Source organism: Streptomyces sp. NPDC005070, assembly GCF_053600395.1.
Map to the genome: position 1 here is coordinate 1 of NZ_JBSFZS010000022.1, position 57,671 is coordinate 57,671.

44 protein-coding genes, 5 pseudogenes and 1 riboswitch (1 of these 50 running past the window's edge) are annotated in these 57,671 nt (G+C 69.2%); of the genes and pseudogenes, 26 read left to right on the top strand and 23 right to left on the bottom strand.

Annotated elements, in window-relative coordinates; translation table 11 throughout:
• The 3 genes from ACWEBX_RS10470 to ACWEBX_RS10480 form a co-directional block, all read right to left on the bottom strand.
• Positions 1–1,874 (bottom strand): ABC transporter substrate-binding protein (locus ACWEBX_RS10470; RefSeq protein ID WP_451884491.1); only part of this gene is annotated, 1,874 nt, incomplete at its 3' end.
• Positions 1,875–2,167: 293 nt separating this feature from the next.
• On the bottom strand, positions 2,168–3,547 hold the full coding sequence (locus ACWEBX_RS10475; RefSeq protein ID WP_451884492.1) for a M20/M25/M40 family metallo-hydrolase: 1,380 nt from the start codon (positions 3,545–3,547) through the stop codon (positions 2,168–2,170).
• A gap of 123 nt (positions 3,548–3,670) precedes the next feature.
• Positions 3,671–4,690, bottom strand: a complete 1,020-nt coding sequence (locus ACWEBX_RS10480) for a MurR/RpiR family transcriptional regulator (RefSeq protein ID WP_451884493.1) — start codon at positions 4,688–4,690, stop codon at positions 3,671–3,673.
• Positions 4,691–4,818: 128 nt separating this feature from the next.
• On the opposite strand from ACWEBX_RS10480, the gene ACWEBX_RS10485 reads away from it, so the two are divergent.
• From ACWEBX_RS10485 to ACWEBX_RS10500, 4 genes are all read left to right on the top strand, one after another.
• Complete coding sequence (locus ACWEBX_RS10485) at positions 4,819–5,577, top strand: helix-turn-helix domain-containing protein (protein ID WP_451884494.1); 759 nt, start codon at positions 4,819–4,821, stop codon at positions 5,575–5,577.
• Between the two features lie 4 nt (positions 5,578–5,581).
• Positions 5,582–6,970, top strand: coding sequence for a diaminopimelate decarboxylase (gene lysA, locus ACWEBX_RS10490; protein ID WP_451884495.1), 1,389 nt, complete (start codon positions 5,582–5,584; stop codon positions 6,968–6,970).
• A 406-nt stretch (positions 6,971–7,376) separates the two neighbouring features.
• Positions 7,377–9,440 carry a prolyl oligopeptidase family serine peptidase gene (locus ACWEBX_RS10495; RefSeq protein WP_451884496.1) on the top strand — a complete coding sequence of 688 codons (2,064 nt, stop codon included), beginning with the start codon at positions 7,377–7,379 and terminating at the stop codon, positions 9,438–9,440.
• 250 nt (positions 9,441–9,690) lie between these two features.
• On the top strand, positions 9,691–10,089 hold the full coding sequence (locus ACWEBX_RS10500) for a hypothetical protein (RefSeq protein ID WP_451884497.1): 399 nt from the start codon (positions 9,691–9,693) through the stop codon (positions 10,087–10,089).
• A 248-nt stretch (positions 10,090–10,337) separates the two neighbouring features.
• Here ACWEBX_RS10500 and ACWEBX_RS10505 read toward each other — a convergent pair whose 3' ends face one another.
• Together ACWEBX_RS10505 and ACWEBX_RS10510 are read right to left on the bottom strand one after the other, a co-directional pair.
• On the bottom strand, positions 10,338–11,495 hold the full coding sequence (locus tag ACWEBX_RS10505) for a Gfo/Idh/MocA family protein (protein WP_451884498.1): 1,158 nt from the start codon (positions 11,493–11,495) through the stop codon (positions 10,338–10,340).
• A 150-nt stretch (positions 11,496–11,645) separates the two neighbouring features.
• On the bottom strand, positions 11,646–12,209 hold the full coding sequence (locus ACWEBX_RS10510) for a PadR family transcriptional regulator (RefSeq protein WP_451884499.1): 564 nt from the start codon (positions 12,207–12,209) through the stop codon (positions 11,646–11,648).
• 82 nt (positions 12,210–12,291) lie between these two features.
• Between ACWEBX_RS10510 and ACWEBX_RS10515 the strand changes: the two genes are divergently transcribed.
• Entirely contained in the window at positions 12,292–12,684 is a 393-nt protein-coding gene (locus ACWEBX_RS10515; RefSeq protein ID WP_356051342.1) for a nuclear transport factor 2 family protein, read from the top strand.
• 569 nt (positions 12,685–13,253) lie between these two features.
• On the opposite strand, the gene ACWEBX_RS10520 is transcribed toward ACWEBX_RS10515, so the two are convergent.
• Positions 13,254–13,838 carry a histidine phosphatase family protein gene (locus ACWEBX_RS10520; protein WP_451884500.1) on the bottom strand — a complete coding sequence of 195 codons (585 nt, stop codon included), beginning with the start codon at positions 13,836–13,838 and terminating at the stop codon, positions 13,254–13,256.
• 193 nt (positions 13,839–14,031) lie between these two features.
• A riboswitch (cobalamin riboswitch) is annotated at positions 14,032–14,171 on the top strand.
• A gap of 38 nt (positions 14,172–14,209) precedes the next feature.
• Between ACWEBX_RS10520 and ACWEBX_RS10525 the strand changes: the two genes are divergently transcribed.
• Complete coding sequence (locus ACWEBX_RS10525; protein WP_382786009.1) at positions 14,210–14,431, top strand: CbtB domain-containing protein; 222 nt, start codon at positions 14,210–14,212, stop codon at positions 14,429–14,431.
• Between the two features lie 242 nt (positions 14,432–14,673).
• Positions 14,674–15,864 (top strand): acyl-CoA dehydrogenase family protein, encoded by a 1,191-nt coding sequence (locus ACWEBX_RS10530; protein ID WP_451884501.1) that lies wholly within the window; start codon positions 14,674–14,676, stop codon positions 15,862–15,864.
• Positions 15,865–16,094: 230 nt separating this feature from the next.
• On the opposite strand, the gene ACWEBX_RS10535 is transcribed toward ACWEBX_RS10530, so the two are convergent.
• On the bottom strand, positions 16,095–16,547 hold the full coding sequence (locus ACWEBX_RS10535; protein WP_451884502.1) for a DUF6188 family protein: 453 nt from the start codon (positions 16,545–16,547) through the stop codon (positions 16,095–16,097).
• 248 nt (positions 16,548–16,795) lie between these two features.
• Here ACWEBX_RS10535 and ACWEBX_RS10540 point away from each other — a divergent pair, with 248 nt between their 5' ends.
• The gene (locus ACWEBX_RS10540; protein WP_451884541.1) at positions 16,796–17,266 is read left to right on the top strand and encodes a DIP1984 family protein; all 471 of its coding nucleotides are present in this window, start codon (positions 16,796–16,798) and stop codon (positions 17,264–17,266) included.
• 464 nt (positions 17,267–17,730) lie between these two features.
• Here ACWEBX_RS10540 and ACWEBX_RS10545 read toward each other — a convergent pair.
• From ACWEBX_RS10545 to ACWEBX_RS10570, 6 genes and pseudogenes are all read right to left on the bottom strand, one after another.
• Positions 17,731–17,838: pseudogene (locus tag ACWEBX_RS10545) on the bottom strand (OB-fold nucleic acid binding domain-containing protein); the annotation flags it as partial.
• A gap of 864 nt (positions 17,839–18,702) precedes the next feature.
• Positions 18,703–19,680, bottom strand: coding sequence for a TOPRIM nucleotidyl transferase/hydrolase domain-containing protein (locus ACWEBX_RS10550; protein WP_451884503.1), 978 nt, complete (start codon positions 19,678–19,680; stop codon positions 18,703–18,705).
• Positions 19,677–19,889 (bottom strand): hypothetical protein, encoded by a 213-nt coding sequence (locus tag ACWEBX_RS10555; RefSeq protein ID WP_451884504.1) that lies wholly within the window; start codon positions 19,887–19,889, stop codon positions 19,677–19,679. The genes ACWEBX_RS10550 and ACWEBX_RS10555 overlap by 4 nt, the downstream gene beginning before the upstream one ends.
• A gap of 175 nt (positions 19,890–20,064) precedes the next feature.
• Positions 20,065–22,242: an FUSC family protein gene (locus tag ACWEBX_RS10560; RefSeq protein WP_451884505.1), complete on the bottom strand. Its 2,178-nt coding sequence runs from the start codon at positions 22,240–22,242 to the stop codon at positions 20,065–20,067.
• 275 nt (positions 22,243–22,517) lie between these two features.
• Positions 22,518–23,693, bottom strand: a complete 1,176-nt coding sequence (locus ACWEBX_RS10565) for a glutathione-independent formaldehyde dehydrogenase (RefSeq protein ID WP_451884506.1) — start codon at positions 23,691–23,693, stop codon at positions 22,518–22,520.
• 331 nt (positions 23,694–24,024) lie between these two features.
• Entirely contained in the window at positions 24,025–25,146 is a 1,122-nt protein-coding gene (locus ACWEBX_RS10570) for a hypothetical protein (protein ID WP_451884507.1), read from the bottom strand.
• Between the two features lie 377 nt (positions 25,147–25,523).
• Here ACWEBX_RS10570 and uvrA point away from each other — a divergent pair, with 377 nt between their 5' ends.
• On the top strand, positions 25,524–27,992 hold the full coding sequence (gene uvrA / locus ACWEBX_RS10575; protein WP_451884508.1) for an excinuclease ABC subunit UvrA: 2,469 nt from the start codon (positions 25,524–25,526) through the stop codon (positions 27,990–27,992).
• Positions 27,993–28,004: 12 nt separating this feature from the next.
• On the opposite strand, the pseudogene ACWEBX_RS10580 reads toward uvrA, so the two are convergent.
• The 3 genes and pseudogenes from ACWEBX_RS10580 to ACWEBX_RS10590 form a co-directional block, all read right to left on the bottom strand.
• Positions 28,005–28,142, bottom strand: a pseudogene (locus ACWEBX_RS10580) (DUF1931 family protein); the annotation flags it as partial.
• A 199-nt stretch (positions 28,143–28,341) separates the two neighbouring features.
• Positions 28,342–29,187 carry an aldo/keto reductase gene (locus tag ACWEBX_RS10585; protein WP_451884509.1) on the bottom strand — a complete coding sequence of 282 codons (846 nt, stop codon included), beginning with the start codon at positions 29,185–29,187 and terminating at the stop codon, positions 28,342–28,344.
• A gap of 102 nt (positions 29,188–29,289) precedes the next feature.
• Entirely contained in the window at positions 29,290–30,540 is a 1,251-nt protein-coding gene (locus ACWEBX_RS10590) for an MFS transporter (RefSeq protein ID WP_451884510.1), read from the bottom strand.
• Between the two features lie 203 nt (positions 30,541–30,743).
• Between ACWEBX_RS10590 and ACWEBX_RS10595 the strand changes: the two genes are divergently transcribed.
• Positions 30,744–31,634 (top strand): LysR family transcriptional regulator, encoded by an 891-nt coding sequence (locus ACWEBX_RS10595; protein ID WP_451884511.1) that lies wholly within the window; start codon positions 30,744–30,746, stop codon positions 31,632–31,634.
• 138 nt (positions 31,635–31,772) lie between these two features.
• Here ACWEBX_RS10595 and ACWEBX_RS10600 read toward each other — a convergent pair whose 3' ends face one another.
• Entirely contained in the window at positions 31,773–33,539 is a 1,767-nt protein-coding gene (locus ACWEBX_RS10600) for a PucR family transcriptional regulator (RefSeq protein WP_451884512.1), read from the bottom strand.
• A gap of 284 nt (positions 33,540–33,823) precedes the next feature.
• Between ACWEBX_RS10600 and dnaK the strand changes: the two genes are divergently transcribed.
• Genes dnaK through ACWEBX_RS10640 form a run of 8 tightly spaced genes read left to right on the top strand, consistent with a single transcriptional unit; the run spans position 33,824 to position 42,862 of the window.
• Positions 33,824–35,725, top strand: a complete 1,902-nt coding sequence (gene dnaK, locus ACWEBX_RS10605; RefSeq protein ID WP_451884513.1) for a molecular chaperone DnaK — start codon at positions 33,824–33,826, stop codon at positions 35,723–35,725.
• An 8-nt stretch (positions 35,726–35,733) separates the two neighbouring features.
• On the top strand, positions 35,734–36,342 hold the full coding sequence (gene grpE / locus ACWEBX_RS10610; protein ID WP_451884514.1) for a nucleotide exchange factor GrpE: 609 nt from the start codon (positions 35,734–35,736) through the stop codon (positions 36,340–36,342).
• Positions 36,343–36,348: 6 nt separating this feature from the next.
• A complete protein-coding gene (locus ACWEBX_RS10615; protein ID WP_451884515.1) occupies positions 36,349–37,302 on the top strand; it encodes a DnaJ C-terminal domain-containing protein in 954 nt (317 codons plus the stop codon).
• A complete protein-coding gene (locus ACWEBX_RS10620; RefSeq protein ID WP_451884516.1) occupies positions 37,299–37,706 on the top strand; it encodes a chaperone modulator CbpM in 408 nt (135 codons plus the stop codon). The genes ACWEBX_RS10615 and ACWEBX_RS10620 overlap by 4 nt, the downstream gene beginning before the upstream one ends.
• Positions 37,697–40,336 (top strand): ATP-dependent chaperone ClpB, encoded by a 2,640-nt coding sequence (clpB, locus tag ACWEBX_RS10625; RefSeq protein WP_451884517.1) that lies wholly within the window; start codon positions 37,697–37,699, stop codon positions 40,334–40,336. The genes ACWEBX_RS10620 and clpB overlap by 10 nt, the downstream gene beginning before the upstream one ends.
• The gene (gene trxA, locus ACWEBX_RS10630; protein WP_451884518.1) at positions 40,333–40,788 is read left to right on the top strand and encodes a thioredoxin; all 456 of its coding nucleotides are present in this window, start codon (positions 40,333–40,335) and stop codon (positions 40,786–40,788) included. Before clpB ends, trxA begins: the two co-directional genes overlap by 4 nt.
• Positions 40,785–41,048, top strand: coding sequence for a UBP-type zinc finger domain-containing protein (locus ACWEBX_RS10635; protein WP_451884519.1), 264 nt, complete (start codon positions 40,785–40,787; stop codon positions 41,046–41,048). Before trxA ends, ACWEBX_RS10635 begins: the two co-directional genes overlap by 4 nt.
• Complete coding sequence (locus ACWEBX_RS10640) at positions 41,048–42,862, top strand: FAD-dependent oxidoreductase (RefSeq protein ID WP_451884520.1); 1,815 nt, start codon at positions 41,048–41,050, stop codon at positions 42,860–42,862. The genes ACWEBX_RS10635 and ACWEBX_RS10640 overlap by 1 nt, the downstream gene beginning before the upstream one ends.
• Positions 42,863–43,037: 175 nt before the next feature.
• Here ACWEBX_RS10640 and ACWEBX_RS10645 read toward each other — a convergent pair.
• A protein-coding gene (locus tag ACWEBX_RS10645) for an IS5 family transposase (protein WP_451884521.1) occupies positions 43,038–43,843 on the bottom strand; the annotation gives its coding sequence in 2 pieces (ribosomal slippage) (positions 43,038–43,498 and positions 43,498–43,843; 807 coding nt in all).
• Positions 43,844–43,960: 117 nt separating this feature from the next.
• Between ACWEBX_RS10645 and ACWEBX_RS10650 the strand changes: the two genes are divergently transcribed.
• From ACWEBX_RS10650 to ACWEBX_RS10670, 5 genes are all read left to right on the top strand, one after another.
• Positions 43,961–44,440, top strand: coding sequence for a hypothetical protein (locus tag ACWEBX_RS10650; protein ID WP_451884522.1), 480 nt, complete (start codon positions 43,961–43,963; stop codon positions 44,438–44,440).
• A 685-nt stretch (positions 44,441–45,125) separates the two neighbouring features.
• On the top strand, positions 45,126–45,389 hold the full coding sequence (locus tag ACWEBX_RS10655) for a helix-turn-helix transcriptional regulator (protein WP_175255088.1): 264 nt from the start codon (positions 45,126–45,128) through the stop codon (positions 45,387–45,389).
• Between the two features lie 159 nt (positions 45,390–45,548).
• Positions 45,549–46,436 carry a DUF6083 domain-containing protein gene (locus ACWEBX_RS10660; RefSeq protein WP_451884523.1) on the top strand — a complete coding sequence of 296 codons (888 nt, stop codon included), beginning with the start codon at positions 45,549–45,551 and terminating at the stop codon, positions 46,434–46,436.
• Complete coding sequence (locus tag ACWEBX_RS10665; RefSeq protein WP_451884524.1) at positions 46,433–46,912, top strand: hypothetical protein; 480 nt, start codon at positions 46,433–46,435, stop codon at positions 46,910–46,912. Before ACWEBX_RS10660 ends, ACWEBX_RS10665 begins: the two co-directional genes overlap by 4 nt.
• A 66-nt stretch (positions 46,913–46,978) precedes the next feature.
• The gene (locus ACWEBX_RS10670) at positions 46,979–48,499 is read left to right on the top strand and encodes a UvrD-helicase domain-containing protein (RefSeq protein ID WP_451884525.1); all 1,521 of its coding nucleotides are present in this window, start codon (positions 46,979–46,981) and stop codon (positions 48,497–48,499) included.
• Positions 48,500–48,689: 190 nt separating this feature from the next.
• Here the strand turns inward: ACWEBX_RS10670 and ACWEBX_RS10675 are convergent, their stop codons facing one another.
• The 5 genes and pseudogenes from ACWEBX_RS10675 to ACWEBX_RS10695 all read right to left on the bottom strand — a co-directional run bounded on the left by ACWEBX_RS10675 (position 48,690) and on the right by ACWEBX_RS10695 (position 54,141).
• The gene (locus ACWEBX_RS10675; protein ID WP_451884526.1) at positions 48,690–49,970 is read right to left on the bottom strand and encodes an IS701 family transposase; all 1,281 of its coding nucleotides are present in this window, start codon (positions 49,968–49,970) and stop codon (positions 48,690–48,692) included.
• Between the two features lie 65 nt (positions 49,971–50,035).
• A pseudogene (locus ACWEBX_RS10680) lies at positions 50,036–50,152 on the bottom strand (IS5/IS1182 family transposase); the annotation flags it as partial.
• A 107-nt stretch (positions 50,153–50,259) separates the two neighbouring features.
• Complete coding sequence (locus ACWEBX_RS10685) at positions 50,260–52,041, bottom strand: reverse transcriptase domain-containing protein (RefSeq protein WP_451884527.1); 1,782 nt, start codon at positions 52,039–52,041, stop codon at positions 50,260–50,262.
• 533 nt (positions 52,042–52,574) lie between these two features.
• Positions 52,575–53,188: pseudogene (locus ACWEBX_RS10690) on the bottom strand (IS5 family transposase); the annotation flags it as partial.
• 185 nt (positions 53,189–53,373) lie between these two features.
• Positions 53,374–54,141 (bottom strand): transposase, encoded by a 768-nt coding sequence (locus ACWEBX_RS10695; protein WP_451884528.1) that lies wholly within the window; start codon positions 54,139–54,141, stop codon positions 53,374–53,376.
• 32 nt (positions 54,142–54,173) lie between these two features.
• On the opposite strand from ACWEBX_RS10695, the gene ACWEBX_RS10700 reads away from it, so the two are divergent.
• From ACWEBX_RS10700 to ACWEBX_RS10710, 3 genes and pseudogenes are all read left to right on the top strand, one after another.
• A complete protein-coding gene (locus tag ACWEBX_RS10700; RefSeq protein ID WP_451884529.1) occupies positions 54,174–54,593 on the top strand; it encodes a hypothetical protein in 420 nt (139 codons plus the stop codon).
• Between the two features lie 177 nt (positions 54,594–54,770).
• Positions 54,771–55,065, top strand: a pseudogene (locus tag ACWEBX_RS10705) (hypothetical protein); the annotation flags it as partial.
• A 316-nt stretch (positions 55,066–55,381) separates the two neighbouring features.
• Positions 55,382–57,671 carry the start of a hypothetical protein gene (locus tag ACWEBX_RS10710; protein ID WP_451884530.1) on the top strand. It continues 3,998 nt past the right edge of the window, so only the first 2,290 of its 6,288 coding nucleotides appear in the window; the start codon lies at positions 55,382–55,384; the stop codon falls past the right edge of the window.

Consider the following 57,671-nt stretch of genomic DNA (forward strand, 5'->3'; position numbering starts at 1 on the left):
GGGGTGGCTTCTTTGGTGTCGCCCTGGGTCTCCTGGGGGTGGGATCTGGAGGAGCGGCGGCGTGCGATGAGCACGCCGCCCGCGGCCAGGACGACCACCACGGCCGCCGAAGCGCCGATCAGCGTGCCGGAGTTGCCGTCCGAGGAGGAGGACGAGGCCTTGGCGGGGGTCGCGTTCAGGTACTGGTGGAAGGAGTCCTGCGCGGGGTAGGCGCCGGCGGAGTTCGCCGTGCCGGCCACGATGCCGCTCACGCGGTCGGTGCGGTACGCGGCGAGACCACTGGCGTTGTAGATCATGATGTTCTCGTTGGCCTTGTACAGGATGGCCTGCATCTGCCGCAGCAGATCCGCCCGCTCCTTGTCGTCGAAGGCGCTCTGCTGACGCAGGAACAGGCTGTCGTAGTTCTTGTCGCAGAAGAACGAGTCCGTGCTGCCGCCCTCGCCCTTGCTGTCGGGCAGCGCCGAGCAGGTCTGGATGCCCAGCAGGTACGTCGGGTCGGGACCGGTCGACCAGGAGTCCATCAGGATGTCCCAGTCGCCCTTGGCCAGGTCGGCGTTGAGCTTGGCGGAACTCATCGACTGGATGTCGACCTTGACGCCGATCTCCTTGAACCAGCCCGTGAGGTACGTGGACACCTTGGCGTCGCCGTCGTCGTCGGAGTGGATGCCCAGGCGGAACTCCAGCTTGCGCTTCGACTTCGGGTCGACCCGGATCCCGTCCGAGCCCTTCTTGTAACCCGCCTCGTCCAGCACGGAGTTGGCCTTGGCCGGGTCGTAGCCGAACTTCTCGGAGTCGGAGGGCTGCCACGAGTACTGGGGCAGCGACTGCGGCAGATAGCTGCCACCGACCTCCGCCAGGCCGTTGCGGACCTTCTTCACGATGGTCGCCCGGTCGATGGCGCGTGCCAGCGCCTCACGCACCTTGGTGTCGCCGAGCGCCGGGTGACCGGTGCCGATCTTCTTGCCGTCGCGGGTACGGGCGCCGCCGTTGACCTCGATGCCGCTCCAGCGGTTGCCGACCTGCTCGTAGGCCTTGATGCCGGACTGGCCCTTGAGTGCCTGGTACTGGGTCGGGTTGAGACCGCTGACGTAGTCCAACTGCCCCGAGCGCAGGGCCGCCACCGCGGCGTCCGTGTTCTTGAAGGACTGCTCGATCATGTGGTCGTACTGGGGCGCGCCGAGCAGGAAGTCCTTGTTCGAGTCGAACTTGGCGTACTGCTCGGACTTGTAGTCCGTCAGGGTCCACGGGCCGTAACCGACGATCGGGAAGCTGTCGTTCTTGTAGTTCTTCAGGTCCTTCACGTGGGATTCCCAGATGTGCTTCGGCACGATCGGGATGCCCGACACCGGGATGCTGACCGACAGCATGGTGGCCTGCGGCTTCTTGGTCTTCACGACCAGCGTGGTGTCGTCCGGCGCGGTGACCGACGCGAAGTTGCTCACCAGGGAGCCGTTGGCGGTGGCCGCCGTGGAGTTGCTCATGATCAGGTTGAACGTCCAGGCGGCGTCCTCGGCCGTGATCGGCTTGCCGTCGCTCCACTTCAGACCCTTGTGGATCTTGAAGGTCCAGGTGAGCTTGTCGCTCGACGTCGTCCAGGAGTCCGCCAGGTACGGCTTGACGGTGCCGTCCTGCTCCACCCTGTCCAGCGCCGGGTAGATGCCGGAGAACACGTCCAGGCTGCCCGCGAAGTAGGCCAGGAACGGGTTCAGGGAGTCGATGCCGATGCCGGTGATCGGCATCCGCAGCGTGCTGCCGCCGTTGTCGGCCGCGGCGGCCGGCGCGAGGGCGAGGCTCGCGCCGGTGGCGAGCAGCAGTGACGTGGCCAGCGCGGCGGCCTTGCGGCCGATTCTGTGCGCGGGGGCGGGCTTGGTCATCGTGGACTTCTCCAGGAGGTGCCGGCGGCGCGGGGCCGCGAGGGGACGGGAAGGTGGGACGAGGCCGCTGCGCCGCGGACCCCGGGACTGGGTCCTACGGCGCGACGATAAATGCACGTTGCACTTATTGGTCTATGCATTGGTGTGTGCATTGGTTCGTGCATTGGTGCATGCATGTATGTGAACGTGCGTGCGGTGGGACGGTGGGAGGGTGGGGCTCTGGTGGGCGGGGGAGGGGCCGGTCCGCGGCGCCGTTGTCGGCCCGTGCGGGGTTCAGCGGAGGTGCGGGGCGGTCATCGCTCCGCGTTCCGGAGCCCGGTGCCGGTGCCGGTGCGCAGGAAGTCCTCCAGCACCCGTACGCCGAACTCCAGGCTGCTGACGAGGACCTGCTCGTCGACGCCGTGCACATACCGCCACGCGTCGAAGCCGGGCGGGGTCAGACCGGGGCCGAACCCGTAGCACTGGATACCCAGTCGGGCGAACGCCTTGGCGTCGGTGCCGCCCGACATGATGAACGGCAGCACCAGCGCTTGAGGATCGGCCCGACGCAGCGCCGCCGCCATCTCCGCGAAATCGGCCGAGGTGTGGTCCGCGAAGACCGGCGCCGCGAAACTGTGGAAGGAGCGCGAGACCTTCTCGCCGAGCAGGGCGTCCACGGTCGCGAAGAAGTCCTCCTCCGCGCCCGGCAGGATCCGGCCGTCCACGCCGGCCGTCGCCTCGCTCGGAATGACGTTGTGCTTGTAACCCGCCTTCAGCATGGTCGGGTTGAGCGTGTTGGCGACGGTGGCCTCGACCAGCTTGGCCGCCTCGCCCAACTGCGCGAGGGAGGCGGCGTCGGCCGGGTCGACCGTGACGCCCAGATGGGAGGAGAGCCCCTCCAGCAGGGCGGCCACCGCCGGCACGATCTGCACCGGCCAGCGGTGCGCGGCCAGTGCGGCGAGGGTCGCCGCCAGGGTGGCGACGGCGTTGTCCGGGCCGGGCCGGGAGCCGTGGCCCGCCGCGCCGTGCGCCGTCAGGTTCATCCAGGCGCTGCCGCGCTCACCGACGGCGATCGGGTAGAGCCGGGACGCGTCGGGCAGATGGAGCGAGTAGCCGCCGGACTCGCCGATCGCGGTGGTCACGCCCTCGAAGAGGTCCGCGTGCCGGTCGACGAGGAAGCCCGCCCCCAGCTCGCCGGTGTCCTCCTCGTCCGCGACGAACGCCATCACGATGTCGCGTGCCGGCCTCACCCCGCGGCGCGCCCAGGACCGGGCCGCCGCGAGCATCATCGCGTCCATGTCCTTCATGTCCAGCGCCCCGCGACCGAGGATCGCGCCGTCGCGTATCTCCCCGCAGAACGGGTCGAAGCTCCAGTCGGCCGGCTCGGCCGGAACCACGTCGAGGTGGCCGTGGACCAGCAGGGCCGGGGCGTCGCGGTCCTCGCCGGGGATGCGGACCACGGTGCTGGCCCGGCCCGGCGCGGATTCCAGCACGACCGGCTCGTAGCCGGACTCGGCGAGCAGTCCGGCGGTCCACTCGGCCGCCTCCCGCTCACCGCGGGAGTCGCCACCGCCGTAGTTGCTGGTGTCGAAACGGATCAACCGGGCGCACAGCTCGGTGACTTCGGAGATCAGTGCGGCGTCCTCGGCGGGGGAGAGAGCGCCGCCGTCCTGGTAGAGGGAGGGGTCGTTCATGGAGAGGAACCACTTGCTTTCCCGGCGGCAGGGGCGCGAGGACGAGGCCTCTGCCGTCGATGGCTCAGCGAGACGGACTCGCGGAAACGGGGAACAGGCGGGACGGGGGCGGGAGGGGGACGGTCACCGCGCGGGCGAGGGATCGTCCTCGGGTGCGGCGGGTAAGCCGGACGGGTTCGCGGCGCGGGCGCCGGGAAGCCCGGCGGCGGGTCCCGGGAGATCCGGCGTGCCCTCCGCCTCGCCCGCGGCCGCGACGGACGGCGTCTGGCCCGGGCCGTAGCTGCCCAGGGAGCGGAAGAGCTCCGTCCGGCGCCGGTTGCGCCGGGCCGCCCCCTTGGCGCCCGCGGCGGCCAGCGCCGCCAGCACATGGGCCGCCGCCGCCACCGCCGTCGGCGAGTGGTGCGGTGACTCGCTGCGGGTGTCCACCGCCAGGACGTGCGTGGCGAAGGAACACACCGGACTGGTGTAGCTGTCGGTCAACGCGATCACCGAGGCGCCCAGCGCGTGGAACTCCCGGGCCACGTCCACCGTCAGCCGGCTGTAGTTGCGGAAGCTGAACACGACCAGGACGTCGTCCGCGTGTGCGTCGCTGATCGCGTTGACCGCCGCGCCCGTCGCCGGCTGCACGAGGAACACGTCCCGCATGCTGCTGGTGAGGTCGCTGGTCAGCAGCGACGCGTACCCGGCCGACTTCAGGTCGCCGAGCACCCACCGCCGCCGCGCCCGCAACAGGGCCGCGGCCGCCAGCTCCAGAGCGCCGTTGGCCTGGAGATCGGCCAGCGTGCGACGGAGGTTGCCCTCCTCCGCGGTGATCATCCGGCGCAGCGCCGAACGCTCCCGCGGCTCGGACTCCGGATCGCGGCTGGTGAACCGCAGATCCGGCTCGGCCAGGCGCAGACCGCTCTCCCGGGCGGCCAGCAGACGCAGATCGTCGGTGGAGGCGACCCCGGCCGCCGCCAGCAGTCCGTCCAGATCCGCGGCGCTGGCGTCGGCCGCGCGCAACAACTGACCCGGACGGCGCTCCAGCGACGCGGGATAGTCCTCCGCCAGCACCACGAACAGGCGCTGCGCGGCGGGGCCGCACAGCTCCGCCGCGGCACGCAGCAGTTCGAGGGTCGGCGTAGGCGCCAGAGGACCGGTCACTGCTCACCCCTCCCACTCAGGGCAGCGCACACCCGGGAATACGGGTGCTGAACTGCATCTCTGCTGACAGTTAAACGGCTGCGTCAGATTGCTTGATCTAAGCGATGCGTGAGTCTTACTGTCGCCGCATGACCTCGTCAAGAGCCACCGGCGCGGAAAACTCTTCGGCCGATCCCCCCATTTCGCAGCAGAACTCGCGTCGCGCCACGGACGGTTCCGTACGGCCCGACGACGAATCGGACAGCAGGGCGGGAAAGACCGACCCCACGGACACAGGTCGGGGCGCGCGTCCCGACAGCGCCGACACCGGTCGAGGCGCGCCGCCCGACAGCGCGGACACCGGCGAGGTGCTCGCCGCCTCCGTCGCCCGTGTCCGCCGCGCCGCCGGGCTCACGCTGAGCGCGGTGGCGACCCGGGCCGGCGTCTCACCGGCCTACGTCTCGCAGATGGAGTCCGGCGCCGCCAACCCCACGGTCCGCACCCTCGCCCAGATCGCCGACGCCCTCGGCGCCACCCCCGCCGAACTCCTCGGCGGAACCGGGCCGGTCACCGCCACACCCGCCGCGGCCTTCCCGCCGCGCTTCGCCCCGGCACCGCTGCTCGCCCAGGCCGACGGGCACCACGGCATCTGGGACCTCACGGCCCCCGGCGCGAGCCGGATCGGAGCCCGGCTGCTCCACGCCGACCTCGGCGACCACGACCACCCGACGGCCCACCCCGGCGAGGAGTTCGCACTCGTCCTCGCCGGTTCCTGCCGGGTGTCGGTGGGCGGCGTCGTACGGCTGCTGCGCCGCGCCGACAGTTGCCACTTCGCCGCCACCGACGAACACCACTTCACCGACCCCAGCGACGACCTGCTGATGCTGGTCGTCCTCACCGAGGAGTAGCCCCGTGTCCACCGCTCCCTCCCTGCCCGCACCACGCGCGGGGACCCCGCTGCCCGACGGACTGGCCGCGGCCGCCTCACCCGAGACGGCCCCCGAGGTGTGGCCGCTGACCGCCCGCACCGTCGAGGGCCGGCTGCACATGGGCGGGGTCGCCCTCGACGACCTGGCCGACGCCTGCGGCACCGCGCTGTACGTGGTGGACGAGGCCGACTTCCGCCACCGGGCCCGCCTGTGGCGCGAGTCCGGCGCGGACCGGGTGCACTACGCCTCCAAGGCGTTCCTGTGCGCGGAGATGGTCCGCTGGGTCGACTCCGAGGGGCTGCACCTGGACGTGTGCAGCGGCGGCGAACTACGGCTCGCCGTGGACACCGGCTTCGACGCCGCCCGGATCGTCTTCCACGGCAACAACAAGTCCGTGGCCGAACTGGAGGCCGCCGTCGCCCACGGCGTCGGCGTGGTGGTCGTCGACTGCCTGGAGGAGATCGACCGGCTCGCGCGCGCCGCCGCGGCAGCCGGCCGGGTCCAGGACGTCTACGTCCGGATCGCCCCCGGCGTCGCCGCCGAGACCCACGACTACATGGCCACCGGCGGCGACGACGTCAAGTTCGGCTTCCCGGTGCGCGGCGGCCACGCCGAGCGGGCCGTGCTCAGCGTCGCGGCGCGCCCCTCGCTGCGGCTCGCGGGGGTGCACTCCCACATCGGCTCGCAGATCACCGCCACCGAGGGGCTGACGCTCGCCGCCGAACGGGTCGCCGCCTTCGTCGCCCTGCTCGCCGAGCGGCACGGCATCACGGTCGAGGAGATCGACCTCGGCGGCGGCGCCGGCATCCCCTACCTGCCCGGCCAACCCCGCCTGGACCCGGCCGCGTTCACCGCCGCCCTGCGGGCCGGCCTGGAACGGGTGCTGCCCGGCTCACCGATACGGCTCGCCGTCGAGCCCGGCCGGTCGATGATCGGCACCGCCGGGGTGACGCTCTACCGCGTCGGCGCCGTCAAGGACGGGCTGCGCCGCCGGTTCGTCTCCGTCGACGGTGGCATGAGCGACGCCCTGCGCCCCTCCCTCTACCTCGCCCGTTACACCGCGTGGACCGCCAACCGCCCCGCCGAGGGCGAGCCGGTGCACGCCGTGATCGTCGGCCGCCACTGCGAGAGCGGAGACGTGGTCGTGCCCGACATCGCCCTGCCGGAGGACATCGCCGCCGGGGACCTCCTCGCGGTCCCCGCCACCGGCGCCTACCACCACGCCATGGCCAGCAACTACAACGCCCAGCCCCGGCCCGCCGTCGTCGCCGTACGCGACGGCCGCGCCCGCCTCATGGTCCGCCGGGAGACCCCGGAGGACCTGCGCCGCCGCGATGCCCACGGCGAGCCGGTGCAGTTGACCTCCGGGTGACCTGGGGGGCCACGTCCGCTTGGCCCCCGTCCGCTTGGTCCCTCTCCGTCTGGTCCCTGTCCGTCTGGATCCGGCCGCCGTCCGGCCGGATCCAGGCACACCTGTGGCTCACGTGGCGTGCGTGCGCGGCTCTCCGCGGGTGCCGCCGAGCCGGCACGCCGGCCCCGGGGACCTTGCCCCCGGGACGTCCCCCCAGGGATCTCCCCCCGGGGGACCCTTCCCCGGGACCTCCCTCCAGGGATCTCTCTCCCCCCCCGCGGGACCATCCCTTGGGACCTTCCCCCAGGGGCCGCTGACCGGTACCCGTACCCGTACCCGTACCCGTACCCGTACCCGCAGCCCCGCCCACGGCAGCCCACCGCCCGCTCCGCCGCCCAACTCGCCCTCCCGTACTCGGAGTCACCCCATGTCCACCGCGCCCCGCCTGCCCTACGGCACCTGGCCGTCCCCGATCACCGCCGAAGCGGTCGCCGACGCCTCCGGATCCACCTCCTGGCCCTCCGGGGCCGGCGAAGAGAACTGGTGGTGCGCCTCCGACCCGGCCACCGCGACCGTACGGCTGCTGCGCAACGCCCCCGGCCACGAGGAGCCCGTCCCGGTACTCGCCCCCGGCGTCTCCGTGCGGAACCGCTCCCTCGGCTACGGCGGCAAGCCGTACTGGGTACGCGCCGCGGCCCCGGCCACAGACAGCCATCTGCTGGTCTTCACCGACCACCGCGACCAGCGGCTGTACCGCGCCGAGGTGCCCCTCCTCGGGGTCGCCGAGGACAACGCGTTCCCGGTGCCCGTGCCGCTCACCCCGGCCGACCCGCCCGACCGGGAGACCTGCTGGGCCGACCCCGTGACCGGCCCGGACGGGACCGAGGTGTGGTGCGTGCGGGAGACCACCCGCGCCGCCACCGGACCGCACGACGCCGACCCGGCCGTCCGCACCGTGCGCGAGATCGTCGCCGTACCGCTGTCCGGTGCCGCCGCCGACGACCCCGGCGCGCTGCGCGTGGTGGCCCGCTCGCACCACTTCCTCTGCGGGCACCGGCTCTCCCCGGACGGCGGCCGGCTCGCCTGGATCGGCTGGGATCACCCCCATATGCCGTGGGACAGCTCGGAGTTGATGGTCGCCGAGCTGCACGACGGCGTCGCGGGCGAGCCCGTCCGGCTGCTCGGCGGCAGCCACGACGGCACCGAGGTCTCCGTCTCCCAGGCCGCCTGGGCTGACCCCGACACCCTGTACGCCGTGGCCGACCCGGACGGCTGGTGGAACCTGCACCGCGTCGACCTGGCCACCGGCCGGCCGACGCCCACCGCGATCACCAACGTCCTCCAGCTCCAAGAGGATTGCGCCGGTGCTGTCTGGCGGGTCGGCGCGAGCTGGTTCGCCGTCACGTCGTACGGCGTGGTGCTGCCGCACGGCAACGGCGCGCAACGGCTGTCCCGTTGGTCGCCCGAGGACGGTGAACTGACCGAACTCGCCGACGGCTGGAGCAGCTTCCAGGGCGACCTCTGGTCGGACGGCGAACGGATCCTGGTCCGCGCCGCCGACCCGGCCCTCGGCTCCGCCCTGCTGTCGGTGCCCCTGGCTCCCGGCTCCGGCCCGGCCCGACGCACCAGGCCCAAGTCCGAGGATCCGCTGGCCCCTTGGCAGCCGCGGCCCGAACGCCGCACCGTCCACGACGCGGAGGGCCGACCCGTGCACTTCGTGCTGCACCGGCCCACCCACCCCACCGCCACCGCGCCCGAGGGCGAACTGCCGCCGCTGCTGGTGCAGGTCCACGGCGGCCCGACGAGTTCCACCGGCGTCACCGCCGACCTGGAGTACTCCTTCTTCACCAGCCGCGGCTTCACCGTCGCGGACGTCGACTACGGCGGCTCCACCGGCTACGGCAGGGCTTACCGCGACCGGCTGCGCGGCGAGTGGGGAGTGGTCGACGTCGACGACTGCGTCACCGTCGCCCGCGCCCTGGCCGCCGAGGGCCTGGCGGATCCCGCCCGTACGGCCGTGCGTGGCGGCTCGGCCGGCGGCTGGACCACCCTGGCCTGTCTGGTCCACAGCGACGTCTTCCGCGCGGGCACGGTCCTCTACCCGATCAGCGACCCGGCACGATGGCGGGCCGACCAGACCCACGACTTCGAGTCACGCTACGTGGACACCCTCGTCGGCGTCCTCCCGCAGGACCGGGCTCGATTCGACAAGATCTCACCCGCCGCGAACGCCGACCGCATCACCGCGCCGCTGGTGATGCTCCAGGGAGCGGACGATTTCATCTGCCGCCCCGACCAGGCCACGTGCATCGTGGACAACCTCGCCGAACGTGGAGTGTGGCACCGCTTCCTGCTGTTCGAGGGCGAGGGGCACGGCTTCCGCCGCGCAGACAGCGTCCGCCGCTCCCTGCTGGCCGAAGTCGCCCTCTACCGCGAGGTCCTCGGTGCCCACATCGCCCCGGACGTCCCCCTGGATCCCGACGCCTTGTGACCCGGGACGGCCGGGGACGCCCTCTGCGTCCCCGGCCGTACGAGTGGCCAATCCAGCCCTGCGGTGAGGCTCCCGCGAAAACGGACGCGCCACCTGTCGCGCCGTTGTGCCACAGCAGGCTTCCCGCCTTCTGCCAGGCCGGTGCCGGTTCACCCAGCTGACATCGAGGGGTCAGGCGGGGCGTCGGCGCTCTGTCGGCGTGTGGGGCAGCGGGTGTGTACTGGGGGCTTGCCGCATCGAGGGGGGAAGCATGCCGCGAACGCCAGATGCGGGAGTGCCCGAGGGAGCGCAGGACGAGGAGCCCTGGCTGGACAGTCGCGAGGTCGCCGAGCTGTGGCCGGTGCGTGAGGATTGGCTGCCGGGCGCCGCTGGTCGTGCGGATGTCCGTGTCCGCCGGTACGGCGGGGAGAGCCGGGGCACGTACGGGGCGGCGCCGACCTTCTACTCCTACCACCCCGGGGATGTGCGACGGGCCGCGACGGCGATCGCCGAAGGCCGCGTCGACATCCCGTCGGTCTGGCGCACCGACACTGCCGACGGCCGGCGCGCGGAGTACTGGAGCAGATTCCGGTTCCGCCTCACCTGTGCCGTCGTTCTGGCCTTCGCCCTGCTCCTCGTGGGGGTGGCGGTCTACGCCATGGTGACCTGAACCCTGAGTCGGCGGGCAGCGGGTCCAGGTCGGCCGGGCGGGTGGCCACGTCGCCCGGCATCCGGGGACGCCCGGGCCGAGCGACGCCGTCGAGCGAGTGCATGCGACGGTCATCCGACGGTCCTGCTCGTCATCCCCAGGGCCGGTCGCCGATCGAACTGCGGCTCCCTGTGACTCACGTCTGATCCAACGGCGACGGGTGGCGGTACAGACACGGCTCCGACCCAGCCGGCGACGGGCCCGGAGGGCTACGCCTCCAGCGTCACCCACGCCCCCGACGCCGCCGAGCGTGCCATCGCGTCCAGTGCCGTCGCGCTGCGGACCGCGTCGACCAGGGTGGCCCCGTACGGCCTGTTGTCGGCGATGGAGCGCAGGAAGGCGTGCGCCTCGATGACCTTGAGGTCGTCATAGCCCATGCTGTTCGCCGCGCCCGGCTGGAAGGACGCGTAGTCCCCGGCACCCGGACCGACGTACACGGTGCTGACCGGCTGGTCCTGGTATGTCGCGCCCCGGCTGACGCCGAGTTCGCCCATCCGGCGGAAGTCCCAGAACACCGCGCCCTTGGTGCCGTGGATCTCGAACCCGTAGTTGTTCTGCTCGCCCACCGAGACCCGGCACGCCTCCAGGACGCCGCGGGCACCGGAGGTGAAGCGCAGCAGGCAGTTGACGTAGTCCTCGTTCTCCACGGGCGCCGGCTTGCCGCCTGCCGTGCGCGCGTGGCCCGCGGTCGCGCCGGCCGGCCGCGGCCGCAGCGGTACGAAGACCGCGGTGTCCGCCGTCAGCGCCTCGATCTCGCCCAGAAGGAATCGGGCCAGGTCGACACCGTGTGAGGCCAGGTCGCCGAGGACACCGTTGCCACCCCGCTCCCGCTCGTAACGCCACGTCAGCGCGCCCTCCGGATGGGCCGCGTAGTCGCTGAAGAGGCGGATGCGTACGTGTGTCACCTCGCCGATGTCGCCGGAGGCGATCAGGTCGCGGGCCGCCACGACTGCCGGTGCGCCCCGGTAGTTGAAGCCGACCGTGCCCCGGACCCCGGCCTCGGTCACGGCGTCCGACACCGCCCGGGCGTCGTCGGCGGTCAGTCCCACCGGCTTCTCGATCCAGAGGTGCTTGCCGGCCGCGGCCATGGCCACGCCGATCTCACGGTGCAGGAAGTTCGGCGCGGTGACGCTCACGGCCTCGACGCGCGGATCGGCGGCGATCTCCCGCCAGTCACGGACGGCGGTCGCGAAGCCGTACCGCGCGGCGGCCTCCTCGGCCCGGCCGGGCACCTCGTCGGCGACAACGATCGGTTCGGGACGCAGAGCGAGTTCCGGGAAATGGTGGAGAACGCGAGCGTACGCCCGCGTGTGCACCCGTCCCATCCAGCCGAACCCCACGACAGCGACACCGAGCGCACGCACCACGATCGCCCTCCTCAGCACCGGACCGAACGCGAACGGACCGAACGCGAAGGGGCCAAACCCGGCTCACATCAAACCGGCCCGAATCGAAACGAACCGTCACGAACCGCGATCGATGCGGGCCGCGACCAGGCTAATGCGAACAGGTCGCCTTCAGGGGGAGAGCGACGCCCGCTGTTCCAGGACCCTCAGCGCCCGCTCCGCCCAGTCGATGATCGCCTGCTCGAAGGCGCGTCCTCCCAGGAGGGTGAGATACGGACCTACGCGCTCCGCCTCGGCCAGGTACTCGTCCTCGGTGCGCCCGTCGAGCAGGCGGGCGCCGATCCGTTCGTAGTGCGCAAGTTTGGCGCGCGACCACTCCAGGCGCTCGGCGATCGCCACCCGGACCGCGTCCGCGTCCCCCATGTCGAGTGCGTACACCTTGACCATCAGCTCGTCGCGGATCGCGGTGGGCTTCGCGGGCCCCGAGGTGAAGGAGGCCAGTGCTTCGAGGCCGGTCGTGGTCAGGGAGAAGAGCCGCTTGTTGGGCCGGCGCTCCTGCTGCACGACCCGGGCCTCGATCAGCCCCTCGGACTCCATCCGGTCGAGTTCCCGGTAGAGCTGCTGCGGGGTCGCCATCCAGAAGTTGGCCACCGAGGCGTCGAACCCCTTGGCCAGGTCGTACCCCGATGCCTCACCCTCCAGGAGCGAGGCCAGTACCGCGTTGCGCAATGCCATCCCGCAAGGCTAGACGCCCCGCACTCGCAGGACTAATCTTATCCGCACCTAATCAATTAGTTGAGTAAGAAGGGCGGGCGCAATGAACTCCTTCCGCAAGGCCGTGGAGGCCGGAGACCTCGGCGCGGTCGAGGAGCTGCTGGCCGACGACGTCGTGTTCACCAGCCCGGTCGCCTTCAAGCCGTACCCGGGCAAGCCGATCACCGCCGCCATCCTGCGTGGAGTCTGGCGTGTCTTCAGCGACTTCCGCTACGTCCGTGAGATCGCCGGCGCCGACGGCCGCGACCACGCGCTCGTCTTCACGGCCAAGGTGGGCGACAAGGAGATCAACGGCTGCGACTTCCTGCACTTCGACGAGGACGGCCTCATCGACGAATTCACGGTGATGGTCCGCCCGTTGTCGGCGGCGCAGGCGCTCTCCGAGGCCATGGGAGCGCAGTTCGAGCAGATCTCCCGGGAAGCGGCCGGCGCGTGAGGCTCCGGCCTCGCGCTGTTTGAACCGACTCCCTCCGGCTACCCGCCTGTTGTGACGACGACGCCTTCACAGCAGGAGCTCTTCCGGTACTTGGAGGACCGCTTCGAGTGCGCCCGGACCTGTGCCGAATGTGCCAGGACCTCCACGCTGCGCGCGAGCCTCATGGATCCGGACGGGCCGAAGCGGCAGGAGGCCGCGCGACGTTCGGGCATTTTGTGCGCGGAGGTCTGCGAGGCGACCTGCCATGTACTGTCCCGTCATCCGGGGCCGAGCGACCGGGAGCTCCGCGCTCGACTGGAGTGGTGCCGGGACGTCTGTCTGGAGTGTGCCGAGGCTTTCGACGCGTGTCCGGGGTCGGAGGCCGCCGCGCGGAAATGCCGTGAATGCGCCCTCTCGTGCACGGACTTCATCGCCACACTGCGGTGAAGCCGCGAGCCGCGAGTGTCGGGCGGCAACATGCCCGAGTCGGACTCCAGGTCACCCAGGTAGGCCCCGGTTCGCCCGGGTCAGGCTCAGGACTGTCCCGGTCCGGCCCAGGTCTGCTCGGGTCAGACCCCGGGCCGTCCGGGTCAGGCCGACCCGACGAGCGGGCGTCCTGCGCGGAGGTTCCAGCGCCCCGCGCGCCCGCTCAACTCCGTGACGGTGAGCGGCGGTACGTCCACGCGCCAGAACGCCTGGTCCGGAGCGCCCAACACCCGTACCACCAGGGCCCGTACGACCTCGGGCTCCACCACGGCGACGGTTCGGCCGTCGAAACCGGCCGCAGCGTCCAGGTGTTCCGCCACTCGATCGCAGAACGTCCGCACCGACTCGCCGTCGTGCGGAGCCGACGCCGGATCGGCGAGCCAGCGCGCCACCGCCTCCGGCTCCTTCACGCTCACCTCGGCCAGCGTCGCCCCGCGCCAGCGGCCCACATCGAGCGACGCCAACTCCGGTGCCTCGACGGCGCCTTCGAGCCCGAGCGCCTCGGCGGTCTGCTGGCATCGCACGGTGGGGGAGACGCACAGGCGCCCGCCCGCCGGAACGGCGCCCGCGTCGGCTGCCGCCCGGGCGGCCCGCAGGCCCGAGGCGTCCACCGGACTCCCGTCGTCGAAGCGGGCCTCGCGCAGCGCCTCGCCGATCGCCGCGGAGATCAAGATCACTCGGCTGGTCATGCCTTCACTCTCTTGGGTCGTGGACCTGGACGATGCTCCATGGTCCACCATGGTGTGTCGTGCCCGAGCGGAGGCGGAACCCCCGGGCCCATCAGGCAAGTTGCCTCCCTGCCTCCCTGCCCCATGAACCGTGGGGCGCACGGAGCGCGGAGGTATGCGCCCTTGGCCGGGTCGGCGGCTTCGCGGTACCGTCACATGGATATTGACGACGGTTCGGCGGAAGCCCGGTGGAAATCCGGCACGGTCGCGCCACTGTAAGCCCGGCACATGTCACTCCGGCCAGGGGTGACGGACGCGGGCAAGTCAGACCCGTGACTGTCGTCCTGTGCACCACCGAAATGGGACGCGAGTTCCCCGGGAGGTTCTGCCCCATGGCGCAGTCCGTCGTTCAGCCGACCGCCACGCCCACCGCCGTTCCCGCCAAGCTGCCCATCGGCGCGATCGTCCCCTGGGCGGCGTTCTTCGGCATCCTGATGCTGGTCCTGCTCTACTTCGTCGGCGCCGAACAGGGCGCCACCTCCCTCGTCTCCGGCGAGAACGTCCACGAATGGGTCCACGACGCCCGGCATCTGCTCGGGTTCCCCTGCCACTGACGGCTGCGGGGAACGTACGAGCCACGATATTCCGCGAGGGCCGGGAAACCGGCCCGCACGAGGGGGCGGTCCCCGGACGACCGGGCACCGCCCCCTCGCGTGTGCGCACGCGCCCAGCGGCCGCCCCCCGCCCCTCAGCCCGGCATCCTCCGGGAGGCGTCGGCGTCATCGGCATTCCCTATTTCTGGAACGCGTTCTACGGTGTGCGCCGTCAGGTCGGGCCCGGGGAGGCAGGAGGCGCCGTGCATCTCGAATACACGCCGGAGCAGCAGCGGTTGCGGACCGAACTACGTCTCTACTTCACCGAGTTGGTACCGGACAACGCCTACGCGCGCTACGGCGATCCGGCGGCGCAGAAGCGCTTCTACCGCGAGACGATCCGACGCCTCGGCACGGACGGCTGGCTCGGGGTCGGATGGCCCAAGGAGTACGGCGGGCGGGGTCTGAGCCCGATGGAGCAGTTCATCTTCTTCGACGAGGCGGCCCAGGCCGGAGTGCCGTTGCCGTTGATGGCGCTCAACACCGTGGGGCCGACGATCATGCGGTTCGGCACGGAGGAGCAGAAGTCGTACTTCCTGCCGAAGATCCTCGCCGGCGAGATCGACTTCGCGATCGGCTACAGCGAGCCCGGCGCCGGTACCGACCTCGCCGCGCTTCGGACCAGGGCCGTGCGGGAAGGCGACGAGGAGAGCGGCCACTACACGGTCGACGGACAGAAGATCTGGACGACCAACGGTGACACGGCGGACTGGGTGTGGCTCGCGGTCCGCACCGATCCGGACGCCCCGCCGCACAAGGGCATCACCATGCTCCTCGTACCGACCTCCGACCCCGGCTACTCGTGCACGATCATCAACACGCTCGCCTCGCACGACACCACGGCCAGCTATTACGAGAACATCCGCGTCCCCGCCACGCGCCGGGTCGGCGAGGAGAACAAGGGCTGGCGGCTGATCACCAACCAGCTCAACCACGAGCGCGTCACCCTCGCCGCGCACGGCACGATGGCCATCCGCGCCCTGCACGACGTCCAGCGCTGGGCGATGGAGACCAAGCTCGCCGACGGCCGCCGCGTCGTCGACCTGCCCTGGGTGCGCCGCCTCCTCGCGCGCACGCACACCCGGCTGGACGCCATGAAACTCCTCAACTGGCGCATGGTGAACGCCGTCCAGGAGGGCACGCTCACCCCGCAGGACGCCTCCGCCGTCAAGGTGTACGGCTCCGAGGCGCGCCGGGACGCGTACGCCTGGCTGATGGAGATCGTCGCCGCCCCCGGTGTCCTCAAGGAGGGCTCCGCCGGCGCCGTCCTGCACGGCGAGCTCGAACGCGGCTACCGGTCGGCCGTGATCTTCACCTTCGGCGGCGGCAACAACGAGATCCAGCGGGAGATCATCTCGTGGATCGGGCTCGGGATGCCCCGGGTGCGGCGCTGACGGACTGTGACCACAGACGTTAGTTGTCACATACCGAGGATAGTTGGCACCATGATCAATTGAGCCCTCCGGTGCGTTCCAGGCCTCGTGTCCTGTCGCACTGAGGTTGTCGGATTCTCACCGCTTCTCGTTTGCGCTGTCGGATTCTCACTGCGTCGTGCGCTAAGGGGTCCCCGTAGTAATCGCCGAGAAAACAACGGATGTCCCGTCGCACTCCAGCTGGCAGATTCTCAATGCTCTGCAGACCGACCTTGCGGATTCTCATTCGCTGCAGAGGCGGACCAGACGCCGAGGTCGCCTCCTGGCAGGGACACGAACCGCCATCCTCCAGGTCCTGTGATCTGCCACGCCTCGAACGCCGCATCGGTTGGACAGGTCAGATGCGTGCCATCCTCGAACACCATCCGAAGCGTGCCGGACTTGAAGGCGACCGCAGAGACGACCTTCGTCCCCAAGAGCGGGAGGGCTGCGGCCACGTCCTGAGTCTCCGGCACCAGAAGCACGCCGGGATTGGTGTGGGCCGGCCCGGATGAGAGCCGAGCAGGCGTTTCGAGTACGACTTCCCAACCTTCGGCGAGGGCCAGCGTGAGGCGGTAATCGACAGTAATCCCAGCAACGCCCCGCCCTCGGAGATTCAAGATCCACCGGTCATCGTGTTCGACCGGTTCTGCTTCGGTGCTCATCACCCCACCATGCACGGCCCAGCCGAGGGCGACGGACGGTCATCAGGGATTCCGCCGAAGCCACGCCTGTTGAGAATCCGGCGAGGTGTGTTCTCAATCCACTTGGCGAACCAGCAGCTCAGGACAAGATCCAGAGACAGCTCCGATGCGACGGGACATCAGGGCTCCAGCGGATCAAAATCCAGGTGCGTATGAGCTGGTTCGCACTCGTATACTCGTGCGGGCTCATGGAGGGGGAGGTGGAGACAGTGAAGCTTGCTGAGGCACTGGCAGAACGTGCGGAGGCGACGCGCCGTGTAGAACAGCTGCGAGCGCGCGTCGTCGACAGTGCGCGGTACCAGGAAGGGGAGACACCCGCCGAGGATGCAGCTCAGCTGTTGGCTGAGGCCGGTGAGGTGCTGGACGCTCTGGAAACGTTGATCCGGCGGATCAACCGGACCAATGCCACCGTGGAGATGAGTCCGGACGGCACGCTCACCGATGCCCTCGCACGCCGGGATGTCCTACGGTTGCGTCACTCTGTGGTCACCGCGGCGGCGGACGCGGCGGCGGGTAAGGGCGAGCGGGGATACGGTCGGCAACTTCGGTCCGAGCTGATGATGCTCTCCGCGCTTCCGGTCGCGGAACTGCGTGGTCAGGCGGATGCACTCGCCCGGGAGATCCGCGAGGTCGATGTGCGGATCCAGCGTACGAACTGGGATGTCGATCTGCTGGACTGAATAGTCCAGCAAGCTGGAACGATGTGGAGCAGGTAGCAGTTTCGGAGGCGTGCACACACCGAGGGCCGGCGGTTTTCCAGCCCACTCCTGGCGCGTGAAGAGCAACGCGGGGGTTCGACTCCCCATTAACCGTGCAGCTCAGCACCGCGTACAGGTAACGGTGCACATTGCACAGCACATCACCACGTGCAGATCCGAGGCGGCGAGGGCGGGTTCGGGGCTTTCCACATCGCAGCACCATGGAGAACGGCGATCTCTGGTGGACACCGTTGGCGATTTTGGCGGCGCTCCTGCATCTATCGCGACCGAGACTTCCGCGAAAGCCAGGTCGCTTGAGAACACCGGCCACCGGCGGTCTCAAACAACCTGGCAACAGCACCGGTCAGCAGTCCATCACACGCCAGACGCAGTGCGACAGGACACCTCGCCGGTCGGGTCTCGATGTCCACCTTGATCTGCAAGTGAGTCGCGCCGATCTCGCGCAGCAGTCGGTGGTGGTGCTCCACCAAGTGTTTGGAGACGTCGATGCGGAGCGGGTTCAGTTCCGTGCTCAGGGCTTCGCGGTCGGTCATGATGGCGTTCCGCCGAGTGATCAAAGCAGGGGAATCCGCAGGTCGGGGACAGTGGCTCCGCCGCGGACGGGTGCCTCAGCAGGGCGCCTCGTGGACCGTCGCGTCTGCGGAGATCGTCAGCGGCCTCGTACCGGAATCCGCAACGCTGGACCGCCTACACCACGACGCGGGACACGACCCGGTCATCTCTAGCAGACCGCTCGGCTCTGGTTCGAGGCGGCGTTCGTATCTATAAGCAGTAGGCCCATTACGTGGATCGGGTGCGGAAGGTCTGGTGGAGTGCGGTGACCTGCTGTGACCAGGCATTTTAGTTGGCACATAGGCTGGATGAAAGGCATCGGCTCGGACGGTCGGTGATGCGTACAAGAGAGCGAGTCAAGTTTCGGGCCTGTGGCTTCAGGCTTGGGACTCATGCCGATGTGGGAGCGGCCGCCTGGCGGCTGGCGCTGACGGCCTTCGATACTAGCCTCCAGCGCAGATCTCTTGCCTCAATGGCCACGCGCCAGGACACGAGGAGGGTTCCCCGCCGATCAGGTTCAAGGCAGAGCATCAGGAGTGACTCCGCACTCCCGGGCGATCTGCTGTCTTTGCAGATGACCGCCATCTGCCTTACAGCGCACACGGACCCATGGGGCGGTCGGGGTTGGACTGACTCGCCGAGCCACTGATTCGTCTCACCGGAAGGGAGACCGTCCCACCATGCCGGGGACACCGTGAACCCTGACGTTGTGCTCTGCCGCCGGGTGTTCTCGTGGAAGGCCGCCTCTCGTGTGGGAGGCGGCCCGGAGTCAAGTCAGTAGTGAGCCTCCGCCGACGCCCGGCGGGCGCGTCGGCGCTGCGGCCTCACAAAAGCCTTACCCTGTCCTAGCGTGGTCCCCGGGCCACGGGTGACGTGGCGGGCCCAGGTTCCCGGTCCCTCGCTGTGGCCTGCTGGGGTACCTCAACTGCTTCTGGCTGCAGTGGTGATGTCCCGAAGAAGGCTTGGAAGATGGTGTCGAACTCGCAGGTCGTCGAATCCTTGAAGGCAGGCAGCCCACGGATGGCGTCGGCGGTCGTGTAGCGCTCGCAGAAGCTGCGGGCCCGGTCGTTCTTGTTGTTCGACTCGTTGACCCGGAGTTCGGGATAGTAGGCCTCGATCGCCCCACGCTCCCAGACATAGATGTCTTCGTGGCGAAGCATCTGCAGCAGTTCCAGTTTCATCTTCTTCAGCTCCGGGTCCCGGGCCTCTTCGAGGATCCGTCGGGCAGTGCCGGTGGTGGAGCGGGCGAAGAACGCCTTCACCGCTGTGTCTACTTCCTCAAACCCGCATAGGCCTTGAGCGTGCTCTTCGCTCTTGAGCTGTGCGTAGTCCCACAGAGTGCGTGCGCTACCGCTCTTGCTCAGGCTTTTGAGGGTGCCGGCGGAGGCCTGTGCGTCCTCGTTCTTCACCAGATCGTTGACCTTGGAGACGACCCGGTCACGCAACTGACGGCACTCGTCGCTTGCGCCAAGTTTGTCGAATCCGTCGAGCACCGCGTCCAGGTCCGCGATGACCGCCACTCTCATCTCAAAGCGCTGGAAGAAGCAGCGGTACCGCTCGATACTGCCTTTGCCTTCGGCCTTGGCGATCGCAGCACCGTGCTTTTCGAAATCCCACTGCGGGCTGAGGGTACGTGCGATGTGAGGGATGAGCGTGCGGTCGCTCGGACCCTCCACGAGGAGCACCGAGGTAGCGAAGAACGCTGCTTCGTTGTTCTCGTGCGTGATGATCTCGAACTGATCCCGGGCGTCCATATCGGACAGGTCGATCACACAGGTCCGGCTGGCCGGCGGTTCCAGTGTGTGGTCCTTGACGACCTTCACGAAGGTGCCGGTCGCCCCGGGCGCGCAGAAGGTCTCAGGAATGTGGCGATGGGCAGGTTGTCGGCGCCCACCAGGGCGACGTCGTCCGGCACCACCGCGCCCAGGTCGTCCAGCGCGCGGTGGAGGTCGACGTCGTGTTCGGCCTTGGCCATCGTCTCGGTGAAAACAGCGGCCATCGGTTCGGGCGCCGGCATCCGCAAGGTGCTCATCGTGACGGCCTAGGCGGAGAAGTCCTTCCGGTGGAACATCGGGGGGATCGAACTGCTCATCCTGGCGGGGCTGATCATCGTGATGGCGACATCGGTGTACGTGTGGCGGCGCCCGACGTGGCCAGGAGACTACTTGCCGCTTCAGGGGGCGCGGCGCTCCCCATGGCCGACTTCGTCACCCACCTCGGTGCGCGGGTGCTGATCCCTCACCTTCCGCCGCCACGGCCGCCCGCACCCGCTGCTCCTCGCGAGCAGAGCCGACGTCCCGTTCCAGGGGTGTGCGACTCACGGCCGTCGCGAGGTCTTCCAAGGCTCGTTTTTGCAGTTCCGCCTCGCGCCGCACGACCGGGCTCCGGTTGCCGGCGGCAGAGTCCTCCCACGCGTGGAGCGCCTCCTCCACACGCCCCCAGTCAGGATTCCTGTGCTCGCGCACGTCGACTGCTGCCTTCGCGGTGCCCGTCTCCAGGGCCTCGGCGAACCGCTCCGCCTCGGGGACGAAACGGCTGTCGGCCCGCGGGACGTGACTCTCCATGAGCATCGCCGCCCGGCCGAACCCCTTGAGCGCCTCCTGCGCCTCCTGCGCCTCGCGCGACGTCAGACCCCTCGGGCGGACCGGTTCCTGCCTTGCCCGGTCGTACGCCTCCTGCCAGGCGGCATACGCCTCCCTGCTCGCCAGCAGTGCCCTGCGCATGTCGGCGTGATGCTCGCGGGTCGGTTCGGCGTAGTTGCGGAGCACCGCGGCCGCGTAGCGGCCGTTGGCGGCGAGCCAGTCCGCAAGCCGGCCCGGCAGCCGGGGCGTCTCCCACGCGGGGAACACCACGTAGGCCAGCATTGCCAGGGCCCCGCCGAGCAGGGTGAGCACCACCCGCTCCGGGACCGTCTGCTCCCACGCCTGGCCGCCCATGCCGAGCAGGAAGACGACGTACGCGGCAGTGAAGCACTGGGAGTAGGCGTAGCCGGTACGGATCAGCGTGTACGACAGGCCCGCCGAGACCACCGCCAGCGCGCCGAACACATGGGCGTCCGGGCCCAGGGCCCGCACCATCCCGGTGGCGAGCGCGACCCCCGCCAGGGTCCCGGCGAAACGGGCCACCGCACGCGCGTACGTCCGGTGGAAGTCCGGCCGCATCACCATCACCGAGGCGATGGGTGCCCAGTAGCTGTGGCCCAGGGGCAGCCGGGCGGCGATCAGGTAGCCGAGCGTGGCCACTGCCGCCAGGCGGACGGCGTGCCGGAACACGGGCGAGTCTCGCCGGAGCTCACGGCGGACCGCCCGGACGACGACCGGGACCAGCCGGAGCATTGTCGGGCGCACCAGGAACTGGGCGCCGACAGGGCCGGGCGGTGTAGGCGTCCTCCCGCGCGCGCCGCCGCTCCCGGCGATCTCCAGCGCCTCGCCGAGCAGTTCGACGAGCCGCTCGGCCGCCTGCCGCGCGGGCCCCTCCAGCACCTCGTGCTCCTCGTCGACACGCAGGACGTCCGTGCTCCCGGGCCGTACCTCGGCGGGACTGCCGCGGCGGATCGAACGGGCGGCCGCATCCAGGACGTCGGCGGCCGCGTCGAGCAACTCCCGCGCGCGGTCCCGCCCGGGTCCCTCCGCCGGGGCGCCGACGTCCGGGTCGGCGAGCGCGGCGACGACCGGCCGAATACGCTCGGCGAGTCCCCGGGGGCCGTGCAGGACGGGGGGACGGGTGCGGGCCTGTGATGGCGTCACGGCGGCCGCGTCCCTGGCCGTCATCAACGGATCCGGGTCGAACGGGGCCGTCGGGTCGTGCCGCAGCCGGCGGGCGTAGTCCGCCACTGCGGCCAGGGCGTCGGCGAGCGCGTCGCGATGCGCCCCCCAACGGCGGATCGGGAACAGTAAGATCAGCACGGCTTGCACCACGCCCCCGAGCGCGATGACCCCGGCGTGTTCCAGGGCTCGCCCGACGCTCGTGGGCAGGGTGATGGTCACCAGCATGCTGCCGACCGTCGTCGCTGCGACGATCCCAGTGGTCGATCCGACGGCCCACGCCATCCCCGCGGCGAAGGCCCATACGGCCAGCAGCGGGAGGAACGTCACGAGTCGTCCCGCGGCCAGGTAGCCCACGAAGGTGCTGAGCGCCAGACCAGTGCCCGCGCCGAGCGCGATCACCTTGCGTGGACGCCAGGTGCGCTGGAAGGTCGCCCCACCCGCGGAGTAGGCACCGAGGGCGGCGGACGCGGCATACGCAGGGGAGACGAGCCACAGCGCCGACCCGACGACGATCGCCACCCCAGCGGCCGTGCGCAGCGCGAGTAGGGGCTCCAGCCGCGTCTCCTCGATCGTGAGCCCGGATCGCACGACCTCTCCGAAGGCCCGCAGCCACGTCACGGGTGTGAGCCTAGCCGGAACACCCTGCCGGGTCGCATCGGCCTGATTGAGGTGCGGCAACCGTCGGGCAGGGAAGCCTCCCACCCGCCCCGCGAACAGGCCGGCGGCCGCAGCCGCTGGACGGGATGCAGCCACTGCGGACACTGCTGAGCGTCCGCCGTCCGTCCTACCGGGCCGGAGCGCGGGCAATCGCCGTTGGATCAGGTCCGACCGGAGCGCGGGCGATTGTCCCCAGCCCCGGCCGGAGGACGGGCGGGACGGCGGCCCCGGGTCGCCTACCGCTTGTGGCCGTTCCCGTGTCCGTTCGGGTGCAGGACCACCTTGGTCCAGCCCTCGTCACGGGCGTCGAAGTGCTCGTAGGCGGTGGGGGCCTCGTCCAGACTGAGTTCGTGGGAGACGACGAAGCTCGGCGTTGCCTTCCCGCCAGCGATCAGATCCCGCAGCGCCCGGTTGTACCTCTTCACCGGCGCCTGCCCGGTGCCCATGCGCTGGCCCTTGAACCACATCATGCCGAAGTCGATCGGGACCTTGCCCCGCGCCTCCAGCTCTCCCTGGGCCTCCGCGCCGCCGGGGTCCTCGGGCAGGAACACGCCCACCACGCCGATGTCGCCCGTGAACCTGACCGAGTCGATCAGTCCGTTGAGCGTGAGGCTGGCGTCCTCATGTCCCTCGGGGTCGTGTGCCTGGTAGCCGACGCACTCACAGCCGTTGTCGGCGCCCAGACCGAGGGTGGCCTCCTTGACGACCTCCGCCGGATTCTGCTCGGCGGTGTTGATCGGAATGGCGCCGATCTCCTCCGCCTTGCGCAGCCGGTCGGGTTGGTGGTCGGCCACCCAGACACGGCCGGCGCCCTTGAGGAGGGCGGAGTAGGCCGCCATCTGCCCGACGGGACCGGCCCCGAAGACGATCGTCTGGTCACCCGGTTTGACGTGGGCCATCTCGGTGGCGTGATAGCCGGTGGGGAAGATGTCGGCGAGCATCACGTAGTCGGTCTGCCGGTCGGCGGCGTCCTCCCCCAGGCGCAGCGCGTTGAAGTCGCCGTAGGGCACGCGCAGCAGTTCCGCCTGGCCGCCCTGGTAGGGGCCCATTTCGGCGAATCCGTAGGCCGCTCCGGCGAGGGCCGGTTCCGGCTGCATCGTCAGGCAGTAGCTGGTCAGACCCTGCTCGCACTGCTTGCAGAAGCCGCAGGCGATGTTGAAGGGCAGGACCACATACTCGCCGACCTGAACCTTGCGGACGGCCGAGCCGACCTCCACGACCTGACCCATGTTCTCGTGTCCCAGGGTGCGGCCCGCCTCGAACGAGGTGCGGCCCTCGTACATGTGCAGGTCCGAACCGCAGATGTTGGTAGTGGTGATCTTGACGATGATGTCGCAGGGGTGTTCGATCTTCGCGTCCGGTACGTCCTTCACCGTGACGGTTCGCGGGCCTTCATATACCGCTGCTTTCATGATCGCTTCCTTCGGTGCCGCGGCATGACCGCAGCACGGGTGTGGGGGAGACGGGGTACCGAGCCTGACTCCCGGAGTTGCTGCCACGAAGTCCAGGGCTCCGGCATGCCTCTATGGGCTGTTCACCCGGTTCAGGTGAACGGTGGTGCCGCGGTGGCCAGTCCGGCGGAGTGTCGGTGCTCCGGCGGCGTGCCTTCCGAGTCCCCGCCGGCTCTTGACGCGAAACAACCGCGCACCGATCGATCAGCGGAATCTTCGTACACGGACGATCACCAACCACCGACGACCACCAACCACCAGCCGCCAACGAATCTCCGACTCGGGTCACCAGCTAGTCGCCGTTGTCGTCTTGGAGCATTTGGCGGCGCTCCTGTTCGCGCTTAGAGTAGGCGGCTGCCCGGATCGCCTCGTCGCTCTCCAAGCCTGATCCCAGTGCGCCGCCCACCGTGGCGACCGAAGCGACGAACCAGGACAAAGTCCAGTATTCCGCGGCGCTAAGCGGGGTTCGTGTCGTGGAGGCGAACACTTGGTCGTTGAGGATGAACAGGGCCCACACCAAGTTGATGACGATCAGGCCCCCGTAGCAGACGAGCACCCCGAAACCCACGGTCATGACTGTCGAGGCGTTGTAGAGCTGCGCCCTCTGCCTCGCCTCCCGCGAGACCTCTGCTGATCGATGCCACAGCTCCCCGTCTACGATCAGCCAGCCGATCATGAGCCCGACGGACCCGACCATGGCGATCACGAGGCGTGCCGCGCTCAGGGCCCCAGCGAGGCTCCAGATGGTGGAGTCCAGGGTGGCGATGACCCCCGTGGCGAGTGCGGCCGCCAGGCCTTTCGACAAGCCCGGTACCAACCGCCACGGCCGGTTGGCGCGGACCATGCCGACGAGCACCCTCAGGTAACCGCGCGGCCCGCTGACGACGTACCGAAGATCAGCGGTCTCCTCCTCACCGACCTGGCCCGGATGAATAGGCGCGAAACGACTGACGAAGGGAGCTGGCAACGGCTGACCCTGCGGAGGTCCCTCCGCCCCGGTGGCCCGCTGACCCGCCAAACTGAGCACGGTTTCTTCCACGGCCCGCCGGGCCCTGGCCTGCAGCCGTAAGCCCCCCAGCGTAGGAAGAGACAGCAGTGCCAACCCGTGTTCGTGACTCAGATCCACCACGAGCCTGAGCCCGTGTGAGTGCAGCGGAAGGTCGGTGAGGGCCACGACGATGTCCCAACTCTCCGCTCTTCCGCGGTTCATGATTCGGCGCATCAAGGTGGGCGGGTCCTCGGTCCCTGCGGTGAAGGGCTCACTGACCACCTCGACGTCGAACCGTCGTCCCTGGCCTGACTTGTCGGCGAGCCGAGCGGGAAGTGTCCGGGCCATGCACTGCGCGATCTCCGTGGGCGCGTCGGGATCCGCCAGGAGAGCCACGACCGTAACGCCCTGAGACGACACCCGCATGACTCCTTCTCGTCGGCTGCCCCCGCGATCGCCCGTGCCTACAGGATGCCCCTGAGGCATCGCCGACGCCGCGTGACACGCCTGCCCCTGCCGGTAGGGGCAGGGGGTACGGTCGGATCTCCTTGTCCACCCCGTGCAGGGCCTGCTCCACCACCGGGCCACGGTGCGCGCGCCACCGCGAACACCCGCTCCGCTTTACCCCGGTCGGCACCGCGAAGAGATCGCTCGGCAGCAGGCCCGCCTCCTGTTCAACCTCGTCACGCCGCCCGAGGCCGTGTATCGAAAATGGATCCGGGACACTCCGGAGGCTCGTGTGAGCGGGGCCCGGTGACGGCGCCTGTCGCGCGGTTCCCGGCGCGATCAGGTAATCAGGAACGGTGGACAAGGACGCGACCGACCCCTTCGTGCATGTCCGGGGCGCCAGTGAGAACAACCTGCGGAACATCGATGTCGACGTTCCTCGGGACGCGATGGTCGCCTTCACCGGCGTCTCCGGTTCGGGCAAGTCCTCGCTCGCGTTCGGCACGCTCTACGCGGAGGCCCAGCGCCGCTACTTCGAGTCCGTGGCACCGTACGCCCGAAGGCTGTTGCAACAGGTCGGCGCACCGCACGTGCAGGAGATCACCGGACTGCCACCGGCCGTGGCCCTGCAGCAGCGACGCGGGTCGCCCAGCTCGCGCTCGACGGTCGGCACCATCACCACGCTGTCCAATCTGCTGCGCATGCTGTACTCACGCGCCGGCACCTATCCGCCCCGGGCCGCACGGCTGGAAGCCGAGTCGTTCTCACCCAACACCGCGGCCGGCGCCTGCCCGGAGTGCCACGGACTGGGCGTTGTGCACGACGTCGCCGAGGACCTGCTCGTCCCGGACCCCTCGCTGAGCATCCGCGAGGGGGCGATCGCCGCCTGGCCGGGCGCCTGGCAGGGCGCCAACCTGCGCAGTGTCGTGAGCGGCCTGGGGATCGACATCGACCGACCGTGGCGCAGGCTCAGGAAGAAGGACCGGGACTGGCTGCTGTACACGGACGAGCAGCCCTCCGTGTACATCGAGCCGGAGGAGGACCGCGTCGACTACGGCTACCAGGGCAAGTTCTGGAGCGCCCGCAAACACGTCATGCACGTCCTCGCCGACTCCAAAAGCGAGAAGATGCGCGAACGGGCGCTCCGGTTCGTCAGGAGTGTGCCCTGCCCCGCCTGTCACGGCAGCGGACTGCGGCCCGAGGCGCTCGCCGTGACCTTCGCCGGACGTTCCATCGCCGAGATCAACGCGATGCCGCTCACCGAGGTCGTGGCGCTGCTGCGGCCCGTCGCGGGGCGGTCCGAGGCCGACGCCACCACGTCGACCGCCCGATCCGGGGAGACGACCGAGGTCGCGGTCCGGATCTGCGGCGATCTGGTCGCGCGGGTCGAGGTACTGCTCGACCTGGGCCTCGGATATCTCAGCCTCGGGCGCCGCTCGACGACCCTGTCGCCCGGCGAGGCGCAGCGCCTGCGGATCGCCACCCAGCTGCGCTCGGGGCTGTTCGGCGTCGTCTACGTCCTCGACGAACCCTCCGCGGGTCTGCACCCGGCTGACGCGGAACCGCTGCTGGGCGTGCTGGACCGCCTCAAGGCGGCGGGCAACTCGCTGTTCGTCGTGGAGCACGACATGGACGTCGTACGGCGGGCGGACTGGGTGGTCGACATCGGCCCCGGTGCGGGCGAGGGCGGCGGACGCGTGCTGTACAGCGGCCCGGTCGCCGGTCTTGAGCGGGTCGGGGAGTCGGCCACGGGCCAGTACCTGTTCGGGCGCGCCCAGCCGCTCGATCACCGCCCGCGCACACCGCACGGGTGGCTGCGCCTGCGCGGCGTCTCCCGCCACAATCTGCGCGACGTGTCCGTCGACGTACCGCTCTGCGTATTGACGGCGGTGACGGGCGTGTCCGGTTCCGGGAAGTCGACGCTGGTGACGCAGGTGCTCGGCGAGGTCGTCCGCGGCCACCTCGGACTCGTACCCGAGGAGCCCGACGAGGCGCAGCTGGAGGTCGACGTCCAGGACGCGTCGGGGGTCGAGTCGTTCGACCGGCTGGTCCGGGTCGACCAACGGCCCATCGGCCGAACTCCCCGGTCCAACCTGGCCACGTACACGGGGATGTTCGACGCGGTGCGCAAGCTGTACGCGGCGACGGACGAGGCCAGGGCGCGCGGCTACTCGGCCGGACGGTTCTCCTTCAACGTGCCCGAAGGGCGGTGCGAGACCTGCCAGGGCGAAGGATTCGTCGCGGTCGAACTGCTGTTCCTGCCCGGCACCTACGCGCCGTGCCCGACCTGCGAAGGCGCCCGGTACAACGCCGAAACGCTGGAAGTCACCTACCGCGGCAAGAACATCGCGGAAGTGCTGGGACTGTCCGTCGACGCCGCCGCGGAGTTCCTGTCCGCGGTCCCGGCCGCCTCCCGCAGTCTGGAGACGTTGCGCGAGGTGGGACTGGGGTACCTGCGGTTGGGCCAGCCCGCGACGGAACTCAGCGGTGGTGAGGCGCAACGCATCAAACTGGCCACCGAACTCCAGCGAGCCCGCCGCGGTCACGCGCTCTACCTGCTCGACGAGCCGACGGCGGGGCTGCACCCCTCGGACATCGCGCTGCTGCTGCGACAGCTGCACCGGCTCGTCGACGCCGGCAACACGGTCGTCCTCGTCGAACACGACCTGGACACGATCGCCACCGCCGACTGGGTCATCGACCTCGGGCCGGGCGGCGGCGACGCGGGCGGGCGGGTGGTCGCGGCGGGCCCGCCGGCCAAGTTGGCGAGAGCCCGCCGCAGCGCCACCGCGCCCTATCTCGCGGCCCGGCTCGCGCGCCCATGACGACGGCGCGAGGGGCTGAGCAGTATCCCTGCCGTTGGCCTGGGCCGACGCTTGGCCGACGACCAGGAGGTCGTAGAGCTTGGCGTCGACGAAGTCGCCGCACCGCTTCAGGCCGTTCCTGTCCACGTCGAGGCTTGCGGCGGCGCGGATATTGGGGCACCTGGTTCGGGTCCGAAGCTCGAGGACGGCTGGGATGAAGGCGTGACGACCGTGAGCGAGGCCCTGCTTGCGCGCCGCACACCGGGACCGGTCAAGGCGCGTCGGCGTCAGTAGAGGCGGCCGAACTGGCAGGGCCCTGCGGACGTGAGCCGGCGTGAGCGTGCGGGGGCGCGCCATCCTGTCAACTTCTTCAGAGCATCTCCAGGGGCGTGGGGCCGCTGGGCGGCGGGAACGCCTCGTCGAGGGCGTCGAGCGCCTCGGCAGGCAGGTGGAGGTCCACCGCGCCGCGGTTCTCCCGAACGTGGTCGGGTGATCCGGAACGCGGGATCGCGGCCACCCCCTGTGCCATCACCCAGGCGAGTGCCACTTGGGCCGGCGTGGCTCCGAGGGCCCGGGCCACGGCACCCAGTGCCTCGACCTTCAGGAGTCGTCCCTGCTCGATCGGGGAGTAGGCCATGACCGTCACTCCGGCCTCGCGGCACCAGGGGAGCAGATCCCACTCGATGCCGCGCCGGGAGAGGTTGTACAGCACCTGGTCGACGGCCACGGCGTCGCCGCCGGGGAGGGCGGTCAGCTCGACCATGTCGGCGACGTCCAGATTGCTCACGCCCCAGTAACGGATCTTCTCCGCCTCCATCAGGTCGGTGAATCCCGCAAGAGTCTCCTCAAGTGGCCACCGTCCCCGCCAGTGCAGCAGGTAGAGGTCCAGCCGTTCCGTACGGAGCCGCCGCAGGCTGCCCTCGCAGGCGGCGACGGTACCCTTCCGGTCGGCGTGGCCGGGCAGCACCTTGCTGACGAGGAAGACCTCCTCCCGGTGTCCCCGGAGGGCCTCCCCGACGAGCTCCTCGGCTGCGCCGTCGCCGTACATCTCCGCCGTGTCGACGAAGGTCATGCCCAGGTCCACGCCCAGCCGCAGCGCGGCGATCTCCTGTTCATGCCGGGCCGGTTCCTCGCCCAGGTACCAGGTGCCCTGCCCGAGTGCCGCGATCTCCTCACTGGAGGGGAGCGCGATCGTTCTGGTCGATTCCACAGACATCTCGGGCCTCCCGTCTGCCGCGGATCCGTGTCACGCGCGCCCGCACCGAGTGCCCAGGTCCGCGCCTCCCAGACAACCGGTGTCGCATGCGCCGCAGGGAGGTCAGGAGGGGCGAGCGGAGCGCGCCGAGAGCGTGCCGGGACCGGGTGCGCGGTCGCGCAACGCGACGGCGACCGACACAACGGCGCCGCAGGAGAGGGCCGCTGCGAAGCCGATCATCGCGGTCTGCACGGCGAAATGCCGCAGGGCGATGCTGAACAGGATGGAGGGCAGGCCCATTCCCAGGTAGGCGACGACGAAGAACACGGCAAGGACTCCTGCGCGTGAGGCGGGCTCGGCCACGGAAACGGCACGTTCGACGCCTCCCTTGAACAGCAGCCCGGAGCCGGCTCCCGACAGGGATACGGCGACCAGGTAGAGCCAGAGCACCGGGTGGTAGAGGGCGACGGCGCACAGGACCAGGCCGACCGGGAAGACCGCTGCTCCCACGGTCAGGACCCGGGGCAGTGGGAGGCGGCCCAGCACCAGCTGGGCGGCCGCCGCGGAACCGAACATGAGGAAGGCCGCCAGGCCGACCACGAGGTGCGAGTCGGTGTGCAGGGTGCCATGGAGCACGCTCGCCCCGAGGGAGGAGATCAGGCCGAGGATCGCGAAGGCGAAGGCGCCCAGTGCGCCGGCCGCGCCGAACGTCCGCCCGCCGCCGGGGCGCAGGACGAACCTGCTGGGCGGTTCGGCCGCGGGCAGCTCCAGGTCCACGGTCTCCGGGGTGGACAGCACCAGCGCCAGGCACACTGCCATGGCGAGCGTGAAGATCGCCTGGGTGGTGATCAGGGGCGTGGGAAGCCACTCGGCGGCGGCTCCGGCGACCAGGGGGCCTGAGGCCAGGCCGCCGAGGTTGGCGGCGGTGGCCACGATGCCGGGCAGCAACGAACCCGTCCGTTCCGGACGGGCCTCGTGGTGGAGGTCGTGCAGGTACGTCGTCGCGGTCGAGGCCATCAGCCCCAGTCCGACACCGTTCAGGATTCTGCCCGCGATCAGCCCCGGCAGGTCCCGCCACGCGATCAGTACGACCGACGCGACGATGCCGACCAGCAGCGCCGGGACGATGACGCGCCGCCGGCCGAGCCGGTCCGACAGGTGCCCCAGTCCGAGGAAGGCGGCCGCTGCGCCCACGACCATCGAGGCGTACGCGACCGTGACCGTGGTCGCGCCGAAGTGGTCCCGGGCCTCGTACAGCGGCCACAGCGGGGTCGGCGCGGTACCGAAGGCCATCAGCACGGTGAAGGCCACCGCCACGAACCAGAAGCCGGTCGTGTGCGAGGCACGGCGCCGGGCGGGGGCGCGGGGCGGCAAGTCGGCGGGAGCGGGTGCTGGGATCCGGTGGGTCGGGTCGTCGGGAACGTGGGCTGTGGGACGGCTCTGCGGCGTCGGAACGGCAGGCAGGGGTACCCCTCCTCGGGCGGAAGTGGATGGCGCTTTCCATCCTCCTCACCAGCAGGGATCAGTGCCAACGAATGTTTTTGCTGAGCTCGAGCAATACGAGTGATACTTCTCGTGTGGAGCTACGTCAGCTGGAGCACTTCATCGCGGTCGCCGAGGAGCTGAGTTTCACGCGTGCCGCCCGTCGGCTGCACGTGGTGCAGTCCGGGGTGTCCGCCGCGATCCGCTCCCTGGAGCGCGAGCTCGGCTGTGCGCTGTTCGAGCGCACGTCGCAGCAGGTCCGGCTCACCGGGGCGGGCGCGGCGCTGCTGCCGGAGGCTCGGGCCACCCTGCACGCCGCCCAGGAGGCCCAGGACGCCGTGCGCGCCGCACAGGACACGCTGCGCGGCACGGTGAATGCGGGCGCGATGGCCTCGGTCGAGGTGGTGGACCTGCCTGCGCTCCTCGGGCAGCTGCACGCGCGGCATCCGGCGATCGACGTCCGGCTGCGGCTGGCGACGACTGGATCGGCGGGACTGGCGCACGCGCTGCTCAGCGGGGACCTGGACGTGGCCTTCTTGTCGCTGCCCGAGCACAGACCCGCCGGGATCGACGCACGGGAGCTGGCCACCGTGCCGCTCGTCCTGGTGGTGAGCGCCGCCCATCCGCTCACGCAGCGGGGGGAGGTGGCACTTGCGGACCTCGCGGGGGAGCCCTTCGTGGACTTCCCGCCGGGCTACGGCAACCGCGAGGTGGTCGACCGGGCGTTCGCGGTGGAGGGCGTCGTACGCCGGGTGGCACTGGAAGTGCCCGACATCGATATGGGGGCGGCACTGGTCCGGCACGGTCTGGGCATCGCCTTCCTGCCCGCGTTCGCCGTTGCCCGCACCCCCGGCCTGCACGTCCTGGACGTCCACGGCACCATGCTCCGCTGGAGCATGCATCTCGGCACGTCGTCGACCCGGCGGCCCAGCTCGGCCCTGCGGGCGCTGCTCGACCTGGTCGACCACCACGTCATCGCCCTGTGACGCCCGGGCCGCGGCCCGGGCGTCTCTCGTCGGGGGTGTCTGTCCGGGCCCCTGCCCCCGCCTCGCTCCGGCCGCGACATCTTGGGCAGCTCGCCCAACTGCTGCTGACGCCGATCGCGCAAGAGTTCTAGCGAGGCATCAGCCGGGGCCGCCCAGCACGATCTTCCACACTCGGGTCGCCACCTGGAGGTTCAGCCGGTCCTCGACGTTCGCGAGGTCGTTGCCGCTGATGTCGCGGATGCGCTGGAGCCGGTAGCGCAGCGTGCTGCGGTGGATCGCGAGGGAGTCCGCGGTCTCGTCGTAGTTGCCGCCGCAGTCGAAGTACCGGGACAGGGTCTCCACCATGGCCGTGTGGTGCCGGGAGTCGTAGTCGATGAGCTGCCCGAGCCACTCCTGGACGAACGTCTCCAGTTCCCGGTAATCGTTGCCAGGCCCCAGGATGCGGTAGAGGCCGAGCTCGTCGAAGAACGTCGTGCCGTAGCGCTCGCGGGAGTGGCGGCGCACGTCCATGGCGCGCCGCGCCTCCTCGTAGTGGTGGGGGATGTCGTCCAGGGAGTCGCAAGGGGCGCTCACCCCGATCGTCCCGGACCGGGTCCCGGTCTCCCGGGCGAGCGCCTCGTACAACGCGCAGGCGTGTGGCCTGTCGTCCGCGACCAGGACCACGTGGTCGGAACGTCGGGTCAGCAGCGAGCGCATGCCCACGTTAGAGGCCGCCTGTCCCACGGTCTGCGCGAAGGAATCGTCCGCAGTCCGGTTCGGCCACTGCACCACGACGATGTAGTGGCTGCGGTGCAGGTCGTGTCCGACTGCCTCGTACCGGGCGTTGGCGCTCGCTTCGTCCGTCCCTGCCAGGAGGTCGTCGACCAGCTCGCGGTGCAGCCTCAGCTCCACTTCGGCCAGATTGCGCAGGTGCGCCAGCTCCGGGGCGAGCGACGCGGCGGCGTGTTCCAGCGCGAGTACGGTGTGCTCGTCGGCCTCGTCCCGAACATCGACCAGGGCGAGCACGCCCAGGATCTCGCCGCGCGGGCGGACCAGGGTGATCAGCCGGTCCTTTATCCGCACCGGCCCGGCCTGACGGGCGACGGCGTGCAGCATTTCGTCCTGACGCACGGGGTCCGGCTCGGGATAGGGGTCGGGGCGGCCGGGGCCGGTCCAGGACCTCAGCCGACCGAAGCGGTCCTCGACCAGCGCGGGGAGTCCAGTGAGCCTGTGCAGTGCGCGGGTGATGGCTTCCTCACCGCCGCCCGAGGCAGCGACATCGGCCATGAGCGCGTGAACGGCCCGCTGGTACCTCAGCTCGGCCACGACGGAGATCAGCTGCCGCTGGAGGGTTGTGCGTTCGTCCCTCAGTCGGTGCAGCTCCAACGCGTCCTCGCGTTGGCGGCGATCTGCGAAGGCGAGTGACAGTGCAGCAGCGGTGTGCCGGACGAGCTTGGCGAGCAGGGATTGCTCGGCCTCGGATGGCCGGGAGCGGGACGTCACCACGAGGTAGCCGTGGAGTCCCTCAAGTCCGCGTAGCCCCAGGGCCCGGCCCCAGGGCCTGCCGGGTACGGTCACAGGGCCGTCCTGCCCGGCCAGCTCCCGCACCCTCCGGCCCACGGCCGAGGCATGCGTCTGCCCGTTCCTCGGGCTGGGCACCAGGTCGCCGTCCACCTTGAGGTATCCGGCCTCGGCGCTGTATGGCCCTGCGGCGGCTATGTGGTCCATGGCCAGGCGCAGGATCTCGCCTTCGTACGGGGTGTCGAACAGAGCGCGGGAGAGCACCATCAGTTTGCGGAGGGCCTGATCGGCCGGGGTTGGAGCGGGTGGGCGAGGCGCTGTCCGCGCAGCCGCGAGGTGCCGCCGGCCGCTGCCCTCGCGGAGGCTGTCCTCCCGGTACAGGTGGTGCGCCCGGATGCTGGCCATCGGATCACTCCGTTCTCCTCGAGCCTACAGCCGAGGGGTGGTACTCCCTCCCGTCCGGCTCGTCCGAGATGTTCGGATTCCTCCTCTCGTACTCGTGGGGCGACCGGAGCCGTGCATTCCTGACTCGCCAGGCGCAGGCGTGGAGCCACCCGGTTCGTCACCCTGGGCAGTGCTCGAGACCCTCCGTGCGCACAGGCAGGAAACCGGCGGAGGTCCCACCCCCCTACCTGAAACGAACGTGATCCGGAGAGTCGACGCAGGCGCCGTACCGGGAGGAGTTCCTCATGGCCAAGGCAGTGGGCATCGACCTGGGCACCACCAACTCGGTGATCGCCGTGTGGGAGGGCGGCGAGCCGTCCGTCGTGCCCAACAACGAGGGCAACCGCACGACCCCGTCCGTGGTGGCCTTCACCGACACCGGGGAACGTCTGGTGGGCCAGCTGGCCCGGCGCCAGGCGATCCTCAACCCGAAGGGCACCATCTACTCGGCCAAGCGGTTCATCGGCCGGCACTTCGACGAGATCTCCGACGAGGCCAGAGCAGTGGCCTACGACGTCGTCGAAGGCGACGGCGGGGCGGCCCGCTTCAAGGTGCGCGACAAGCTGTACGCGCCTGAGGAGATCAGCGCACAGGTGCTGCGCAAGCTCGCCGACGACGCCTCCAAGCAGCTCGGGGAGAAGGTCACGGAGGCGGTCATCACGGTGCCCGCCTACTTCAACGACGCTCAGCGCACCGCCACCAAGGACGCCGGACGGATCGCGGGACTGGAGGTGCTGCGGATCATCAACGAGCCGACCGCAGCGGCCCTCGCGTACGGCATGGACAAGAAGGAGCACGAGACCGTCCTCGTCTTCGACCTGGGCGGCGGCACCTTCGACGTGAGCATCCTCGACGTCGGCGACGGCGTGGTGGAGGTGCGCTCCACCGCCGGCGACAGCCACCTGGGCGGCGACGACTTCGACCGGCGCTTGGTGGACTACCTCGCGGACGACTTCCAGAAGGAGAACGGCATCGACCTGCGCAAGGACCCGCAGGCGCTGCAACGACTGTTCGAGGCGGCGGAGAAGGCCAAGACCGAGCTCAGTTCGGTGACGCAGACGCAGGTCAGCCTGCCGTTCATCACCGCCGACGCCTCGGGCCCCAAGCACCTCACCGACTCGATCATGCGGTCCACGTTCGAGCAGATCACCGGCGACCTGGTGGAGCGCTGCCTGGGACCGGTGCAGCAGGCGATGACCGACGCCAAGGTCGGCGAGAGCGACATCGACGAGGTCATCCTCGTAGGCGGCTCCACCCGTATCCCGGCGGTCCAGGCCCTGGTCCGTCGGCTGACCGGCGGCAAGGCACCCAACATGAGCGTCAACCCCGACGAGGTCGTGGCCCTGGGTGCCGCGATCCAGGCCGGGGTGCTCAAGGGCGAGGTCAAGGACGTCCTGCTGCTCGACGTCACACCCTTGTCGCTGGGCGTGGAGACGCGCGGCGGAGTGATGACGAAGATCATCGAGCGGAACACCACCATCCCGGTGCGTCGCAGCGAGACCTTCTCCACCGCCGAGGACAACCAGCCGGCCGTCGATGTGGTGGTCCTCCAGGGCGAGCGCGAGCGGGCCGCCGACAACCGGGTGCTGGGCCGGTTCCAGCTCACCGACATCCGGCCGGCGCCGCGGGGCGAAGCACAGATCGAGGTCACCTTCGACATCGACGCCAACGGCATCCTCAACGTCAAGGCCCGCGACCGGGACACCGGCAAGGAACAGGGCATCACCATCAGCGAGAGCTCCAACCTGGACCGCAGCGAGGTCGAACGCATGGTCCAGGAGGCCGAGCGCAACCAGGGCGAGGACCATGCACTCCGCGAGGCCGTCGACGCCCGCAACGAACTCGACGCCGTCGCGTACCAGGTCGAGAAGCGTCTCACCGAACTGGGCGACGCAGCACCCGCGCACGAGAAGGCACGCGCCGAGATGCTCGTGTCCGACGCCCGGGCGGCGGTCAAGGAAGAGGCGGGCGTGGAGCGCGTGCGGCCCCTGACCTCCGAACTCCAGCAGTTGCTCGCCGGGCTGGCGGCCCATCAGGGCGCCGCCACCGCGGACGGCGGTCCCGGCCAGGATGCCGCCACCGGTGGTCCCACGAGCGGCGACGCCGGTGACGACGATGTCATCGACGCAGAATTCGACAAGGGCTGAGGCGCGCCATGCCCACCCACCCCCAGGAACCCGACCAGGCCGCGCCGGATCCGGGCGTACGGGTCCCAGAAAGCGCCGGACCCGCTCCTCGCGGGGATCTGCCCCAACCGGGCCCGCCCCGGCCCGAAGCGGCGAACGGCGAACCGGGGCCCGACGCCGCCGGCCCCGCGCCCGCCGAGGACGAGTACACGACCGCGATCCAGGAACTGGAGGACCGCTGGCGGCGCGCACTCGCCGACCTCGACAACCTTCGCAAGCGTCACGCCAGGGAACTGGAGCGCGAACGGGCGGTCGAACGGTCCCGCACGGCGGCCGCCTTCCTGCCCGTCCTCGACAACCTCGAACTCGCCCTGACCCACGCCGGCGCCGATCCGGGCGCGATCGTGGAGGGCATCCGGGCCGTACGCGACCAGGCCGTGAACGTCCTCGAACTGCTCGGCTACCCGCGCCACGCGGAGACCGGCGTCGCCTTCGACCCGGCCCGGCACGAGGTGGTCGGTGTCGTCCAGAACCCGGACGCCCCACCGGGCACGGTCGTCGAGGTGCTGCGCCCCGGCTACGGGGACGGCCAGAGGCAACTCAGGCCCGCCGCGGTGACCGTCGCGAAGCGGGAGTGACCGGCGATGGCACGGGACTACTACGAGGTGCTCGGCGTGTCGCGGAGCGCGAGCCAGGACGAGATCCAGCAGGCGTATCGCAAACTCGCCCGCAGGTACCACCCCGACGTCAACAAGGACCCCGCGGCGGAGGAGCGTTTCAAGGACCTCAACGAGGCACACAGCGTCCTGTCCGATCCCAAGACCCGGGCCCGCTACGACCGCTTCGGCGAGGACTTCCGCAAGATCCCCGAGGACTTCGACGAACGGGTCGCGGCCGGAGCGGGCGGCGGCTTCCGCGGTCGGAGGACCGCGGGCGCGGGCGGCCCCCGTGTCCGATACGCCACCGGCTTCGGCGACGACTTCGGCGCGGAAGGCATTGACATCGAGGACCTGCTCGGCTCCATGTTCGGAGCCGGCGCCGCCCCAGGCGGCGTCCCCGGAGCGGACCAGGAGGCCGAGCTGCAGCTCACCGTCGAGGAGGCGTACCGAGGCGGCCGTCGCACCGTCACGCTCGCCGGTCCCACCGGGCAGCCGCGGCGGTACGAGGTCGACGTCCCGCCGGGCGTCACCGACGGGCAGCGCATCCGGCTGGCGGGCGAGGGCGGCCGGGGCAGTGGTGACGCCGCCGCGGGCGACCTGTACCTGCGGGTGCGCATCCAGCCCCACCCCCGGTTCCGGCTGGACGGCCGCGACGTGCACATCCAGGTCCCGGTCGCCCCCTGGGAGGCGGCCCTGGGTGCGACCGTGCCGGTGCCCACGCCCGGCGGGAGCACGGCCAAGGTCACGGTGCCCGCGGGTTCGTCCAGCGGCCGGCGGCTGCGGCTGCGTGGCGAGGGCATGCCGAACCCGCGCGGCGCGAACGGCGACCTGTACGCCGAACTCCGCATCATGGTGCCGCCCACCCTCGGCGACCGGGAGCGCGAACTGTTCGAGGAGCTCGCCGCCACTTCCTCGTTCGACCCCAGGAGGACGCGATGAACGACCGACCCGCGGGAGCGGCAGGCAGCGGCTGGGCAGACGGGGGCGCCCGGCCGGTACGAACGGGCGCGGACATCACCGCCTCGACGGCTGTCCGGTACGCGCTCGTGCCCGCCCCCAGGCTCTCCCTCGACACCGTGGCCCGTCGCTCGGGCCTCCACCCCGATCTGATCCGCCGGTTCGTCGCCCTCGGCCTGGTCGACGCCGAACGCGACGCCACGGGGCACCTGGTGTTCGATCCCACGGCCCCGGCGGTCCTTGCCCGCATCCAGCGGCTGCGCACCGGACTGTGCCTCAACTACGCATCCATCGGCCTGGTGCTCGACCTGCTCGACCGCATCAGCCTGCTCGAAGCCGCCCTGCGCGGCCGCGGCACGAGGAGTGAAACACCCCCATGGACATGAACCGTCTCACCCAGAAGTCCCAAGGAGCCCTCCAGGAGGCCCAGACCGCGGCCGTCGGCATGGGGCACACCGAGGTCGACGGGGAACACCTGCTGCTCGCACTCCTCGACCAGGAGGACGGCCTGATCCCGCGGTTGCTGCAACAGGCCGGCACCGATCCGAAGGAACTGCGCGCTGCCGTGCGCGAGGAACTCTCCCGCCGCCCGAAGGTCACCGGCCCCGGCGCGGCACCCGGCCAGGTCTTCGTCACCCAGCGCCTCTCCCGGCTGCTCGACGCCGCCGAACGGGAGGCCAAGCGCCTCAAGGACGAGTACGTGTCCGTGGAACACCTCCTGCTCGCCCTGGCCGAGGAGAGCTCTTCGACCGCCGCCGGGCGACTGCTCAAACAGGCCGGCATCACCAGGGACTCGTTCCTGGGCGCGCTCACCCAGGTCCGCGGCAACCAGCGCGTCACCTCCGCCAACCCCGAAGTGGCCTACGAGGCTCTGGAGAAGTACGGCCGAGACCTGGTCCTCGAGGCTCGGTCGGGGCGGCTGGACCCGGTCATCGGCCGTGACGCGGAGATCCGCCGCGTCACCCAGATCCTCAGCCGCAAGACCAAGAACAACCCCGTCCTCATCGGCGACCCCGGCGTCGGCAAGACCGCCATCGTCGAGGGCCTGGCCCAGCGCATCGTTCGCGGCGACGTCCCCGAGGGCCTGCGCGACAAGACGGTGTTCGCCCTCGACATGGGCTCCCTGGTCGCCGGTGCCAAGTACCGCGGCGAGTTCGAGGAACGCCTCAAGGCCGTACTGTCCGAGGTGAAGGCCGCCCAGGGGCGCATCCTGCTCTTCGTCGACGAACTCCACACCGTCGTAGGAGCGGGCGCCGCCGAAGGGGCCATGGACGCGGGCAACATGCTCAAGCCGATGCTCGCCCGCGGCGAACTCCACATGATCGGCGCCACCACCCTCGACGAGTACCGCAAGCACATCGAGAAGGACGCCGCCCTCGAACGCCGCTTCCAACAGGTCCTGGTCGGCGAACCGAGTGTGGAGGACACCATCTCCATCCTGCGCGGACTGCGCGAACGCCTGGAGGTGTTCCACGGCGTGAAGATCCAGGACACCGCGCTGGTCTCCGCGGCCACCCTCAGCCACCGCTACATCACCGATCGATTCCTGCCCGACAAGGCCATCGACCTCGTCGACGAGGCGTGCGCCCGGCTGCGTACCGAGATCGACTCGATGCCCGCCGAACTCGACGAGATCACCCGCCGCGTCACCCGCCTGGAAATCGAGGAAGCGGCCCTGTCCAAGGAGACCGACCCCGCCAGCAAAACCCGCCTGGAGGAGCTGCGCAGGGAGTTGGCCGACCTGCGCGGCGAGGCCGACGCCAAACACGCCCAGTGGGAGGCCGAACGGCAGGCCATCCGCCGCGTGCAGGAACTGCGCCAGGAACTGGAGCAGGTCCGTCACGACGCGGAGGAGGCCGAACGCGCCTACGACCTCAACCGCGCCGCCGAACTCCGCTACGGCCGACTCCAGGACCTGGAGCGCCGACTCGCCGCAGAGGAGGACCAACTGGCCTCCAAACAAGGGCAGAACCGGCTCCTGCGCGAGGTCGTCACCGAGGAGGAGATCGCCGAGATCGTCGCCGCCTGGACCGGCATCCCCGTCGCCCGCCTCCAGGAGGGCGAACGCGAGAAACTGCTGCGCCTCGACGAGATCCTGCGCGAGCGCGTCATCGGCCAGGACGAAGCCGTCAAGCTCGTCGCCGACGCCATCATCCGCGCCCGCTCCGGCATCCGCGACCCTCGCCGCCCCATCGGCTCGTTCATCTTCCTCGGCCCCACCGGCGTCGGGAAGACCGAGCTGGCCAAGACCCTCGCCCGGACCCTGTTCGACTCCGAGGAGAACATGGTCCGCCTCGACATGAGTGAGTACCAGGAGCGGCACACCGTCAGCCGGCTCATGGGCGCACCGCCCGGATACGTCGGCTACGAGGAAGGCGGCCAGCTCACCGAGGCCGTACGCCGCAAGCCGTACTCGGTCGTGCTGTTCGACGAGATCGAGAAGGCGCACACCGATGTCTTCAACACCCTGCTGCAGATCCTCGATGACGGCCGCATCACCGACTCCCAGGGCCGAACCGTCAACTTCCGCAACACCGTGATCATCATGACGTCCAACATCGGCTCCGAGCACCTCCTCGACGGCGCCACCGCCGAAGGTGAGATCAAGCCCGACGCCCGCGCCCTGGTGATGGGCGAGCTGCGCGGGCACTTCCGCCCGGAGTTCCTCAACCGCGTCGACGACATCGTGCTGTTCAAACCGCTCGGCGAGCGGCAGATCGAGCGCATCGTGGAACTGCAGTTCGACGAACTGCGACAGCGGCTCACCGAACGCCGCATCACCGTCGAACTCACCGACGCCGCCCGGGAAGTGATCGCCCACCAGGGCTACGACCCGGTGTACGGGGCCCGGCCACTGCGCCGCTACATCTCCCACGAGGTCGAGACACTGGTCGGACGCGCCCTGCTGCGCGGCGACGTCCAGGACGGCGCGACGGTCCGCGTCGACGCCGAACACGGAGAGCTGGTGGTCACCTACGACCAGCCCGAGGACGTGAAGGGAGCACGGGCGGCATGAGCACGATGCAGGCGACGACCGTCAGTTGTCCCAACTGCGGGCGCACCAACCGGGTGCCCGTGGCCGCGGAGGGCCGCCCCAAGTGCGGCCACTGCAAGCAGCCCCTGCCGTGGATGGTGGACGCGGGCGACGACGACTTCACCGAGGTCGCCGAGCGGGCCGACGTCCCCGTCGTGGTCGACCTGTGGGCCACCTGGTGCGGCCCCTGCCGCATGGTCAGCCCCGCGCTGGAGAAGGTCGCCACCGATCTCGCCGGCCGCATCAAACTCGTCAAGGTCGACATCGACAAGAACCCGCGGCTGTCGCAGCGTTTCGAGGTCCAGGCGGTACCGACACTGCTCGTCCTCGACCGGGGCGAGACGGTCGCCCGGCAGGCGGGGGCGGCACCCGCCCCCGCTCTGCGCCAGTGGGTGGAACAGTCGATCACGGCCCGGGAAGGGCGATCCGGATGACCCTGCACGCAGACCCCCACCTCGCGCTCGTCCGGCCGGTCCAGCCGCTGACCCCAGAAGGGTGTCAGGAGTGTCTGCTGCTCGGCTCCCCGTGGGTCCACCTGAGGATCTGCCTGACCTGCGGGCACGTCGGCTGCTGTGACTCCTCGCCGAACAAGCACGCGCGCAGGCACGCGGCTGCCGACGCCCATCCCATCGTGCAGTCGTTCCAGCCCGGCGAGGAATGGCGCTGGTGCTACGTTCACGAGGCGTTCGTCTGATGTCCGGCGACCAGCCGCTGCCGGGCGGAGAACCGGTGCCGGAGGAAGCGGACGAGACCGCCTTCCGGGAGACCTCGGACACCTGCGGCGCGTATCCGCGCCTTACGGAGGACCAGACAGCACGTCTGGCGGAGCACGGGCAACGCCGGAGCATGGCTCCGAACGACGTGCTGATCCAGGAGGGGGAGCGCTGCGAGACGTTCTTCGTCGTCCTCAGCGGTACCGTCGCCGTCGTCGAGGACTACGGCACTCCCGAGGAGCACGTGCTGCGCGTGCACGGCCCCGGTCGCTTCATCGGCGAACTCGGGCTGCTGCACGGGCAGGTGGCCTTCTACACCGCTGTCGCCAGGGAGCCGGGCGAGGTCCTCGTCGTCTCCTTGGACCAGTTGCGCCACCTGGTGTCCCAGGACCCCACCATCGGGGACGTTGTGCTGCGCGCCTGTCTGGGCCGTCGCGCGCTGCTCGTCGGACAGGGCGTCGGCTTCCGCATCATCGGCTCGCGCTACTCACCCGACACCAGGCGGCTGCGCGAGTTCGCCATCCGCAACCGGCTGCCGCACCGCTGGATCGACCTGGAGACCGACGAGGAGGCCGAGGACCTGCTGCGCCGCTTCGGCGTCGGCCCGGAGGAGACACCGCTCGTCATCTGGCGGGACACCACCCTGTTGCGCAACCCCAGCAACGCGGACCTGGCCCGGCTCATCGGCCTGCCGTCACTGCCCGCCGGAAACCGACACGGTGACGTCCTCATCGTCGGCTCCGGACCCGCCGGCCTCGCTGCCGCGGTGTACGCCGCCTCCGAGGGCCTGAGCACCACCGTGGTGGAGGCGATGGCCACCGGTGGCCAGGCCGGCACGTCGTCCCGCATCGAGAACCTGCTCGGCTTCCCCGCCGGCATCTCCGGCGCCGAACTCACCGAACGCGCCGTGCTCCAGGCCGACAAGTTCGGCGCCAGGATCAGCCTTCCGGTGGAGGCGACCGGTCTCCGTCCCAAGGACGAGGACCACTACGTGGTGGCGTTCGCCGACGGCAGCGAGATCGCCGCCCGCGCCGTCGTCCTGGCCACGGGTGCCCGCTACCGCCGGCTCCAGGTGCCCGGCATCGAACGCCTGGAGGGAACGAGCGTCCACTACTCGGCGACCGTCTACGAGGCCCAGCAGTGCCGCACCGACCCGGTGGCCGTCATCGGCGGAGGCAACTCGGCGGGCCAGGCGGTGCTGTTCCTCGCCGGGTACGCGCCGAAGGTGTGCCTGCTGGTTCGAGGACCCAGCCTTGAGGCCAACATGTCCCGCTACCTGGTCGACCAGGTCGAACGCCATCCGCGGGTGGAGGTCATGCTGCACACCGAGGTCACCGAGGTCATCGGCCAGGAGGTGCTGGAGGAGCTCGACGTGGTCGACAACCGCACGGGCGGGCACCACCGGCTCGCGGTACGGGGCCTGTTCGTCTTCACCGGCGCCGACCCCCACACCGAGTGGCTCGCCGGCTTCACCGCCCTCGACTCCCGCGGCTTCGTCCTCACCGGCCCGGAGGCCCAGGAAGCCTGCGCCTACCCCGAGGTGTGGGACGGCCGCGGGCGCTCGTGCATGACTCTGGAGACCAGCCTGCCAGGGGTCTTCGCGGTGGGGGACGTCCGTAGCGGCTCGGTGAAGCGGGTGGCCTCGGCGGCCGGTGAGGGCGCGATGGCCATCCACTTCGTGCACCGGCACCTGGGGCACTCGGCCGCACCCGGCACCACGGGCACGTCCGTTGCCGCGGGCGGCTCGGACGCCTCCCCACGCACACGTCACAAGGAGTCCGCATGGCTCGCATGACGAATGGCGGCCGATGAGATCACGAGAAGGAAGACTGAGGCGATGGCGGTGGCCGTCCGGCGGCACCGCGGTGGCGGTCTGCCGGAAAGGCCCGTCTGGGCACCCACCCCTCTCAGCCGCCTGGTCGAGGTCGACGAACTGCTCGACCAGGTGAGCGGCCTGCTTAGAAGTCATCTCATTTGGTGAGTCGGCGGTAGCAGATCAGAGTGCAGGCGATGGCGGCGAAGGCGAGGAAGTGTTCGGCTTTGCGCTCGTAGCGGCGGTGGAGTCTGCGGCAGCCGGCGAGCCAGGCGACGGACCGCTCCACGACCCAGCGGTGGCGGCCCAGGTGGGTGGAGGACTCGATGCCGCGTCGGGCCAGGCGGTGCGTGATGCCCCGGTTGCGGAGCCATTGCCGTAGGTGGCGGTAGTCGTAGCCCTTGTCGCCGTGCAGCTTGCCGGGTTTGCGGCGGCGCGGCCCGCGGCGTGAGCGGATCGGCGGGATGCCCCGTACGAGAGGCTCCAGGCCCTGGCTGTCGTGCATGTTCGCACCCGAGATGCCGACCGACAGGGGCAGCCCGGTCCGTTCGGTGATCAAGTGGATCTTCGACCCGTACGTGCCGCGATCCACCGGATTCGGACCCGTCAGATCCCCTTTTTCAGGGCCTGCATGTTCACCGAGTCGATCACACAGCGGGACCAGTCCAGTTCTCCGCGGGAACCGAGTTCGTCCAGGACCAGGCGATGGAGCTTCGCCCACACCCGGGCCTTGGACCACTCGGTGAAACGCCGGTGGGCTGTCGCTCCCGAAGGTCCGAACGAGGCGGAGGGCAGCTGCTGCCACGTGCAGCCCGACGTGGCCACGAACACGATCGCGGCCGGCACCTCCCGATCCCCGTGCCGACGCCGGCCGCCTCCCTGAGGCCGACTCGGCGCCTCCGGCACCACCCGCTGGAACAACTCCCACAACTCATCCGGCACCAGCCGCTCAACAATCCCCACACCGGAAGCCTACCGAACCCACCAAATGAGATGACTTCTTATTGGCGTTGCTCTCGGGCGAGTTGAGCAGGAAGACGTGAGTTCAGGTGCCTTTTACTCGGTAACACGTGGCCGCCAGTGAATTTCACCAGCATCGCCGTCGCAGTGCCACGCCTCCAGGACCTTCGTACGGATGAGCCGGTCGAAGAGCTCGTCCAGTTGGGACTGCGACAGGCCGCACAGGTGGGTGAGGGTTTCGGCGTCGGCGCGTCCAGCGCCGGGCTCGGTGTGCGCGGCGAGCACCAGAGCGGTCAGTCGCACGGCTGGCGGTGCGGCTCGGGCAACGGCCAGAGGTACCGGGTGCAGAGCCCAGTGCGCGGCTCTGGCCCGATCCGTCCGGGCGGGTGCCGGCATGAGGGCGTCTGTGTCGAGCAGTTGCGCTTCTACGCCGCCCTGACCCTTGCCCGTTCCCGTCGGCCGGCAGCGCAACCACTCCGCGTGCTCGAGTTCCTGCCAAGGCACGGCATGACCGGCGAGACGCATTCCGCGCAGGAGCCCACCGGGCAGGTGCACCTGCCCGTGGCGATCGGCGCGCAGCGCGCACTGCAGCGCGAGTAGTCGGGCGGTCGAGGACGAGAAACGGGGCAGTACGGTCGCGAGACGGTTGAGCGTCTCCCGCACATGCCTGCGTTCGTCGTGCTTCTGAGGCCGGCTTCCCCGACGTCGCACGCGCGGCGGGCCAGTTGGGCAGGCCGTCAAGGTATCCGGAACGGCTGCTGCGTATGGAACTGCTCCTGCGCAGGCGGCGCACACGTCCGCCAGGCGCCAGATCCGGCCGCCCTGCTCGCGCATGAGCACTAGGAGCAGGGCGCCGGCGCACGGCTGCTGACGCGGGTGCCATCGGCAACCGCGTTCCCGGCACTGGCACGTGCGGAAATGAGGCGCAAGTACGTCACGGCGGGCATGCTCGGCCAGATGAGCAACAACGGCTGATCGTGCGGACGAGGCCTCCAGAGGCTGGCTCATCGGTGTACACAGGGGGCAGATCAGCTCCGGTCCGCCCGTCCGTGGTCGCAATTCGACCGTCCAGACACGCCGCACCGCCGTGTGCGTTGTGCAGAGCCTCATCGGGCACGTGCTCCTCCCGCCTCATCCGCGCCGATGCGCGCCTCGCGCAGGTGATCGGAAGCGGCTAACGGCCGCACGATAGTGCAGACCTCTGCCCGCCCATCTGGGTGACCAGGCGAAAATAGGGCAGAGGTCTGCACTGACAGGGCAGGGGGCTGCACCGTCGGATTGTCGAGTGACGATCTTCCCGCCCGATCCGAATCTCGACGCGTTGCGCCTGGAGCTCGCGCGTCTGCGGGCGGCACGCGGTTGGAGCTACGACGAACTTGCAGCCCGCAGCGGCCTGGCCAGGCGCACGCTCATCGAGATCGAGCAAGGCCGCACCATCGGCACCCTGAAGACCTGGCATGCCCTCGCTCACGCCTTGAGTACGCCGGTCGAGGAGCTCTTCGGATTCCTCTGCCAGGGGCACGAACCGCCTGAGGGTGCGGACGTCTGACGCCTGCGAAAAGGCTGTTACTCATCACTCGAACCGGCGACGTCGGAGTGAACGTGTGAACGGGCACTCGCACATCGGTCTTCATGGATGGGGCTGACTGGGGGACTCGTGCGTCACCGACGCTGCCCATCCGGCGTGTCGTCCGCCATCTTCGTGCCCATGCGCTCCACACCCCCACCATCAGGACGGCACTGGGACGGAACTCCTGTCACCGTCCACGCGCGGCGCTCCCTTCGTGTAGCTCCCGACGGCGTCACCCGGCTCCTCCGCTTCGGTCAGAGCGACCGCTGCCGCGACTGCGGCAACCGGTTCGAGTGGTACCACGGCATCAATCAGCGGCCCGTGCGGCTGCATCCCCACGAACTGCCGGTCGCCGCAGTGCCCACCTCCTGTCGCTGGCACGTCAGCTCCGGTGTCGCCCACCCCGCGGGCGACGGCAGCGACTGGTGCCGCTTGGAGCACGCCGCGCTCTGCCCCGCTCACTACACATCGCCGTCCGTGCCCGAACTGGCGGGACTGCGCCGCCGCCTGGCGATCAACACCCGCCGCATGATCGATGCCGGAGCCTTCGCTCCTCCTTCCGCGCCGCAGGACAATGAGGCGATGCCGTCGGGAGTCTGCCGCCCCGCCCGGCCTGTCGTGGAACTCCTGTACGTTCGCTACCTTGCTGCCAGCCCTGTCGACGAGATCCAGTGCGTCGCCCAGACTCGGCGCCGCCGCCGCTGCTCCAGCGCGCTACTCACCTATGAGGCCCCAGCAGGCGCCTGGCGCCTGGTACCTGCTACCGCTGCGGTCGGTCAACTCGCCTTGCCCAACGCGGTGATGGCCGTGTACGACCTGACGCGCCTGCCCTACGCCGAGCAGCTGCGCTGGCGGTCGCAGCGCTGCGTGCAGCACGCCGCCACGCCCTCCGCCGGGGATCTGACTGTCGCCCTCTGGGAACCCTTCGACCCGCTTATCCACCACGAGCACATCCACAGCCGGCTACCGGACCGCATCCGGCACCCCGGCCCAGCAGAGTGCGGCCGGAAGGCGGCCCGGCCGTGACACGGCACCACGCCATCGAGATCACCCTGACCCGGCCCGCCACCGCTGCCGAACTACACCGCGCCCGCCGCGCCGTGCCACTGGCAACCAACGCGGAGCGTACCCGGCTGATGGCCGTACAGCGGGCCAAGAATCCCAGCCGCGCCCTACGGACGCTGCGCCACCAGCTCGACGCGCTGCTACCCATTGACGTCCTGACCACGTACTACCCGGACCAGCACGGTCAGATCCGGCTCAACCTCGCTCTCAGCCACGCCGCTCGCACAGCCGTCCGTCGGGCTGCCGCTACCCGGGGCCAACGGCCTCAGGATTTCCTCAGCCAGAGCGTGACCACAGCCCTTGCCCGGCACGAACGACAGCGAGTCCAGCGCCTGACGACACATCTGGAAGGCCTGCACACCCACTACTCCGCCGAAGAAGTACTGATCAGTGCAGCCAGTGCCCTTCACTGCCGACGTGTACCAGCGAACCGGTAGTGCCCCTACGGCGCTCCACAGATCCGACCGCCAGCACGATCCCCTCCCCAATTCGCGGAGTCCCTGTTGCCCACCCCGACCAACGAACAGATCGATGCAGTAGACGCCTTTCGGGCAGGCTGCCACCTCGTCCTGCAAGCAGGCGCCGGCACCGGAAAGACCAGCACACTGAACCTGCTCGCCGCCGACACCACACGCCGCGGCCGCTACCTTGCCTTCAACAAGGACATCGCCCGCGACGCCTCATCCCGTTTCCCCCGCACAGTGCTGTGCAGAACCGCCCACGCCACGGCCTACGCAGGACTCGGCCACCGCTATACCCACCGCCTGAACAGCCCTCGCCAGCCCGCATGGAAGACCGGCCAGGCTCTCGGCATCACCCGAGCCATCCGCATTGGTGATCACCAGATCAGCCATCGGACCCTGTCCCACACCGTGCTACGGACCGTGACCCGCTACTGCTACTCCGCCGACCGCACCCTGACCTACCGCCACGTACCGCAACTGCGCGGCCTGAGAACACCCGCCGAACAAGCGCAACTGGCATCCGAAGTAGTGCCGTTCGCAATGAGAGCCTGGGCTGACCTGCAGGACCCCGATCAGGGTGTCGTCCGCTTCGAACACGACCACTACCTGAAAATGTGGGCCCTGACCGAACCGAAGATCGACGCAGACTTCGTCTTCCTCGACGAAGCCCAGGACACGAACCCGGTACTGGAGAACATCTTCGTCGCCCAACGCGACCACGCCCAGCTTGTGATGGTCGGCGACTCCGCCCAGGCCATCTACGGCTGGCGAGGCGCTCGCGACGTAATGACGGGCTTCGACGCTACGCCGCTCACCCTCACCCGTTCCTTCCGCTTCGGCCCCAATCTGGCCGAGCAGGCCAACCGCTGGCTCGAACTCGCCGACGCGCCTATCCGCCTGACCGGCACCGAGACCATCCTCACCGAAGTCGGCACCATCGCCCACCCCGACGCCGTGCTGTGCCGCACCAACATCGGAGCCATGAGTGAAGTCCTGAGCCTGCTTGCCGCAGGCCACCGCGTGGCGCTCACCCGCGGGGGAGGCACCCTGTCCAGGCTGGCACTCGCCGCGCGCGATCTCAAGGAGGGCCGCCGCACCAACCACCCCGAACTCGTCCTGTTCACCTCCTGGGGCGAAGTGCAGGACTACGCCGCCTACGATCCCGCCGGAGGCGATCTCCAACCCTTTGTGGACCTCGTCGACACACATGGACCCGATGCCATCCTCGCCGCCGTCGACGAACTCATCGACGAGAAACACGCCGATGTGACCGTCTCCACCGCGCATACGGCCAAAGGGCGAGAATGGGCCGCCGTCAGAATCGCCGACGACTTTCCCCCGCCCCAGGACACCGACCAACACGACGCTCAAGGCCGTCCGATCCCCGAACCGGTCTGCGACACGTACGCGCGCCTCGCGTACGTTGCCGTCACCCGCGCCCGCCGCCAACTCGATCTTGGCGGTCTGTCATGGATCAACAGCTATGCAGGGGCCAGCGGGAGTCCATCGGGACTGTCCGATCAACGGCCCTGTCCCGTAATCGGTGGTGACGAAGCGTGACCGAGATTGTTGGCATCGTGTGCGCGATGTCAACTCCTTTGTGGGGCCTGTGCCTTCTGGATTGTCGACACTGGTCGTTGAAAGCATGACGGACTAATAGGACTCCGTTAGGTCTGTCTCGATCTTTGCTCTGCGTGTGAACTGCTGGGCAGGGGTTGATTGCAGGTGGTGCAGGTCCCGGTCCAGCACCTCAGGGTGTCTTGGAGAGCGTCGAGGATCTGGTAGAGGGTGGGCCTGGTTGCGGTGCTTTTGGGGCCAGGCGTTGTTCGGTGAGGAATGCGTGGGCGGCGGTCGCGAGGGTGACGTGGTGATGCCAGCCGGGCCAGGAGCGGCCTTCGAAGTGGTCCAGGCCGAGGCCGTGCTTGAGTTCGCGGTAGTCGTGCTCGATGCGCCAGCGGACCTTGGCCAGGCGGACCAGATCGGCGATCGGGGTGTCGGGCGGGAGGTTGGACAGCCAGTATTCGCTCGGCACTTCAGCACCGACGGGCCATTCGGCAAGCAGCCAGCAGTCGGGCAACACTCCGTCCCACCAGCCCTGCTCGGCCGAGGCCGCTGCTTTGATCGGCCGTTCGACGGCTTTGCCGGCAGGACGCACGCGCACGGCCGCGAAGCGGGAGCGTAACTCCCCTTTCGAGCCCTGGCGCCATGTGAGCGGGGTGAACGCTTCCGGTCCGAGGCCTGTTCCAAGGACTGCGACCGACGGTGCCTTCTGGCGGTAGCGAGGCTGCGGCCAGCAGCCGACGTCGCCTCTGCGCTCTGGGGCCTCGGGTTCCGCGTCGAACGGGTAAACGCTCACGTCCGACCGGATGGAAAGGACATAGGCGAGCCCTCGCTTCGACAGTGCGGCCCGCAGATGGGCGTTGGTGCCATAGGCGGCGTCGGCAACCACCACCGGCGGTGTCATACCCCAGTCCGCGAGGCTGTCGAGCATGTCCAGGGCCAGCCGCCATTTCTCCCGGTGCGTGACCTCGGGCGGAATCAGGGTCCTGGTGCGGTGGTGACTGTCCGCGGCCCAGTCCTGGGGCAGGAACAATCTCCACTGCAGGGGGCACGAGGCAGTGTCACTGGCAGCGTGGACACTGACGGCGACCTGGCAGTTCGCACGTTTTCCCAGAGCTCCGCAGTACTGCGGAGCCACACCAACCGACATCCGACCGTCCTTGGGCATCGACACGTCGTCGATCACCCACGCCACCGGATCGACCAGCGGCAGCAGACGTTCGTTGATCCGCCGCTGCACGGGCACCGGATCCCAGGTGGACTGGTTCACGAACTGCTGCAGGTTCTGCTCATTGCCATCCGGCAGCCGCGAAGCCATCGCCTGGATCGACTTGCGGCGACCGTCCAGCATGAGTCCCCGCAGATAGCAGTCCCCCTTGGCCCGCTGGTCCTTCCGCCGCACCGAGGCGAACACATCGGCCACGAACAACGCCAACGTCGTCCGGACACGCCTAACTTCATGTAGGTCCACGCATCCAACATGCTCCTGATCAGCGCCAACAGAAAGACCTAACGGAGTCCTACTAAGACGTCGTTTCATTTGGTGAGCCGGCGGTGGCAGATGAGGGCTGCGGCGATGCCGACGAAGGCGAGGAAGTGTTCGGCCTTGCGCTCGTAGCGGCGGTGGAGACGGCGGCAGCCGGCCAGCCAGGACGTTGGGTCGGCCGCGCGGCGAGGTGCCTGCCGTGGCAGGTCCTGTTCCGCGCGGCCTCCCGCCGAACCGGACATGACGGTTTCCCTGTCATCCGGCTCTCCAGTGACTACTGCGTGAGTGGTCTGGCCGGCCTTTCCGAATGGATGCGGTCGTGGCAGGTGTCGCAGGCCACGACTGTTTTGCGTCGCCGGTGGAGCATGACGCGCGCCCAGTCGGAAGGCTGCCATCCGGCATGTGCGAGGTCGGCGAGAGCACGGACGTGGTGCACTTGCACGTTGCCTTTGCTTCCGCAGATCTCGCAAGTGTCCGCCAGGAGCCTTGCGACGAGTTCCTTCTGCGGATAGTCCACCCTGACCGGCTCACGATCGGAGAGTTCCGCCGCTCGTTGCCGTTGGAGGGGAATCCCGCCGAACCGCGCCACCAGTGGCTTCCTGTTCTTCCGCTCGATTCGGGCCTCGAAGCAGACTCGGAGCCCATTGGGGGTATCGATTCTGGTCTTGTGCTTAGCGGCCATTTTCGATACTGACGAACGGTGCTTTGCGGCTAGGGTCTTGAGCATGGATGTCTCCATGACCCATTGCAGCCGGTGCAGCCGGAAGACATCTCCGGCGAGCAGGTAGTACTGGACAATGCCCCGGTAAACGGTCCCGAACGTCGCCACGATCGCGTGATCGCTGCTGTTGATCAGGGCCGTCCTCTTCGCGGGGTTTCCGCGGGCGAGATAGGGGGCGCACTTGGCTTTGATCACGTCCCGTGGGACACGGAGAGCGATCTGTCCGTTGACTCGACGGTAACGGCCTGTCTTCTTCGTATCGTTGTGCTGGGTCGTGATCTCGTAACCGAGGAACCTCGCTGCCCCGGTGCGGGCATGAGTGATCAGCGTCTTCTCCTGGGACAGTTCCAGGATGAGTTCATCACGCAGGAACTGTGCCAGACGCTGTTTGATCTGCTCGGCCTCGGCTTTCGGTCCGGTGAAACCAAGGAGATGATCGTCCGCATAGCGTATGTAGCGCAGCCTGCGGTAAGCGGGATCGCCTGGATCCGCGCTTGGCAGACTGACCATCCGCTGACGCAGCGTGCGGGCCGAAACCCGATCGCCGCGTCGACGTGCTTTCGCCAGCTGATTCTGCAACTCCAGATAGGCCGGGTTCCGGGCCCGGCGCTTTCCTCGGGTGTACTCCGGAATTAAAACTGTCTCGACGAACTCGTCCAGCTTGTGCAGGTAGATGTTGGACAGGACTGGGGATGCCACTCCGCCTTGCGGTGCTCCGGAGAGCGTGGCACCCCACTTCCAGTCCTCCAGGTATCCGGCTGTCAGCATGTTGCGCACCAGCCGCAGAAACCGCTGGTCATAGATCTTCTCGCCGAGGATCGACAGCAGGACCTGATGGTCCAGGCTGCCGAAGCAGTCGGCGATGTCCCCTTCGATGAACCAGGATGTCCCGGTCCAGGTGTGGTCCACCTCCCGCAATGCGGTGTGGCAGCCCCGACGGGGACGGAAGCCATGCGAGTGGTCGGAGAACATCGGCTCGTAATACGCCTCCAATAACAGGCGGATCACTTCACCGACGAGCTTGTCCGACCAGGTCGGTAGTCCCAGCGGACGCATCTTCCCGTTCTTCTTCGGGATATGGATGCGTCGGACCGGTTTGAAGCGGTAGCGCTCGTGACGTATCGCCTCGATGATCCGGTCGATCTTCCGCTGTGACATGCCGTCCACGGTTTCTGACGTGACCCCCGGCGTCATCGCGCCATGGTTGGCGTAGATACGTCCGTAGGCCAACAGATACAACTGCGGGTTGAACAGCTGCCGATACAGTTTCTCGCACGGCAGGCCACGCCTGCCGCGTTCACGCAGGACACTCAGCACCGTTTTGGCGCTCTGCATTACGCATACCTCCCGGGTTCGAGTGTCCGAATCACCTGGCCCCCTTCGCCCGATGTGGACGGCTTTCCCGTCCTCCCTGGCCGGTCGTGACTCCGGCGACTACTACGGGGCCTCCGTCGCCATAGGACTCGCATCCCGTAGGCGATCCCACGTTCGTCTCTGTCTGTACGTTCTAGCGCGACTTAGGCGTCCCACTCATCTCCTTGAATGTCCTCGTTGGACATTGCTCCGCACCCCGGAGGTGCACCGGGCAACGATGAAACCCGGTGCAGAGTGCGGCGCCGGTTTCAGTCGCCTTTCCGGCGGATGGGAACTTGCATCTTCTGGAGATTGGGATTCAAACAATCCAGTCTTCGCCATATCGCGCGGGCCGCCCAGCACACCGTCTCTGACAACTGAGCCTGGTCACTGGTTTTCTGACATGCTGTTGTCCCCTTCACCTTTCGGATCCAGGTGAGTCATTCGGCCCAGGAACCTCCTTCCGAGTTCCTCCCGGCTGAGCCGGGGATACAAACAGAGCGCCTCGTGGCGCACACCGTCCGCTCGACCACCCAGCGGTGGCGGCCGAGTCGCTGTGAGGACTCGATGCCCTTGCGTGCGATGCGGTGACGGATACCGCGCCCGCGCAGCCATCGACGCAGGTGGTTGTAGTCGTAGCCTTTGTCGCCGTGCAGTTTCCCGGGCCGTCTGCGACGCGGGCCGCGTCGGGAGCGGATGGGCGGGATGCCACGCACGAGCGGCTGGAGGCCCAGGCTGTCGTGCATGTTGGCGCCGGAGATGCCGAGCGACAGAGGAAGTCCGTTCCGGTCGGTGATCAGGTGGATCTTCGATCCGAGTTTGCCGCGATCGGTCGGATTCGGTCCCGTCAGCGGCCCCCTTTTGCGGCCCTCATGCTGACCGAGTCGATCGCGCACCGGGACCAGTCCAGCTGCCCGCGGGCGCCGAGTTCATCGAGGATGACACGGTGGAGTCTGGCCCAGACCCGGTCCTGGCTCCACTTCGCGAAGCGCCGGTAGACCGTCGGCCACGCCGGGCCGAACACCGACGGGAGCTGCCGCCATGTGCATCCCGACGTGGCCACGAAGATGATCGCCGCCAAGGACTCACGATCACCGGCACGCCGACGGCCGCCACCCTGCGGGCGTACGACTTCATTAGACGTCGTTTCTTTTGGCGTTGAGGGTCGTTGGTCTGTTCATGGAAGATCTGATTGTGCGGCTGGTGCCGGACGAGATGTGGGAGTTGTTCCGGCGGGTGGTGCCGCCCACGGAAGGGCTGTCCCGTAATTGATGTTCGGGTTGCCTCGGGCGTGATTGGGTGCGGCCCGTTCGCCTATCCGGCGAGGGCGAGGTTGTGCAGGCGGGCGATCCCGAGCATGGCGTGGTGGACGCCATCGCCTTTGAGGCGGCAGTCGCGGAGGATCTTCCAGGCCTTCATGCGGGCGAAGACGTGTTCGACGCGGGCGCGGACCTGCTTGTGGGACTTGTTGTGGGCCTGTTTCCAGTCGGGCAGTTCCTCGCCCTTGCGGCGTCGGTGGGGCATCACGAGTCCTGTGCCGGGGTAGCCGCCGTCGGCGATGGTCATGGTCGTGCCGACGGCGGCCTTGGCGCCGGACTCCTCCCACGCCTTGCAGTCGTTGCGGTTGCCGGGCAGGGGCCGGCCGACCACCACGACCAGGCGGGTGTCGGCGTCGATGACGACCTGATGGTTGGTGGAGTACCGGTAGTTCTTCGACTGCGCGGCGACGGTGTGGTCGCGGGTGGGGATCAGGGTGCCGTCCACGATGAGTACGGTGTTCTTGGCGAACCGCTTGCGGGGCTGGAGGGCGAGCATCGGCCCGAGGTGATCGATGATGCGATCCGCCGCCGACTTGGACACGCCGAAAAGCGGCGCGATCTGCCTCATCGTCAAGTTCGTGCGCCAGTAGACCGCGACCAGCAATACCCGGTCCTCCAGTGGCAGGCTCCACGGCCGGCCCCTGCCGATAGTGTCCGCCCCTTCACGACGCAGCACTGTCACCAGCTTCCCGAAGACACGCGGGCTCAGCCCGGTGAACGGGGCTATCCAGGACGGCTCCGACGACATGATCACACCAGCCATCCCAAGATCATCCCAGTTGCTGACGCTGCCTCATGTCCTCGATCCTGGTGCTCGGCAAGGGAGGGTACATGGGGCTGATTCTTTTCCCGGGTGACGGAGACAACAGCAGTCCTGATGTCTCCTGGTCCTACAGCGGCTTTGCCGCGTTCCGGCGACGCCTGGCCGAGACCGAGGGGTTCGCTCTCTCCGAGATGTGGGGCTTCGGCGGCCAGCGCCCGTGGAGCGAGGTGTCCACTGCGCTGGAGCCGCTTCTCGATCATCCGGATGCCGGTGGTGAGGACCTCTCGCCTGCGGAGTGCGCGCCGATTCTGGTCCGATTGGAGGCGATCACCGCCCAGTGGGTACGGGAGGACGGCGATCAGCTCCTCCAGCAGGACATCGAGGACGGCGGTCGGCTGGCGAGCGTCCTGCGGTTCTGTATCGAGAAGGACGTCCCGCTGGCCTTCCTCTGAAGCCCACCAACCACGGAAACCCGTTTACGGGACAGCCCTTAGGGGTGAGGTGATTCGCCTGTCCGTGCAAACCTGGCCCATGGCGGTGCCGTGCCCGAAGTGCGGGACGCCGGCCGAGAGATTGCACGGCTTCCACGAGCGTTCGGTGGCGGTCCTGCCGGTGGACCGCCGACAAGGCGGGAGGCCGAGATGCATGTGGAGCACCTCACGATCACCCGCAAGACCGTCACCGACCTTGCCGACCGGCTCCCGGCCGTCGCGCCGGACCTGTCCGATTACCCGGACTACCCCCGCATCCTCGCCGCCTTCAACCAACGCGACTGGGCCGCTACGGGCCAAGGACGTCTGCGAAGCCCTCGGCCACGAATTGCTGCCGAAGAACGTCGAAGGCGTCCGCTCCAAGTTGAAACGACTGGTCAAACTCGGGATCCTCACCGAGGCCGACACCGGCAACTTCGCCAGGAAGCAATAGCCGACACAACCTCTACCAGCGTCCTTGCTCCCACCTCGGCCAGAAACGGACATCAGCTTACGAACCGCTCACTGAGTGCAAAGCGCCCACCGGTTGCCACTCTGCAGAACACGCTTGTCGTCCGCCGGTACAGTGCGGCGCTGCGAACGCCGTTTCGATCCGCGTCGACGTGCTGAGGACACGATGCGTCGGAGGATCGCGTTGCTCGGCTCAGGGAGGGGTGGGTAGCGTGTGCAGGCTTATACCAACTTGGTCTGGTGTGATGTGAGGAGACCCTTGCCGCATTCCGTCGCTCAGAGGACTGCCTGGAGTGGGCATGACTGACACCGATCTTCTGCGCGCCAGCCGGGACGGTGATCAGTTCCACTACCACTGGGCGGCTCGGCAGGCGCTCAAGCTGCTGCTTCCCGACGCCGATCTGACAGCGATCGCCGTCGAGGGAGTATCGCAGGACGACACGCTGGGCCATGACGGCGAGGACGTCATTGACATCGCCGAGTACTACGGTGCGACCGGCCTTCACGAGGCCAACCGTGTGGTGTACCGGCAACTGAAGCATTCGACCGCGCGGGCCACGCAGGAGTGGACTGTGTCGGGTCTCTCGAAGACGGTCAGCGGGTTCGCGGAGAAGTTCAGACGAATTCGGCAGGAGTCGCCGGGGTTCGAAGAGAAGGTGACCTTCGAGTTTCTTTCCAATCGGCCGGTCCGTGAGTCGGTGCTTCAAGCGATCGGCATCCTGGCAGCCAGCGGAGAGCCCGGCGCGTATGCGCACGATGTCAAATTCCTCAAGCAGTACGCGGACTTCTCCGACGACGCAGACGGTGAAGCCGCGTTCTTCGGCCGGCTGGAAGTGGATCCCACAGCTCCAGGCCTGTTGCGGCTCGAAGGGCTGTTCCGGCTGGACTTGACTGGTCTTCTCCCCGGCGCTCCCGATGTGCAGCCCCTTCTGCTGAAGGAGATGATCACGAGACGCGCGACCTCGCTCGAAACGAACCACGTCGTCGAACGCTCCACCGTGCTCGCCGCTCTCGGCGTCCCACCAGAGCACGTGCTGCCTGCTCCCAACCTCATCGACCAGCCCGGGCACGTCATCGTGACTGAGCAGACTCACGCGATCGTCGACGACATCGTGCGAGTCGCCCGGCGGCCGGTCGTTGTTCACGCGGCTGGTGGCGTAGGCAAATCGGTGCTCACGACACAGATCGAACGGAACCTGCCTGCTGGTTCCGTCACTCTCGTCTACGACTGCTTTGGAAACGGCGGGTACCGGCGTTCCAGTTCACCGCGCCATCAGCATCAGCAGGGTTTGGTGCAGCTGGCGAACGAGCTTGCTGCGCATGCTCTTTGCGATCCGCTGATTCCGGCCGGCACAGCTCAGCCAGCCGACTACGCGAAGGCGTTCCTGGCCAGGGTCCGGGGCGCGGCGGCGGCCATCGCGGCCTCCACTTCAGGAGCGCTCCTGGTTCTTGTCGTGGACGCGGCCGACAACGCGGCGCTCATCGCCAGAGACGCCGGGGAGCGCACCTTCGTCACGGACGTGCTGCGGGAGACCCTGCCAGAAAACGTGCGACTCGTGATGTTGTGCCGCACTGAACGCGTCGATCTGCTGGAACCGCCGCCCAGCGTCCACAGAATCGAGCTTGAGGGGTTCGGTGTCGCCGAGTCCAGGCAGCACCTTGAGTCGGTGTTCGGTCCGGTCACGGAGGCGCAGGCGGCCGAATTCCATCGGCGGACCGGCGGCAACCCCCGGATCCAGGCCCTTGTTCTAGGTACGGCCTCGGACATCGAATCCTGTCTTGTCTCCCTCGGGGAGGCGATGCATCCCCACGTCTCCCTGTTCGACGAACTCCTCCAGAGCATGGTGGACCAGTGCAAGGACGCCAACCATCTGAGCGCGGAGATCGACCGCTTGTGCGAGGCCATGGCCGCGCTCCGACCGAGGATGCCCATCGGAGTCCTAACCGAGCTGTGCGGAGTACCGGCTGCTCTCGTGCACAGCTTCGCGGCCGACCTCGGACGCCCGCTCCTCGTCGACGGTGACACCCTGCAGTTCCGTGATGAACCGACCGAGACCTGGTTCCGGACGAAGTACCGTCCGACCGGAAACTCCCTGATCGACTTCATCGACCGCCTGACCCCGCTCGCCGCCGACGAACCGTACGTAGCTGCCACTTTGCCCCAACTGCTCTGGGAGGCCGGTCAGGTCGACACCCTTGTCGAACTGGCGATGACCGACGGCGCCCTCCCCAAGGGTTACGACCTTGAACAACGCGAGATCGCCCAGCAGCGAGCCCAGTTCGCCCTCAAAGCCACACTGCGCGTGGGAAAGGAATGGGAAGCGACCCGGCTGGCCGTCAAGGCAGGCAGTCTGGCAGCCGGCCACTCCCGCCGACTTCACCTGCTGCGGTCCAACACCGATCTGGCGGGCCAGTTCCTGGACGCCAGCACGATCGAGGACATCGTCGCGAACCGCAGCCTCGCCGACTACTGGCCCGGCTCCAACCTTCACTTCGAAGGCGCCCTGCTCTCGTTCGCCGCAGGCCAGACCGACTTCGCCCGCAGTCGGCTGCGCAGCGCCTCGGAATGGCTCAGGGCATGGGTGCAAC

Excerpts from the sequence above, each read along its gene's own strand:
- ACWEBX_RS10520 (WP_451884500.1), bottom strand. The coding sequence starts at position 13,838 with ATGACCAGCCGAGTGATCTTGATCTCCGCGGCGATCGGCGAGGCGCTG.
- ACWEBX_RS10615 (WP_451884515.1), top strand. The coding sequence starts at position 36,349 with ATGGCACGGGACTACTACGAGGTGCTCGGCGTGTCGCGGAGCGCGAGC.
- ACWEBX_RS10500 (WP_451884497.1), top strand. The coding sequence starts at position 9,691 with ATGCCGCGAACGCCAGATGCGGGAGTGCCCGAGGGAGCGCAGGACGAG.
- ACWEBX_RS10695 (WP_451884528.1), bottom strand. The coding sequence starts at position 54,141 with ATGGCTGGTGTGATCATGTCGTCGGAGCCGTCCTGGATAGCCCCGTTC.
- ACWEBX_RS10475 (WP_451884492.1), bottom strand. The coding sequence starts at position 3,547 with ATGAACGACCCCTCCCTCTACCAGGACGGCGGCGCTCTCTCCCCCGCC.
- ACWEBX_RS10585 (WP_451884509.1), bottom strand. The coding sequence starts at position 29,187 with ATGTCTGTGGAATCGACCAGAACGATCGCGCTCCCCTCCAGTGAGGAG.
- ACWEBX_RS10565 (WP_451884506.1), bottom strand. The coding sequence starts at position 23,693 with ATGAAAGCAGCGGTATATGAAGGCCCGCGAACCGTCACGGTGAAGGAC.
- clpB (WP_451884517.1), top strand. The coding sequence starts at position 37,697 with ATGGACATGAACCGTCTCACCCAGAAGTCCCAAGGAGCCCTCCAGGAG.
- ACWEBX_RS10660 (WP_451884523.1), top strand. The coding sequence starts at position 45,549 with ATGCGCTCCACACCCCCACCATCAGGACGGCACTGGGACGGAACTCCT.
- ACWEBX_RS10635 (WP_451884519.1), top strand. The coding sequence starts at position 40,785 with ATGACCCTGCACGCAGACCCCCACCTCGCGCTCGTCCGGCCGGTCCAG.
- ACWEBX_RS10525 (WP_382786009.1), top strand. The coding sequence starts at position 14,210 with ATGGCGCAGTCCGTCGTTCAGCCGACCGCCACGCCCACCGCCGTTCCC.
- ACWEBX_RS10495 (WP_451884496.1), top strand. The coding sequence starts at position 7,377 with ATGTCCACCGCGCCCCGCCTGCCCTACGGCACCTGGCCGTCCCCGATC.
- ACWEBX_RS10640 (WP_451884520.1), top strand. The coding sequence starts at position 41,048 with ATGTCCGGCGACCAGCCGCTGCCGGGCGGAGAACCGGTGCCGGAGGAA.
- grpE (WP_451884514.1), top strand. The coding sequence starts at position 35,734 with ATGCCCACCCACCCCCAGGAACCCGACCAGGCCGCGCCGGATCCGGGC.
- trxA (WP_451884518.1), top strand. The coding sequence starts at position 40,333 with ATGAGCACGATGCAGGCGACGACCGTCAGTTGTCCCAACTGCGGGCGC.
- ACWEBX_RS10570 (WP_451884507.1), bottom strand. The coding sequence starts at position 25,146 with ATGCGGGTGTCGTCTCAGGGCGTTACGGTCGTGGCTCTCCTGGCGGAT.
- ACWEBX_RS10700 (WP_451884529.1), top strand. The coding sequence starts at position 54,174 with ATGTCCTCGATCCTGGTGCTCGGCAAGGGAGGGTACATGGGGCTGATT.
- ACWEBX_RS10555 (WP_451884504.1), bottom strand. The coding sequence starts at position 19,889 with ATGAGCACCTTGCGGATGCCGGCGCCCGAACCGATGGCCGCTGTTTTC.
- ACWEBX_RS10535 (WP_451884502.1), bottom strand. The coding sequence starts at position 16,547 with ATGAGCACCGAAGCAGAACCGGTCGAACACGATGACCGGTGGATCTTG.
- ACWEBX_RS10620 (WP_451884516.1), top strand. The coding sequence starts at position 37,299 with ATGAACGACCGACCCGCGGGAGCGGCAGGCAGCGGCTGGGCAGACGGG.
- dnaK (WP_451884513.1), top strand. The coding sequence starts at position 33,824 with ATGGCCAAGGCAGTGGGCATCGACCTGGGCACCACCAACTCGGTGATC.
- ACWEBX_RS10685 (WP_451884527.1), bottom strand. The coding sequence starts at position 52,041 with ATGCAGAGCGCCAAAACGGTGCTGAGTGTCCTGCGTGAACGCGGCAGG.
- ACWEBX_RS10515 (WP_356051342.1), top strand. The coding sequence starts at position 12,292 with ATGAACTCCTTCCGCAAGGCCGTGGAGGCCGGAGACCTCGGCGCGGTC.
- ACWEBX_RS10510 (WP_451884499.1), bottom strand. The coding sequence starts at position 12,209 with ATGGCATTGCGCAACGCGGTACTGGCCTCGCTCCTGGAGGGTGAGGCA.
- ACWEBX_RS10600 (WP_451884512.1), bottom strand. The coding sequence starts at position 33,539 with ATGGCCAGCATCCGGGCGCACCACCTGTACCGGGAGGACAGCCTCCGC.
- ACWEBX_RS10485 (WP_451884494.1), top strand. The coding sequence starts at position 4,819 with ATGACCTCGTCAAGAGCCACCGGCGCGGAAAACTCTTCGGCCGATCCC.